The 57,671-nt window shown below is 70.8% G+C and carries 53 protein-coding genes and 2 tRNA genes (1 of these 55 running past the window's edge); 39 read left to right on the top strand and 16 right to left on the bottom strand.

Features of this window, described 5'->3' with window-relative positions; genetic code table 11:
- Positions 1-36: 36 nt before the first annotated feature.
- Genes pta through FHX68_RS07055 form a run of 4 tightly spaced genes read left to right on the top strand, consistent with a single transcriptional unit; the run spans position 37 to position 6,722 of the window.
- Positions 37-2,190: a phosphate acetyltransferase gene (gene pta, locus FHX68_RS07070; RefSeq protein WP_141380142.1), complete on the top strand. Its 2,154-nt coding sequence runs from the start codon at positions 37-39 to the stop codon at positions 2,188-2,190.
- Entirely contained in the window at positions 2,187-3,380 is a 1,194-nt protein-coding gene (locus FHX68_RS07065; RefSeq protein ID WP_141380141.1) for an acetate/propionate family kinase, read from the top strand. Before pta ends, FHX68_RS07065 begins: the two co-directional genes overlap by 4 nt.
- Before the next feature lie 31 nt (positions 3,381-3,411).
- Positions 3,412-4,140, top strand: coding sequence for an HAD family hydrolase (locus FHX68_RS07060; protein ID WP_141380140.1), 729 nt, complete (start codon positions 3,412-3,414; stop codon positions 4,138-4,140).
- Between the two features lie 29 nt (positions 4,141-4,169).
- Positions 4,170-6,722, top strand: a complete 2,553-nt coding sequence (locus FHX68_RS07055; protein ID WP_141380139.1) for a glycoside hydrolase family 65 protein — start codon at positions 4,170-4,172, stop codon at positions 6,720-6,722.
- A 52-nt stretch (positions 6,723-6,774) separates the two neighbouring features.
- On the opposite strand, the gene FHX68_RS07050 is transcribed toward FHX68_RS07055, so the two are convergent.
- Complete coding sequence (locus FHX68_RS07050) at positions 6,775-7,908, bottom strand: NAD(P)-binding domain-containing protein (RefSeq protein ID WP_141380138.1); 1,134 nt, start codon at positions 7,906-7,908, stop codon at positions 6,775-6,777.
- Positions 7,909-8,013: 105 nt separating this feature from the next.
- On the opposite strand from FHX68_RS07050, the gene FHX68_RS07045 reads away from it, so the two are divergent.
- The 4 genes from FHX68_RS07045 to FHX68_RS07035 are packed head-to-tail and all read left to right on the top strand — an operon-like array spanning position 8,014 to position 11,506.
- Positions 8,014-10,167, top strand: coding sequence for a DNA polymerase III subunit gamma and tau (locus tag FHX68_RS07045; RefSeq protein ID WP_141380137.1), 2,154 nt, complete (start codon positions 8,014-8,016; stop codon positions 10,165-10,167).
- A gap of 3 nt (positions 10,168-10,170) precedes the next feature.
- Positions 10,171-10,764 carry a recombination mediator RecR gene (gene recR / locus FHX68_RS07040; RefSeq protein ID WP_141380136.1) on the top strand — a complete coding sequence of 198 codons (594 nt, stop codon included), beginning with the start codon at positions 10,171-10,173 and terminating at the stop codon, positions 10,762-10,764.
- Positions 10,764-10,943: a hypothetical protein gene (locus FHX68_RS15830; protein ID WP_229661428.1), complete on the top strand. Its 180-nt coding sequence runs from the start codon at positions 10,764-10,766 to the stop codon at positions 10,941-10,943. Before recR ends, FHX68_RS15830 begins: the two co-directional genes overlap by 1 nt.
- On the top strand, positions 10,886-11,506 hold the full coding sequence (locus FHX68_RS07035; protein WP_229661429.1) for a DMT family transporter: 621 nt from the start codon (positions 10,886-10,888) through the stop codon (positions 11,504-11,506). The genes FHX68_RS15830 and FHX68_RS07035 overlap by 58 nt, the downstream gene beginning before the upstream one ends.
- Here the strand turns inward: FHX68_RS07035 and FHX68_RS07030 are convergent.
- Positions 11,426-12,853, bottom strand: a complete 1,428-nt coding sequence (locus tag FHX68_RS07030) for a threonine/serine exporter family protein (RefSeq protein WP_229661430.1) — start codon at positions 12,851-12,853, stop codon at positions 11,426-11,428. The genes FHX68_RS07035 and FHX68_RS07030 overlap by 81 nt on opposite strands.
- Positions 12,854-12,863: 10 nt before the next feature.
- On the bottom strand, positions 12,864-13,205 hold the full coding sequence (locus FHX68_RS07025) for a hypothetical protein (protein WP_141380135.1): 342 nt from the start codon (positions 13,203-13,205) through the stop codon (positions 12,864-12,866).
- Positions 13,206-13,307: 102 nt separating this feature from the next.
- On the opposite strand from FHX68_RS07025, the gene FHX68_RS07020 reads away from it, so the two are divergent.
- From FHX68_RS07020 to FHX68_RS07005, 4 genes are all read left to right on the top strand, one after another.
- On the top strand, positions 13,308-14,606 hold the full coding sequence (locus FHX68_RS07020) for an aspartate kinase (RefSeq protein ID WP_141380134.1): 1,299 nt from the start codon (positions 13,308-13,310) through the stop codon (positions 14,604-14,606).
- Between the two features lie 43 nt (positions 14,607-14,649).
- Positions 14,650-15,720: an aspartate-semialdehyde dehydrogenase gene (locus FHX68_RS07015; protein WP_141380133.1), complete on the top strand. Its 1,071-nt coding sequence runs from the start codon at positions 14,650-14,652 to the stop codon at positions 15,718-15,720.
- Between the two features lie 104 nt (positions 15,721-15,824).
- Positions 15,825-17,282, top strand: a complete 1,458-nt coding sequence (gene mqo / locus FHX68_RS07010; RefSeq protein WP_141380132.1) for a malate dehydrogenase (quinone) — start codon at positions 15,825-15,827, stop codon at positions 17,280-17,282.
- 7 nt (positions 17,283-17,289) lie between these two features.
- Positions 17,290-17,892, top strand: coding sequence for a thymidine kinase (locus tag FHX68_RS07005; protein WP_141380131.1), 603 nt, complete (start codon positions 17,290-17,292; stop codon positions 17,890-17,892).
- Here FHX68_RS07005 and FHX68_RS15825 read toward each other — a convergent pair.
- Complete coding sequence (locus tag FHX68_RS15825) at positions 17,885-18,277, bottom strand: DUF1295 domain-containing protein (RefSeq protein ID WP_244926838.1); 393 nt, start codon at positions 18,275-18,277, stop codon at positions 17,885-17,887. The two genes, FHX68_RS07005 and FHX68_RS15825, sit on opposite strands and share 8 nt — an antisense overlap.
- A 363-nt stretch (positions 18,278-18,640) precedes the next feature.
- Between FHX68_RS15825 and FHX68_RS06995 the strand changes: the two genes are divergently transcribed.
- Entirely contained in the window at positions 18,641-19,360 is a 720-nt protein-coding gene (locus FHX68_RS06995) for a FadR/GntR family transcriptional regulator (protein WP_141380130.1), read from the top strand.
- Between the two features lie 38 nt (positions 19,361-19,398).
- Positions 19,399-20,691, top strand: a complete 1,293-nt coding sequence (locus FHX68_RS06990) for an alpha-hydroxy acid oxidase (RefSeq protein WP_141380129.1) — start codon at positions 19,399-19,401, stop codon at positions 20,689-20,691.
- A gap of 58 nt (positions 20,692-20,749) precedes the next feature.
- On the opposite strand, the gene FHX68_RS06985 is transcribed toward FHX68_RS06990, so the two are convergent.
- The 4 genes from FHX68_RS06985 to FHX68_RS06970 all read right to left on the bottom strand — a co-directional run bounded on the left by FHX68_RS06985 (position 20,750) and on the right by FHX68_RS06970 (position 25,247).
- Positions 20,750-21,514 (bottom strand): HAD-IIB family hydrolase, encoded by a 765-nt coding sequence (locus FHX68_RS06985; protein ID WP_141380128.1) that lies wholly within the window; start codon positions 21,512-21,514, stop codon positions 20,750-20,752.
- 72 nt (positions 21,515-21,586) lie between these two features.
- Positions 21,587-21,660: transfer RNA gene (locus FHX68_RS06980), tRNA-Pro, on the bottom strand.
- A 48-nt stretch (positions 21,661-21,708) separates the two neighbouring features.
- Positions 21,709-22,665 carry a metallophosphoesterase gene (locus tag FHX68_RS06975; RefSeq protein ID WP_141380127.1) on the bottom strand — a complete coding sequence of 319 codons (957 nt, stop codon included), beginning with the start codon at positions 22,663-22,665 and terminating at the stop codon, positions 21,709-21,711.
- The gene (locus tag FHX68_RS06970; protein WP_141380126.1) at positions 22,662-25,247 is read right to left on the bottom strand and encodes a transglycosylase domain-containing protein; all 2,586 of its coding nucleotides are present in this window, start codon (positions 25,245-25,247) and stop codon (positions 22,662-22,664) included. Before FHX68_RS06970 ends, FHX68_RS06975 begins: the two co-directional genes overlap by 4 nt.
- 107 nt (positions 25,248-25,354) lie before the next feature.
- Here FHX68_RS06970 and sp36 point away from each other — a divergent pair, with 107 nt between their 5' ends.
- From sp36 to FHX68_RS06950, 4 genes are all read left to right on the top strand, one after another.
- Positions 25,355-25,591, top strand: a complete 237-nt coding sequence (gene sp36, locus FHX68_RS15540) for a Sp36 family protein (protein ID WP_176583098.1) — start codon at positions 25,355-25,357, stop codon at positions 25,589-25,591.
- Positions 25,588-26,049 (top strand): RidA family protein, encoded by a 462-nt coding sequence (locus tag FHX68_RS06960; protein WP_176583097.1) that lies wholly within the window; start codon positions 25,588-25,590, stop codon positions 26,047-26,049. The genes sp36 and FHX68_RS06960 overlap by 4 nt, the downstream gene beginning before the upstream one ends.
- A gap of 73 nt (positions 26,050-26,122) precedes the next feature.
- The gene (locus FHX68_RS06955) at positions 26,123-26,515 is read left to right on the top strand and encodes a VOC family protein (protein WP_307723052.1); all 393 of its coding nucleotides are present in this window, start codon (positions 26,123-26,125) and stop codon (positions 26,513-26,515) included.
- Positions 26,512-26,820 (top strand): winged helix-turn-helix transcriptional regulator, encoded by a 309-nt coding sequence (locus FHX68_RS06950; RefSeq protein WP_141380123.1) that lies wholly within the window; start codon positions 26,512-26,514, stop codon positions 26,818-26,820. The genes FHX68_RS06955 and FHX68_RS06950 overlap by 4 nt, the downstream gene beginning before the upstream one ends.
- Here the strand turns inward: FHX68_RS06950 and acs are convergent.
- Complete coding sequence (acs, locus tag FHX68_RS06945) at positions 26,813-28,777, bottom strand: acetate--CoA ligase (protein ID WP_141380122.1); 1,965 nt, start codon at positions 28,775-28,777, stop codon at positions 26,813-26,815. The two genes, FHX68_RS06950 and acs, sit on opposite strands and share 8 nt — an antisense overlap.
- 434 nt (positions 28,778-29,211) lie before the next feature.
- Between acs and FHX68_RS06940 the strand changes: the two genes are divergently transcribed.
- The 9 genes from FHX68_RS06940 (at position 29,212) to FHX68_RS06900 (ending at position 38,404) form a co-directional block, all read left to right on the top strand.
- On the top strand, positions 29,212-30,288 hold the full coding sequence (locus FHX68_RS06940) for a TadA family conjugal transfer-associated ATPase (protein WP_141380121.1): 1,077 nt from the start codon (positions 29,212-29,214) through the stop codon (positions 30,286-30,288).
- Entirely contained in the window at positions 30,285-31,157 is an 873-nt protein-coding gene (locus tag FHX68_RS06935; RefSeq protein ID WP_141380120.1) for a type II secretion system F family protein, read from the top strand. Before FHX68_RS06940 ends, FHX68_RS06935 begins: the two co-directional genes overlap by 4 nt.
- Before the next feature lie 112 nt (positions 31,158-31,269).
- Positions 31,270-31,485 (top strand): DUF4244 domain-containing protein, encoded by a 216-nt coding sequence (locus tag FHX68_RS06930; RefSeq protein ID WP_229661434.1) that lies wholly within the window; start codon positions 31,270-31,272, stop codon positions 31,483-31,485.
- Positions 31,486-31,487: 2 nt separating this feature from the next.
- On the top strand, positions 31,488-31,820 hold the full coding sequence (locus FHX68_RS06925) for a TadE family type IV pilus minor pilin (protein ID WP_141380118.1): 333 nt from the start codon (positions 31,488-31,490) through the stop codon (positions 31,818-31,820).
- On the top strand, positions 31,820-32,149 hold the full coding sequence (locus tag FHX68_RS06920; protein ID WP_141380117.1) for a helicase: 330 nt from the start codon (positions 31,820-31,822) through the stop codon (positions 32,147-32,149). The genes FHX68_RS06925 and FHX68_RS06920 overlap by 1 nt, the downstream gene beginning before the upstream one ends.
- 226 nt (positions 32,150-32,375) lie before the next feature.
- Positions 32,376-35,045 carry a type I DNA topoisomerase gene (topA, locus tag FHX68_RS06915; RefSeq protein WP_255314014.1) on the top strand — a complete coding sequence of 890 codons (2,670 nt, stop codon included), beginning with the start codon at positions 32,376-32,378 and terminating at the stop codon, positions 35,043-35,045.
- Entirely contained in the window at positions 35,045-35,686 is a 642-nt protein-coding gene (gene tmk / locus FHX68_RS06910) for a dTMP kinase (RefSeq protein WP_141380115.1), read from the top strand. Before topA ends, tmk begins: the two co-directional genes overlap by 1 nt.
- 10 nt (positions 35,687-35,696) lie before the next feature.
- On the top strand, positions 35,697-36,851 hold the full coding sequence (locus FHX68_RS06905; protein WP_141380114.1) for a DNA polymerase III subunit delta': 1,155 nt from the start codon (positions 35,697-35,699) through the stop codon (positions 36,849-36,851).
- Complete coding sequence (locus FHX68_RS06900) at positions 36,848-38,404, top strand: alpha/beta hydrolase (RefSeq protein WP_141380113.1); 1,557 nt, start codon at positions 36,848-36,850, stop codon at positions 38,402-38,404. The genes FHX68_RS06905 and FHX68_RS06900 overlap by 4 nt, the downstream gene beginning before the upstream one ends.
- Positions 38,405-38,446: 42 nt before the next feature.
- On the opposite strand, the gene FHX68_RS06895 is transcribed toward FHX68_RS06900, so the two are convergent.
- From FHX68_RS06895 to FHX68_RS06885, 3 genes are all read right to left on the bottom strand, one after another.
- The gene (locus FHX68_RS06895) at positions 38,447-39,106 is read right to left on the bottom strand and encodes an ABC transporter permease subunit (protein WP_141380112.1); all 660 of its coding nucleotides are present in this window, start codon (positions 39,104-39,106) and stop codon (positions 38,447-38,449) included.
- Positions 39,099-40,136 (bottom strand): methionine ABC transporter ATP-binding protein, encoded by a 1,038-nt coding sequence (locus FHX68_RS06890; protein ID WP_141380111.1) that lies wholly within the window; start codon positions 40,134-40,136, stop codon positions 39,099-39,101. The genes FHX68_RS06895 and FHX68_RS06890 overlap by 8 nt, the downstream gene beginning before the upstream one ends.
- An 86-nt stretch (positions 40,137-40,222) precedes the next feature.
- On the bottom strand, positions 40,223-41,128 hold the full coding sequence (locus FHX68_RS06885) for a MetQ/NlpA family ABC transporter substrate-binding protein (RefSeq protein WP_141380110.1): 906 nt from the start codon (positions 41,126-41,128) through the stop codon (positions 40,223-40,225).
- A gap of 263 nt (positions 41,129-41,391) precedes the next feature.
- Here FHX68_RS06885 and FHX68_RS06880 point away from each other — a divergent pair.
- From FHX68_RS06880 to FHX68_RS06845, 8 genes are all read left to right on the top strand, one after another.
- Positions 41,392-41,467, top strand: a tRNA-Thr gene (locus tag FHX68_RS06880).
- A 68-nt stretch (positions 41,468-41,535) separates the two neighbouring features.
- A complete protein-coding gene (locus FHX68_RS06875; protein WP_141380109.1) occupies positions 41,536-41,955 on the top strand; it encodes a hypothetical protein in 420 nt (139 codons plus the stop codon).
- A 32-nt stretch (positions 41,956-41,987) separates the two neighbouring features.
- On the top strand, positions 41,988-44,255 hold the full coding sequence (locus tag FHX68_RS06870; protein ID WP_141380108.1) for an MMPL family transporter: 2,268 nt from the start codon (positions 41,988-41,990) through the stop codon (positions 44,253-44,255).
- Complete coding sequence (locus FHX68_RS06865; RefSeq protein ID WP_141380107.1) at positions 44,252-47,677, top strand: GH92 family glycosyl hydrolase; 3,426 nt, start codon at positions 44,252-44,254, stop codon at positions 47,675-47,677. Before FHX68_RS06870 ends, FHX68_RS06865 begins: the two co-directional genes overlap by 4 nt.
- Positions 47,674-48,255, top strand: a complete 582-nt coding sequence (locus tag FHX68_RS06860) for an isochorismatase family protein (RefSeq protein ID WP_141380106.1) — start codon at positions 47,674-47,676, stop codon at positions 48,253-48,255. Before FHX68_RS06865 ends, FHX68_RS06860 begins: the two co-directional genes overlap by 4 nt.
- Positions 48,252-48,965, top strand: coding sequence for a DUF2510 domain-containing protein (locus FHX68_RS06855; protein ID WP_141380105.1), 714 nt, complete (start codon positions 48,252-48,254; stop codon positions 48,963-48,965). The genes FHX68_RS06860 and FHX68_RS06855 overlap by 4 nt, the downstream gene beginning before the upstream one ends.
- A 269-nt stretch (positions 48,966-49,234) precedes the next feature.
- Entirely contained in the window at positions 49,235-49,513 is a 279-nt protein-coding gene (locus FHX68_RS06850; protein WP_141380104.1) for a type II toxin-antitoxin system RelE/ParE family toxin, read from the top strand.
- Between the two features lie 17 nt (positions 49,514-49,530).
- Positions 49,531-49,809, top strand: coding sequence for a HigA family addiction module antitoxin (locus FHX68_RS06845; protein ID WP_244926837.1), 279 nt, complete (start codon positions 49,531-49,533; stop codon positions 49,807-49,809).
- Positions 49,810-49,950: 141 nt separating this feature from the next.
- Here the strand turns inward: FHX68_RS06845 and FHX68_RS06840 are convergent, their stop codons facing one another.
- The 3 genes from FHX68_RS06840 to FHX68_RS06830 form a co-directional block, all read right to left on the bottom strand.
- Positions 49,951-51,468: an IS1634 family transposase gene (locus tag FHX68_RS06840; protein WP_141920091.1), complete on the bottom strand. Its 1,518-nt coding sequence runs from the start codon at positions 51,466-51,468 to the stop codon at positions 49,951-49,953.
- A gap of 235 nt (positions 51,469-51,703) precedes the next feature.
- Positions 51,704-52,429: an SDR family oxidoreductase gene (locus FHX68_RS06835; RefSeq protein WP_141381508.1), complete on the bottom strand. Its 726-nt coding sequence runs from the start codon at positions 52,427-52,429 to the stop codon at positions 51,704-51,706.
- 22 nt (positions 52,430-52,451) lie between these two features.
- The gene (locus tag FHX68_RS06830) at positions 52,452-53,327 is read right to left on the bottom strand and encodes a helix-turn-helix transcriptional regulator (protein WP_141381507.1); all 876 of its coding nucleotides are present in this window, start codon (positions 53,325-53,327) and stop codon (positions 52,452-52,454) included.
- Positions 53,328-53,461: 134 nt separating this feature from the next.
- On the opposite strand from FHX68_RS06830, the gene FHX68_RS06825 reads away from it, so the two are divergent.
- From FHX68_RS06825 to FHX68_RS06810, 4 genes are all read left to right on the top strand, one after another.
- Positions 53,462-54,343, top strand: coding sequence for an aldo/keto reductase (locus FHX68_RS06825; RefSeq protein WP_141381506.1), 882 nt, complete (start codon positions 53,462-53,464; stop codon positions 54,341-54,343).
- A gap of 165 nt (positions 54,344-54,508) precedes the next feature.
- Positions 54,509-55,078: a flavodoxin gene (locus FHX68_RS06820; RefSeq protein ID WP_211345069.1), complete on the top strand. Its 570-nt coding sequence runs from the start codon at positions 54,509-54,511 to the stop codon at positions 55,076-55,078.
- 23 nt (positions 55,079-55,101) lie between these two features.
- A complete protein-coding gene (locus tag FHX68_RS06815; RefSeq protein ID WP_141381504.1) occupies positions 55,102-55,860 on the top strand; it encodes an SDR family oxidoreductase in 759 nt (252 codons plus the stop codon).
- A gap of 24 nt (positions 55,861-55,884) precedes the next feature.
- Positions 55,885-56,871: an aldo/keto reductase gene (locus FHX68_RS06810; RefSeq protein WP_141381503.1), complete on the top strand. Its 987-nt coding sequence runs from the start codon at positions 55,885-55,887 to the stop codon at positions 56,869-56,871.
- Between the two features lie 23 nt (positions 56,872-56,894).
- On the opposite strand, the gene FHX68_RS06805 is transcribed toward FHX68_RS06810, so the two are convergent.
- A protein-coding gene (locus FHX68_RS06805; RefSeq protein WP_141381502.1) for an alpha-amylase family glycosyl hydrolase crosses the window boundary here: on the bottom strand, positions 56,895-57,671 show its 3' portion. The gene runs 516 nt beyond the window's last position; the window shows 777 of its 1,293 coding nt (coding positions 517-1,293); the start codon falls outside the window, past its right edge; the stop codon is at positions 56,895-56,897.

Raw genomic sequence — 57,671 nt, 5'->3', positions numbered from 1 at the left:
TGTCCGCACCGAACGCCGCCGCCGTAGGCTGGCGACGTGGCGCAGAGCATCTACATCACCTCCACCGAGGGGCTGTCCGGCAAGTCCACCGTCGTCCTGGGCGTCATCGACGCCCTGACGCGCTCGATCCCGCGCGTCGGGGTCTTCCGCTCCATCGCGCGCTCCACCTCCGAACGCGACTACGTGCTCGAGATGCTGCTCGACCATGTGGGCGTCGACCTCGACTACGACGAGTGCGTGGGCGTCACCTACGACGAGGTGCGGCGCGATCCGGATGCCGCGCTGTCGAAGATCGTCGAACGGTTCAAAGCCGTCGAGGCCAAGTGCGACGCCGTCGTGATCGTCGGCAGCGACTTCACCGACGTCGGCTCGACGAGCGAGCTCGGCTACAACGCCCGCATCGCCGCGAACCTCGGCGCTCCCGTGCTCGTCGTGCTCAACGGGCGCGCCGACCAGGGCGACCGGCTCGGCATGAGCGTGGCGCGCACCCCCGAGCAGCTCGGGCAGCTGATGTCGCTCGCGCTCACCGACATCTCCTATCAGCGCGCCGAGCTGTTCGCCGTCATCACGAACCGCGCCGACCCGACCCGCCTCCGCGAGATCAACGCGGCCGTGCACGCCGTCGTCGCCGACGCGCCCGCCGCCGACGGCACGCGCGAGGCGCCGGTGGGGGTCTGGTCGATCCCCGAGGACGTGCTGCTGGTCGCCCCCGCCGTGCGCGACATCATGCTGCGCCTCGACGGGCGGCTCCTCCGCGGCGACGAGGAGCTGATGACCCGCGAGGTGCTCGACGTGGTCGTTGCGGGCATGTCGCTCAACAACATCCTGCCGCGCCTCACTGACGGGGCGATCGTCATCGTGCCGGCCGACCGCACCGAGGTGCTGCTCGGGCTGCTGCTGGCGAACTCCTCGGGCACCTTCCCGTCGATCTCGGGCATCATCCTCAACGGCCCCTTCCCGCTGCCGCCGGCGGTGCAGGAGCTCATGGCGGGTCTCGACTCCTCGCTGCCGATCGTGCAGACCGACCTCGACACGTACGACACGGCGGTGCGCGTCATGGGCACGCGAGGCCGCCTCGCGGCAGGCTCGCAGCGCCGCCTCGACACGGCCCTCGCCCTCTTCGAGCAGAACGTCGACACCGAGGAGTTCACCCGCGCGCTCGGGCTCGCCCACTCCGCCGTGGTGACCCCGCTCATGTTCGAGTACCAACTGCTCGAGAAGGCGCGCACCGCCCGCAAGCGCATCGTGCTGCCCGAGGGCACCGACGACCGCGTGCTGAAGGCGGCGGCGACCGTGCTCACCCGCGGCATCGCCGACCTCACCATCCTCGGCGAGGAGGCCGAGGTGCGCGGCCGCGCGCTCGAGCTCGGCATCGACCTGGGCGCGGCGCAGGTGCTGAGCCCCTTCGATCCCGTGATCGTCGACCGGTTCGCCCGCGAGTACGAGCAGCTCCGCCGCCACAAGGGCGTCACCTACGCGCAGGCGGCCGACACCGTGACGGATGTCTCGTACTTCGGCACCATGATGGTGCACCTGGGCCTCGCCGACGGCATGGTCTCGGGAGCCGCGCACACGACCGCGCACACGATCCGGCCGGCCTTCGAGATCATCAAGACCCGTCCGGGCGTCTCCGTGGTCTCGAGCGTCTTCCTCATGGCGCTCGCCGACCGCGTGCTGGTGTACGGCGACTGCGCCGTCATCCCCGACCCGACCGCGCCGCAGCTGGCCGACATCGCGATCTCGTCGGCGGCGACGGCGACGGAGTTCGGCATCGAGCCGCGCGTCGCGATGCTGTCCTACTCGACGGGGGAGTCCGGGTCGGGGGAGGACGTCGACAAGGTGCGCGAAGCGACCGCGCTCGTGCGCGAGCGCGCGCCGGAGCTCCTCGTCGAGGGCCCGATCCAGTACGACGCCGCCGCCGATGCGGCCGTCGCGAAGACGAAGATGCCGGGCTCCGCGGTCGCCGGCCGCGCGACGGTGTTCGTCTTCCCCGACCTCAACACCGGCAACAACACCTACAAGGCGGTGCAGCGCTCCGCGGGGGCCATCGCCATGGGGCCGGTGCTGCAGGGCCTCAACAAGCCGATCAACGACCTGTCGCGCGGCGCGCTCGTCGACGACATCGTCAACACCATCGCCATCACGGCCATCCAGGCCCAGTCCGCCCCGGCAGAGGGAGCATCCGCATGACCGTCGTGCTCGTGATCAACAGCGGTTCGTCGTCGTTCAAGTACCAGCTGATCGACGTCGAGACCGAGTCTGCCCTGGTATCCGGCCTCGTCGAGCGCATCGGCGAAGGTGTCGGCGTCATGACGCACAAGGTGGGGGATGCCTCGTACGAGCGCGAACTGCCGATCCCCGATCACGCCGTGGGATTCGAGGTGATGCTCCGCGCCTTCGACGAGTACGGCCCCTCGCTCGTCGAGCAGCCGCCCGCGGCCATCGGGCACCGGGTGGTGCAGGGCGGCGCGCGCTTCTTCCACCCGACGCTCATCGACGATCTCGTCGAGATCAACATCGACGAGCTGGCGGTGCTCGCGCCGCTGCACAACCCGGGAGCGGTGCAGGGCATCCGCGCCGCCCGCACGGCGTTCTCCGATCTGCCGCACGTCGCCGTGTTCGACACGGCCTTCCACCAGTCGCTGCCCCCCGCCGCCTACACCTACGCGATCGACCAGGACCTGGCGCGCAAGCACCGCATCCGCCGCTACGGCTTCCACGGCACGAGCCACAAGTTCGTCAGCGAGGCCGCCGCCGACTTCGTCGGGCGTCCCCTCCGCGAGCTGAAGCAGATCGTGCTGCACCTCGGCAACGGGGCGTCGATCACGGCGATCGACGGCGGGCTGTCGGTGGAGACCTCGATGGGCCTCACGCCGCTCGAGGGCCTCGTCATGGGCACGCGCTCGGGCGACATCGACCCGTCGGTGATGCTCGTGCTGGCGCGCCGCGAGGAGATGACCCCGAGCCAGCTCGACGACTTCCTGAACAAGCGCAGCGGCGTGCTCGGCATCGCCGGCGTCTCCGACATGCGCGACATCGAGGATCGCCGGGCCGCCGGCAACGGGGCCGCGATGCTCGCCTTCGACGTCTACGTGCACCGCCTGCGGGCGTACCTCGGCGCGTACATCGCCCAGCTCGGCGGCGTCGACGTCATCTCGTTCACGGCGGGCGTCGGCGAGAACTCGCCGCTCGTGCGTGCCGCCGCGCTGGCCACCCTCGGCTTCCTCGGCGTGCACGTCGACGAGGCGCGCAACGAGGAGCGTCGCCGAGGCATCCGCGTCATCTCGACCGACGACTCGCCGGTCACGGTGCTCGTCGTGCCGACGAACGAGGAGCTCGAGATCGCCCGGCAGACCCTCGCGGTGACGGGTCAGTTATGAGCCGTTCACACCTCCCGACTACGCTGTGAGAGTGACTGCGGACCTTCCCGACCTCTCGTCCTACGACGGTGTGCTCTTCGACCTCGACGGGGTGCTCACCCCGACCGCCGAGGTGCATAAGCACGCCTGGCGCAAGATATTCACCGACCTGTTCTCGGCCTGGGGCATCTCACCCGAATACACCGACGACGACTACTACCGGTACCTCGACGGAAAGCAGCGCTACGACGGCGTCGCGAGCCTGCTGCGCTCCCGCGACGTCGAGATCCCGTGGGGCGATCCGTCCGACCCGCCGAGCGCCGACACGGTGTACGGCGTCGGCAACCGCAAGAACGAGGTGTTCGCCGCGGTGCTCCGTGAGGACGGCATCGCGCCCTACCCCGGCTCGCTCGCGCTCCTCGAGCGCCTGCGCGCGGCCGGGACGCCCCTGGGAGTCGTCTCGAGCTCGAAGAACGCCGAGGAGGTGCTCGCCGCCGCAGGCATCCGGGACTTCTTCCGCATCGTGATGGACGGAGTCGTCGCGGCGCGCGAGGGGCTGCGCTCCAAGCCCGAGCCCGACATGTTCGCCGAGGGTGCGCGCATGCTCGGCGTCGATCCCGCCCGCAGCGCCGCCGTCGAGGACGCGCACTCGGGCGTGCAGTCGGCCTCCGCGGCCGGGTTCGGCCTCGTCGTCGGGGTCGACCGCGGTGCGGGTGCGCAGGCCCTGCTCGATCACGGCGCCGATCTCGTCGTCGACGACCTCGCGGCGTTCGTCTCGTGATGTTCGCCCGCATCGAAGCGATGGACCCGATGGATCGCGATCGCTTCCCGGTTGACCCCTGGCGCCTGGTCGAGACGGCCTTCTCGCTCGACGACATCGGCGTCACCGAGACGCTGTTCGCGCTCGGGAACGGCTACCTGGGGCTTCGCGGCAACCACCCCGAGGGGCGGCCGGCGCACGAGCACGGCACGTTCATCAACGGCTTCCACGAGACGTTCCCGATCCGTCACGCGGAGCAGGCCTACGGCTTCGCCGAGGTCGGCCAGACGATCGTGAACGCGCCGGATGCCAAGGTCATGCGGGTCTACGTCGACGACGAGCCGCTCGACTTCGACACCGCCGACATCCGCGAGTACGAGCGCGTCCTCGACATGCGCACGGGCGTGCTTACGCGGCACGTGCGCTGGATGACCCCGAGCGGCAAGGACGTCGTCGTCGACGTCGACCGCATGGTGTCCTTCGAGGAGAAGCACCTCGCGATCATGCGCCTGACGGTGACGGTGCTGAACTCGGATGCCCCGGTCACCGTCAGCTGCCAGCTGATCAACCGCCAGGACGGCGAGGACGTCTACGGCGGACGCGCCCCCGGGAGCGGCAAGGGCGGTTTCGACCCCCGCAAGGCCGAGCGCATCTCGGAGCGCGTGCTGCAGCCGCAGGAGTACTGGCAGGACGGACCGCGGGCGGCGCTGTCGTACCGCACGACCGAGTCGGGCATGACCGTGGCGGTCGTCGCCGACCACCTCATCGACACCGAGAACGAGTACTCGGAGGGCACCCTCACCGAGCCCGACATCGCCAAGCACGTCTTCCAGGTGCAGGCGCGGGCGGGCGTGCCCGTCACGGTCACCAAGCTCGTCAGCTATCACACGTCCCGCGGCGTGCCCGCGCGCGAGCTCGTCGACCGCGGCCGACGCACCCTCGACCGCGTCGAGGCCGTGGGCGTGCAGACCCAGTACGACCGCCAGGCGGCGTGGATGGCGGCCTTCTGGGAGCGCTCCGACGTCGTCATCGGCGGCCACGACGATCTGCAGCAGGCGACCCGCTGGTGCCTGTTCCAGGTGGCGCAGGCCGCCGCGCGTGCCGACGGACTGGGCATCCCGGCGAAGGGCGTGACCGGCTCGGGCTACAGCGGCCACTACTTCTGGGACACCGAGATCTACGTGCTCCCCTTCCTCGTCTACACGACGCCGCTCTGGGCGCGCAACGCCCTGCGCATGCGCTACCTGATGCTGCCCGCCGCCCGCAAGCGCGCCGTCCAGCTCAACGAGGCGGGAGCGCTGTTCCCCTGGCGCACGATCAACGGCGAAGAGGCATCCGCCTACTACGCCGCCGGCACGGCGCAGTACCACATCAACGCCGACGTGAGCTTCGCGCTCGGCAAGTACGTGCGCGCCACGGGCGACGACGAGTTCCTGTACCGCGAGGGCGTGGACATCGCCGTCGAGACGGCCAGGCTGTGGGCCACGCTCGGATTCTGGCGCTACAACGAGGACGGCGCCTCCGTGGTGTTCCACATCCACGGCGTCACCGGCCCCGACGAGTACACGACGGTCGTCAACGACAACCTGTTCACGAACGTCATGGCCCGCTACAACCTGCGCTTCGCCGCCCGGGTGGTCCGGGAGATGGCCGACACCGCGCCGCACGAGTACGCCGCGATGGTCCGCCGCCTGGGGCTCGACGAGGGTGAGCCGGATGCCTGGGACGCGGCGGCCGAGGCGATGCACATCCCGTACAGCGACGTCCTCGGCATCCATCCGCAGGACGAGGTCTTCCTCGAGCGCGAGGTGTGGGACCTGGAGAACACGCCGCCCGAGCAGCGACCGCTGTTTATGCATTTCCACCCGCTCGTGATCTACCGCTATCAGGTCCTGAAGCAGGCCGACGTGGTGCTCGCGCTGTACCTGCAGGGCAACCACTTCACCGACGAGGAGAAGCTCGCCGACTTCAAGTACTACGACCCGCTCACGACGGGCGACTCGACCCTGTCGGCGGTGGTGCAGGCGATCCTGGCGGCCGAGGTCGGCTACCAGAAGCTCGCGCTGGAGTACTTCGCGCAGTCGATCTTCGTCGACCTCGGCGACCTGCACCACAACGCCGCAGACGGGGTGCACGTGGCGTCGGCCGGCGGCGTGTGGACGGCGCTCGTCGCCGGGTTCGGCGGCATGCGCGACCACTGCGGCGAGCTCTCGTTCGACCCGCGCCTTCCCGCCGACTGGCCGTCGCTGTCGTTCCCGCTGCACTGGCGCGGCACGCCGCTACAGGTCACGATCACCCGTAGCGAGTTCACCGTCGTCGCCGGAGAGGGCGAGCCGGTGCTCTTCTCGGTGCGCGGCGGCGACTACGAGGTCGCCGGGGGCGAGACCGTCACCGTAGCGCTCGCCGGTCAGGGGCCCGTGATCGCCGGACGGCCGACGCTGGAGGACATCGTCGAGTTGCTGCGCGAGCACGGCATCCTGCTGTCGGCCTCGGTGCCGAGCGTGACGGTGACCACGACGATCCCGGTCATCACCGACTCGATCGCGGTCTCCGATCTCGCCGGGGGCCGGGAGGAGCTGGGCAACACCGGCGTCGACAGCTGATCGGCGGCGGCCCGGGACGACGTCACGCGCGTCTTTATCACGAGCGTTCGCGTCACGCCCGGGCCGCGACGATCGCCCGGACGGCGTCGCGTCCGGCGCGGTTGGCGCCGACGGTCGACTGCGACGGGCCGTAGCCGATGAGGAACAGGCGCGGCTCGTCGAGCGAGCGCCCGTTCGCGACGCGGATGCCGCCCGCCGTCGTGCGGAGCCCGAGCGGCGCCAGGTGGCCGATGTCGGCGCGGAACCCGGTCGCCCAGAGGATGGCGTCGGCGCGCTCGAACGAGCCGTCGGGCATGCGCACGCCGCCGGGTTCGATGGCGCTGAACATCGGATGCCGCACGAGCACGCCTCTCGCGCGGGCGGCCTCCGACCACGCGGTGCGATGCTGACCGGTCACCGAGATGACGCTGCCGGGCGGCTCGCCGCGCCGCACCCGTTCCCCGACCCCCGCGATGGCCGCGATGCGCGCGGCGGTGTCGAACCCCGTGGCATCCCACGTCACCTCACGTCGGGTCACCCAGAACGTGTCGGCGACCTGGGAGATCTCGTCGAGCAGCTGCACGGCCGAGATGCCGGCTCCCACGATCACGACGCGCTCGCCGGCGAACTCGTCGGCCGACACGTAGTCGTGCACGTGCAGCTGGCGGCCGCGGAAGGTCTCGGCGCCGGGAAGGCGCGGCCAGAAGGGGCGTCGCCAGGTGCCGGTGGCGTTGATGACGAAGCGTGCGGTCCACGCCCCGGCAGCCGTCTCCACTACGAGACGCCCCGCGGGGTCGGCGTCGGCGCGGCGCACGGCGCCGACGCGCACGGGCCGTCGGACGCGCAGGTCGAAGCGCTCCTCGTAGTCGGCGAAGTAGGCGGGCAGCACGTCGCGGGCGGCGGCGTTCGGATCGGCGGGCGGTACGGGCGCGCCGGGCAGCTCGTGGATGCCGTTGACGGTCGCCATCCTGAGCGACGCCCACCGGTGCTGCCAGGCGCCCCCGGGGGCGTCGTCGGCGTCGAGCACCACGAAGGTCGGGGCGCCGCTCGTGGTGTCGTCCGGGGCGCCGTCTCGTGCCCCCGTGTGGGCGCCCTCGTGCGGACCCGCGGCCGCGGGCACGAAGCCGCGCCGGCGCAGGTGATAGGCGGCGGAGAGACCCGCCTGCCCTGCGCCGATCACGACGACGTCGACGGGCTGCGCTTCCACACCGCGTGCAACCACCCACGGCGTGGGTCTGTTCCCTGCGCGGTTCCGGGCGGTGTTCCCGGCCGCGCCCGGCCCGATGTCGGACGCACGCCGTAGTCTGTTCTGGTGACCACCGCCCTGTACCGCCGCTACCGGCCCGAGTCGTTCGGCGAGATGATCGGGCAGGCCCAGGTCACCGATCCGCTCATGACCGCTCTGCGCGGCGACCGCGTGGGCCACGCCTACCTGTTCAGCGGTCCGCGCGGCTGTGGCAAGACGACGTCGGCGCGCATCCTGGCGCGGTGTCTCAACTGCGCCGAGGGCCCGACCGACACGCCCTGCGGCGTGTGCGACAGCTGCGTCGAGCTCGGGCGCGGCGGGGGCGGGTCGCTCGACGTGGTCGAGATCGACGCCGCATCCCACAACGGCGTCGACGACGCCCGCGACCTGCGCGAGCGCGCGATCTTCGCCCCCGCCCGCGACCGGTTCAAGATCTTCATCCTCGACGAGGCGCACATGGTGACGCCGCAGGGGTTCAACGCCCTGCTCAAGCTCGTCGAGGAGCCGCCCGACCACGTCAAGTTCATCTTCGCGACGACCGAGCCCGAGAAGGTCATCGGCACGATCCGCTCGCGCACGCACCACTACCCGTTCCGGCTCGTCGCCCCGGCGGCGATGCTCGAGTACGTCGAGCAGCTATGCGCGCAGGAGGGGGTGCAGGTCGAGGCGGGTGTGCTGCCGCTCGTCGTCCGCGCCGGCGGCGGCTCGCCGCGCGACACGCTGTCGCTGCTCGACCAGCTCATCGCCGGGTCCGAAGACGGGCAGGTCGCCTACGCCCGCGCCGTCGCCCTGCTCGGCTACACGCACGCCGAGCTCCTCGACGAGGTCGTGTCGGCGTTCGCCGCGAACGACGCCGGCGCCGCCTTCGCCGCGATCGACCGCGTCGTGCAGACGGGTCAGGATCCGCGCCGGTTCGTCGACGACCTGCTCGAGCGGCTCCGCGATCTCATCGTCGTCGCCGCGACCGGCGAGGGCGCCGGGGCGGTGCTCCGCGGCATCCCCGCCGACGAACTCGAGCGCATGTCGGTGCAGGCCGGCGCGTTCGGCGCCGACCGCCTCTCGCGCATCGCCGACCTCGTCGTCGGCACCCTCGACGACATGAGCGGCGCCACGTCGCCGCGCCTGCAGCTCGAGCTCCTCGTCGCCCGCGTGCTCGCGTCCGCGGCGGGGGTCGCGGCTGCGCCGGCTGCCGCGGCCGTCGCGACGCCCGCGGCACCTGCGGCCACGCCGCCCAGCTCTGCTCCGGCGGCTTCCGCTCCGGCCGCCTCTGCTCCGGCCGCCTCCGCCCCGGTCGCGCCCGCGCCCACCCCGCCGGCGGGGCCGATCTCGATCGGGCAGGTGCGCGATGCCTGGCCCGAGGTGCTGCAGCAGCTCGAGCCCGTCAGCCGGTCATCGTGGATGCTCGCCACCGCGGCGACGCCGGTCGCCTTCCAGGACGACGTGCTCACGCTCGTCTTCCAGAGCCAGGCCGACGTCGCGGCGTTCAAGAAGCTCGCCGGCGGCAAGGGGCCGAGCGAAGACCTCCGCGGCGCGATCCTCGCGGTGCTCGGCGTGCGCGTGAAGTACGTCGCCCGGCACGAGCCGACGCCCGGCGCGGGTGACGGGGGAGCGTCGGCCGGTCCCGCGGCCCCCGGCCCGGGGGGAGAACCCGCGACGGCGCCGAGCACATCCGACGGCCACCCCGCGGCGCCCGCGCCCGCACCGCAGGCCTCCGCGCCCGCCACCCCGCGCGGCGGCGACGGCCCGGCACCCGGCGTCCCGGCATCCACCCGCCCCGCACCCGCCCGGTCGGCGTCGGCGCCGTCCGGGGCGGCGCCCGTCACCGAGTGGGCCGTCGCCACGATCCCGTCCGGCGATGCGGACGGAGCGCCCGCGCCGCAGTTCGCGGTCGACGACGAGCCCGAAGACGCGGCCGCCGTGCCGGCGCGCACCCTGACCCTGCAGCGCGACGGTGACGTCATGCCCTACGCCGACGTGCCCCCCGACGACGAAGACGACGTGCCCCCGCCGCCCGATGACGACGCGCCCGTGCCGCCGCGGCTCCCCGTCGCCGCGCAGCAGGCGCCGCGCGCCGCGGCGGCCGAATCCGCCGTGGCCACCCGCACCCCGAGCGCGCGCGGCAACCGCATCGAGCGGGTCGGCGAAGCGGTCGTGCGCCAGGTGCTCGGTGCGACGTTCATCAGAGAAGAGCCGCATACTCCCGCCACGAGGTTCAACTAACGCATGTACGACGGCATCGTCCAAGATCTCATCGATGAGTTCGGGCGGCTCCCGGGCATCGGCCCGAAGTCGGCCCAGCGCATCGCGTTCCACATCCTGCAGACGCCCACGTTCGACGTCGCCCGGCTCTCGCAGCTGCTCGGCGAGCTCCGCGAACGCGTGCGGTTCTGCGAGATCTGCGGCAACGTCAGCGAGCAGGAGCGCTGCGCGATCTGCCGCGACCCGCGCCGCGACGGTACCCTCATCTGCGTCGTCGAAGACGCGAAGGATGTCTCCGCCATCGAACGCACCCGCGAGTTCCGCGGCCTCTACCACGTGCTCGGCGGCGCGATCAGCCCCATCGCGGGCATCGGTCCCGACGATCTGCGCGTCACGCAGCTCATGCAGCGGCTCGCCGACGGCACCGTGCAGGAGGTGATCCTCGCGACCAACCCGAACCTCGAGGGCGAGGCGACGGCCACCTACCTCAGCCGCCTGCTGCACACGCTCGAGATCCGGGTCACCCGCCTCGCCTCCGGCCTCCCCGTCGGCGGCGACCTCGAGTACGCCGACGAGGTCACGCTCGGCCGCGCCTTCGAAGGCCGGCGGAACATCTGATGGTCGGCGCCGTCTCGGGGCGCGCCTGGGCCCTGTACGCGCTGATGGCGGTGCTGTGGGGCATCCCGTACCTCTTCATCAAAGAGGCCGTCGACTCGTTCTCGCCCGCGGCGACCGCACGATGCTCTCGCCGGCACGCGCGATCGGTCTCGCGGTCGGCTTCGCGGGCGTCGTCGTGATCGTCGCCGGGCCCGGCCTCGCGGTCGCCGACCCGGCCGCCGCGCTCACGGCGATCGGCGAGGTGCTGCTCGTCGCGCTCCTCTACGCGACCGCGCCGTTCATCATCGCGACCAAGCTCGCCCACGTGCCCTCGCTCGGCACGATCACCCTCTCGCTCCTGGCGGTCGGCGTCGCCTACCTGCCGATCGCGCTGCTGACGCAGCACGAGCTGCCGACCGTGCGCAGCTCGCTCTCGCTCGCCGCGCTCGGCATCTTCTGCACGGCGCTGGCGTTCCTGGCGTTCTTCGCCCTCATCGGCGAGGTCGGCCCCGTGCGGACGCCGCTGTTCACCTACGTGAACCCGATCGTCGCGATCCTGCTCGGCGTGATCGTACTCGGCGAGTCGCTGTCGGTGGGCCTCCTCGTGGGCTTCCCGCTCGTGCTCGTCGGGTGCTGGCTCGCCGCCACGGGCGGCCGGCTGCGCCGGCGGGTCAGCGTCAGGTCAGCGTCGGAGACGGGCTCGCGAGCGGGTGACGCCGTGCAGCGTCGCCGTGAGCGGCTGGCCGAGGTAGAGCCCGAGTGACGCGCCGACGGCGAGGGCGACCCCGACCGTCGCCGCGCCCGCAAGGGTGACCGCGCCGCCGAGGAGGAGCGCCGGATCGTCGCCCGACTCCACGATCGTCAGCAGCCCCCGGAAGACGGCGGCGCCGGGCACCATCGGCAGGATCGCCGCGATCGTCACGGCGACCGACGGCACGTGCAGGCGGAAGGCGATCAGGATGCCGAGCAGGCTGCCGAGGAACGCGCCGGCGCCGCTCGCGGCGGCCGTGTCGAAGCCGAGAGTGCTCGCCGCGACGAACCCCGCCCAGGCGACGAAGCTCAGCGCGGCGCTGATCACCACGATCCGCAGGCCCGCGCCGTTGAAGACGGCCACCGCGACGGCGATGATCGCCGCCCCGAGGAACTGCAGGGCGAGCGGGCCGAGGGGGAGCGCCTGGCTCGGCGGCGCCATCGCGAAGCCGAGCACGCGGGCGAGCTCGAGGCCGAGCAGGATGCCGAGGACGACGCCCACCGTCTGCGTGACGAGCTCGAGCAGGCGGCCGAGGGCGGTCAGCGCGAAACCGTCGATCGCGTCCTGCGCGGCGCCGACGACCGTGAGGCCGGCGAGCATCAGCACGATGCCCGACGCCACGATCACCGACGGCCGGATGGATGCCGCCTGATCCCAGCCGGTGCCCGCCAGCAGCGGCGTCAGCGCCGCGACGATCGTCAGCACGAAGCCCCCGGCGATCTGGCTGAAGAAGAACGGCACCCGCGCCCGCGCCAGCAGGTACTGGGTGAACGCGGCCAGGGCGGCGGCGACGAACGCGAGCGCCATGTTGAGCGGGTTGACGCCGAACATCACCGCCACCCCGACGGCGAGGAGCGCCTGCGCGGCGATCACGACCACGGGGCGATAGCGGAAGGGCGTGCGGCGGATCTCGCGGCAGCGATCCTCGGCATCCTCGAGCGCAAGCCCCGCGGAGATCTCGGTCAGGAGGGCCTGCAGCCGCTGCAGCTTCGCGTGGTCGGGCGCCGCCCCGTGCACGACCCGCAGCGTCGTCACGGGAGCCCCGTCGGCGGCGCGGCCGGCGGCGGTGATCGAGTTGTACGTCACGTCGACGTGGAGGGGGTGGAGACCGTAGGCGGCGGCGATCCGCACGATCGCGCGGGTCACCTCGCTCGCGGGGGCGCCGACGACGAGCATCGTCTCGCCGGTGCGCACCGCGAGCTCGATGATGCGCGTCGCGAGCTGCTGATCGAGCACCGGGAGCGCGGTCGTGTGCGCCGCACCGTCGCCGCCTTGCAGCAGCAGCGACTTCAGCGATGACGACAGCCGGCGACGCGGGGCGGTGGGGGCATCCGTCGCCGTCACCTCGTCTGCTCGCACGCTGACGATGCTAGGCGACGCCGCTGAACGCGCCTCTCAGCGTGGATGAGCGCAGCACTTCGACGAGCACGACCCACGAGACGAACAGCGCCGCGACGATCGCGGCGATCGCGCCGGCGGCGAGCCAGACGAGCCCGCTCGGGTCGGCGAAAAGCAGCAGGACGCCGCCGACCGCATAGAGCGCCGGCGCGAGGAAGGTCACGACCGACATGCCCGCCCGCAAGCGGTTCTCCGGGTGACGGTTCTGGTAGATCCGCACGGTGGCGTCGACGGAGAACCCGGCCGTGACGAGGCTCCCGACCACCACGACGACGCCGTACGCGAGCGCGGACAGGCCGGGGATGAGGCCCACGGCGGGGGTGCGCGCTGTCGTCTGTCGTATGGCAGGGCGGGCATCGGCCGATCTCTACAATGGGGGCATCCATCCCCTCGAGTGACGCCGGGAGTTCCACACGTGGCGCTGATCGTCCAGAAGTACGGCGGTTCGTCCGTCGCCGACGCCGAGAGCATCAAACGCGTCGCCAAGCGCATCGTCGACACCCGCCGTGCGGGCCATGACGTCGTCGTCGCGGTGAGCGCGATGGGAGACACGACCGACGAGCTGCTCGACCTCGCCCACCAGGTCGCGCCCATCTCGGCGCCGCGCGAGCTCGACATGCTGCTGAGCTCGGGGGAGCGCATCTCGATGGCGCTGCTGGCGATGGCCATCCATTCGATGGGCTTCGAGGCGCGCTCGTTCACCGGCAGCCAGGCGGGCATGATCACGGATGCCACGCACGGCGCGGCGCGCATCGTCGACGTCACCCCGGTGCGGCTGCGCGAAGCCCTCGACGAGGGCGCGATCGTGATCGTCGCCGGCTTCCAGGGCTTCAACCGCGACACGCGCGACGTCACGACCCTCGGTCGCGGCGGCTCCGACACGACCGCGGTGGCCCTCGCCGCCGCGCTCGACGCCGACGTCTGCGAAATCTACAGCGACGTCGACGGCATCTACACCGCCGACCCGCGGGTCGTGCCCAAGGCGCGCAAGCTCGACGTCGTCACCTCCGAGGAGATGCTCGAGCTCGCCGCCAATGGGGCGAAGGTGCTCTACATCCGCGCCGTCGAGTACGCGCGCCGGCACGGCGTGATGATCAACGCCCGCTCCACCTTCAGCTCCAGCCAGGGCACGTTCGTGCTCGGCGCCGGAATGTCCATCCCCGCCGCCGTGGCGGCCACGCTAGAGGAGTCCGCCATGGAAGAGCCCATCGTCGCCGGTGTCGCCACCGACCTCGGCCAGGCCAAGGTCACCGTCGTCGGCGTGCCCGACGTGCCCGGCAAGGCCGCCGAGATCTTCACCGTCGTCGCCAAGAGCGGCGCCAACGTCGACATGATCGTGCAGAACGTGTCGGCGGCGGCGACCGGACGCACCGACATCTCCTTCACCGTGCCGAAGGCGGATGCCGCGCTGGCGCTGCGCGCGCTCGCCGCCGAGCAGGCCGGCATCGGGTTCGAGAGCCTCGTGCACGACGACCAGATCGGCAAGCTCTCCGTCGTCGGCGCCGGCATGCGCACCCACTCGGGCGTCTCGGCGACCCTCTTCGAGGCGTTGTCGACGACGGGCGTGAACATCGAGATGATCTCGACCTCCGAGATCCGCATCTCGGTGGTCGTGCGCGGCGACGAGCTGGCCGAGGCGGCCCGCGTAGTGCACACCGCGTTCGGTCTCGACGGCGACATCGACGCCGTCGTCCACGCCGGCACCGGCCGCTGACGAGGCTAGAATCGCCGAAACCCTTCTCACGCTAGGACCCGCCATGACCCGCATCTCCGATTCAGGACTCTCCGTCGCCGTCGTCGGCGCCACCGGCCAGGTCGGCACGGTCATGCGTGAGATCCTCGCGGAGCGCGCGTTCCCGATCCGCGAGCTGCGCCTGTTCGCCACGGCCCGCTCGGCCGGCACGGCGGTCGAGTACGGCGGCCAGACGGTCATCATCGAGGACGTCGCGACCGCCGACCCGGCCGGCATCGACATCGCCCTGTTCTCGGCCGGTGCGACCGGATCGCGCGCTCACGCCCCGCGCTTCGCCGAGGCCGGCGCCGTCGTCATCGACAACTCGAGCGCCTGGCGGATGGACCCCGAGGTGCCCCTCGTCGTCAGCGAGGTCAACCCGCACGCGGCGCTCAACCCGCCCAAGGGCATCATCGCGAACCCCAACTGCACCACGATGGCCGCGATGCCCGTGCTGAAGCCCCTGCACGAGGCCGCGGGCCTCGAGCGCCTCATCGTCAGCACCTACCAGGCCGTGTCGGGCTCCGGCCTCGCGGGAGCCGAGGAGCTCCTCGGCCAGGTCGAGGGCGTGCTCGCGCAGGGCCACACGCTCGACCTCGTCCACGACGGGTCGTCGGTCGACTTCCCCCAGCCGGAGAAGTACATCGCCCCGATCGCCTTCGACGTGATCCCGTTCGCCGGCAACCTCGTCGACGACGGCGACAACGAGACCGACGAGGAGAAGAAGCTCCGGGGCGAGAGCCGCAAGATCCTCGAACTGCCGGGCCTGCGCGTCGCGGGCACGTGCGTGCGGGTTCCGGTGTTCACCGGGCACTCGCTGTCGATCCACGCCGAGTTCGCCGAGGACATCACGCCCGACCGTGCGCGCGAGATCCTGGCATCCGCCCCCGGCGTCGTCCTCGAAGAGGTACCCACGCCGCTCCAGGCCGCCGGCGCCGACCCGAGCTTCGTGGGGCGCATCCGCGCCGACCAGTCGGCTCCCGAGGGCAAGGGCCTCGTGCTCTTCATCAGCAACGACAACCTCCGCAAGGGGGCGGCGCTGAACGCCGTGCAGATCGCCGAGCTCGTCGCCGCGCGCCTGGGCGCCATCGCCTGATCGCACGCCCGCAGTTCACGCGCGGGTAAGAACCGGCATCCTTGACTGCCGGGGATGCCGCGACCGGACGGCGCGTCCGAGAACGCGGCCTAGACTGGGACATCGTGAGTGAACCCGTCGACGTCGTCCTGATCGGCGGTGGCATCATGAGTGCCACCCTCGGAACCCTGCTCCACCGGCTGCAGCCGGAGTGGAAGATCGTCGTGCTCGAGCGACTGAGCGAGGTGGCCGAGGAGTCGTCCAACGCGTGGAACAACGCCGGCACCGGTCACGCGGCGCTGTGCGAGCTCAACTACATGCCCCCGGCCGCCGACGGCTCGGTCGACCCCGCCAAGGCGATCTCGATCAACGAGCAGTTCCAGCAGAGCCGCGAGCTGTGGTCGACGCTCATCGGCGAGGGCGTGCTCGACGAGCCCTCGACCTTCATCAACGCGACGCCGCACATGACGTTCGTGACGGGCGAGAAGGACGTCGCGTACCTCAAGCGCCGCTACGAGGCGCTGAAGGGACAGCCGCTGTTCGCCGGCATCGAGTACTCCGAGGACTCGCGCGTCATCAACCAGTGGGCGCCCCTCCTCATGCAGCGCCGTCGCAAGGGCGAGCCGTTCGCGGCGACCCGCGTGCCGGCCGGCACCGACGTCGACTTCGGCGCGCTCACCCGCCAGCTCCTCGGCAGCCTCGAGAGCGACGGCGTCGAGGTGCGCACGAACATCGAGGCGCGAAAGCTGCGGAAGCAGAAGGACGGCACCTGGCGGGTGTCGTATCGGCACGCGCTCGGCCGCACGCCCGGCACCCTCGACGCGCGGTTCGTCTTCGTCGGCGCCGGCGGCTGGGCGATCAAGCTGCTGCAGTCCTCCGGCATCGACGAGATCAAGGGCTACGGCGTCTTCCCGATCGGCGGGCAGTGGCTGATGACCTCGAACCCCGTCCTCGTCTCGCAGCACAAGGCCAAGGTGTACTCGCAGGCGGCCGTCGGCGCGCCGCCGATGTCGGTGCCGCACCTCGACACGCGCGTCGTCGACGGCGAGACGTCGCTGCTGTTCGGCCCGTTCGCGACGTTCACCCCCAAGTTCCTCAAGCGCGGCCACTGGTGGGACCTCATCACCCAGGTGCGCTTCTCGAACCTCTTCAGCATGCTGAAGGTCGCCGTCACGAACCTCGACCTCGTGAAGTACCTCGTCACCGAGCTCGCCAAGACCCACAAGGGCAAGGTCGAGAGCCTCCGCGCCTTCATGCCGACGGCGAAGGACGAGGACTGGACGCTCCTGAACGCCGGTCAGCGCGCCCAGGTGATGGTCGGTGGCGAGCTGAAGTTCGGCACCGAGGTGATCAGCGCGGCCGACGGGTCGATCGCGGGTCTGCTGGGCGCGTCGCCCGGCGCCTCGACGGCGCCCTCGATCATGCTGGGGCTGCTGAAGCGATGCTTCCCCGATCGCATCGCCGAGTGGGAGCCGCAGCTGCGCGCCCTCATCCCGAGCTACGGCGAGCAGCTGAACCCGCAGCCGGCGCTCGCCGACGAGGTGCTGACGGCCACGGCATCCGCTCTGCAGATCAACCGCTGAGACCCGCATGGCGAAGCTCTACTTCCGCTACGGGGCGATGAACTCGGGCAAGTCGACGGCGCTCCTGCAGGCGGCGTTCAACTACGAGGAGCGCGGCCAGCACGTGCTGCTTGCCAAACCCGAGATCGATACGAAGGGCGCGGGGCACATCTCCAGCCGCCTCGGCGTCGAGCGTCCCGTCGACTTCCTCATCGGCCGGGGCGACGACGTGCGCGCCCTCGTCGCGGCGCATGGCGCGCGCTACATCGGTGCGGTGGCGTGTCTGCTGATCGACGAGGCGCAGTTCCTCTCGCCTGAGCAGGTCGACGACCTGCTGCGGCTCGTCGTCGAAGACGGCATCCCGGTGCTCGCCTACGGCATCCGCACCGACTTCCGCACGCGCGCCTTCCCGGGGTCGGCGCGCCTCATGGAGGTCTCGCACAGCCTCGAAGAGCTGAAGACGATCTGCCGCTGCGGCCGCAAGGCGCTCTTCAACGCGCGCCTCGTGGGCGGGCGGTTCGTCTTCGACGGCGATCAGGTCGCGATCGACGACCTCGACCACGACCAGGTCACGTACGAGTCGCTGTGCGCGCAGGACTACCTGCTCGCCTCCGGCGGCCGGCTCAGCTGACGCGCCGGCGGGGGAGCGGGACGAGCATCGACGTCGTGCGCCGGTACTCGGCGTAGGCGGGGTGCTTCGCCGCCGAGATCGACTCGGTGAACACCGTCGAGCCGAGGAAGAGCAGGGTGAGCAGCACGGCGCCGATGATGCCGGGGTTGATCACGCCGCCCCAGAAGCCGAGTCCGTCGCCGACCGCGGCGCTCGCGCCGAGCGCGTAGAACGCCCACCACTGCCCCTGCTCGAAGAAGAAGTTCGGATGCCTGCTGGTCGCGAACAGGCCCGTCGTGAGGAAACCCTCCGCCTCGCCGCGGGCCTTGCGCTGGTGGAAATCCCACTGCTGCTGGTCGGCGACGGTCTCGCCCACGAGGAACGCGACGAAAAGCACCGCGAACACCGCGTCCCACACGCCGAACGGCGACAGGCGGTCACGAGGAGGGCCATCACGACCAGCCGCGTGGCATCCGCTCCGTCGGTGAGCCCGGCGATCGCGAAGATCCAGACGTAGATCACCGGCACGATCGACCAGAGCCGGTCGACCCAGGACGTGTCCTCGGTGACCAGTGAGGCGATCCAGCAGAAGACGGCCGCGACAGCGGCGACGATGATCACGACGAGGAGGGGGTGCATGAGCACAGCGTAGAATGACGTATCGTTTCAACCGACGCTTGGCGGCCTGACCACAGTGCGCTAACGTGGTCAGGCCGACTCTCCGGCCCGTTCCGCGACACATCCGGGCCCCTCCGCTCGAAAGGCGACGATGACCGATTCCCCTCCCGCCCGCGCGTGGCGTGTCGTGCTCGACCGGATCGAAGGCGATCTGCTCGAGGGCACGCTCGGCCCCGGCGACCGGCTGCCGCCCGAGCGAGAGCTCGCGACGACCCTCGGCGTCGGCCGATCGAGCGTGCGCGAGGCGCTCCGCGTGCTCGAGGTGATGGGGCTCATCCGCACCGCCACGGGCTCGGGCCCCACGGCGGGCGCCGCCGTCGCCGCGACCCCCCAAGGCGGTCTCGCGCAGCTGCTGCGGCTGCAGGTCGCCGCGCAGGGCTTCCCGATCCCCGACGTCTACGAGACGCGGCTGCTGCTCGAGGAGTGGGCCGTCGCCCACCTCGCCGGGGTCGACAGCCCCGACCTCGCCGATGCGCACACGGCGCTCGAGGCGATGGATGCCGACGGACTCTCCGTCGACGACTTCCTCGCGCTCGACGCGCAGTTCCACGTGCGGTTGACCGAGGCATCCGGCAATCTCGTCGTCTCGGCCACCATGGCGGGCCTGCGCGACACGATCGAGAGCTACATCCGCGAGGGAGCGGCGCGCATCCCCGACTGGGCGGCCACCGGCGAGCGACTGCGCCACGAGCACGCCGAGATCCTGCGCGCGATCGACGCGGGCGACGCCGAGACCGCACAGCGCGTCGTCCGCGCGCACATCACCGGCTACTACGCCGACGCGGGCCTGCCCGACCCCTCCGACGCCTGACCGCCCCGCCCGACACGACACCGAGAGAAGACGCCACGATGGTTCAGCGCCAATTGCCGAAGATCCCCGAGCTGCTCGAGCTCATGCAGTTCAAGAAGCCCGAGTGGGATGCCACGAAGCGGCGCCTCGATTCCGCGCTGACGATCTCCGACCTGCGCACCATCGCGAAGCGGCGGACACCCAAGGCCGCCTTCGACTACACCGACGGCGCGGCGGAGGGCGAGATTTCGCTCCGTCGTGCCCGTCAGGCGTTCAAAGACATCGAGTTCCACCCCGACATCCTGCGCCCCGCCGCGTCGGTGGACACCTCGGTCGAGATCCTCGGCGGCCCGTCGGCGCTGCCCTTCGGGATCGCGCCCACCGGGTTCACCCGGCTGATGCAGACCGAGGGCGAGATCGCCGGTGCGGGCGCCGCAGGTGCCGCAGGCATCCCGTTCACCCTGTCGACCCTCGGCACGACGTCGATCGAGAACGTGCGGGCCGCGAACCCGCACGGGCGCAACTGGTTCCAGCTCTACGTGATGCGCGACCGCGAGATCTCCTACGGACTCGTGAAGCGCGCGGCGGCCGCCGGGTTCGACACGCTCATGTTCACGGTCGACACGCCCGTCGCCGGCGCCCGGCTGCGCGACAAGCGCAACGGCTTCTCGATCCCGCCGCAGCTGACGCTCGGCACGATCGTCAACGCCATCCCGCGACCGTGGTGGTGGGTCGACTTCCTCACGACCCCCAAGCTCGAGTTCGCCTCGCTGACGACGACCGGCGGCACGGTGGGCGAGCTGCTCGACGCCGCGATGGACCCGACGATCAGTTACGAGGACCTCGAGGTGATCCGCGGGATGTGGCCCGGCAAGCTCGTCGTCAAGGGCGTGCAGAACGTCGAGGACTCCAAGCGCCTCATCGACCGCGGCGTCGACGGCATCATCCTCTCCAACCACGGCGGGCGTCAGCTCGACCGCGCCCCGATCCCGTTCCGGCTGCTGCCCGAGGTGGTGCGCGAGGTCGGCAAGGATGCCACGGTGATGGTCGACACCGGCATCATGCACGGCGCCGACATCGTCGCCTCGATGGCTCTCGGCGCGAAGTTCACGCTGATCGGTCGCGCCTACCTCTACGGCCTGATGGCCGGTGGTCGCCGCGGCGTCGATCGGACGATCGAGATCCTGCGCAGCGAGATCGAGCGCACCATGAAGCTCCTCGGCGTCTCGACGATCGCCGAGCTCGAGCCGCGCCACGTCACCCAGCTGCAGCGGCTGACGCCGGTGCCCGGTGTCGGCGCCGCGGCATCCTCCCGCGCGGGGCGCTCTGCGCCGGAGCGCGTCAAGGCCTGACGCGCGGGGGCGCCGGGCCGGCGGTCTGCGCCGGTCCCGGTGGGCGCGGGCGCGCCGGTCAGCGCGGGGGGAGCGTCGGAAGGAGCTTCTCAAGGAACTCGGCGGTGTCGGGCCATCCCTCGACGGCCTGGCATTCGACGCCCATCGCGAGCACGGGGTAGTCGTTGCCCGCCTCGTCGAGACGGTCGCCGACGAACAGCATGTCGTCGAGGGCGATGCCGGTCTGGTCGGAGAGCTGCCGCATGCCGTACGCCTTGTCGATGCCGCGCTCGGTGATGTCGACCGAGGTCGACCCGCCCGAACGCACCTCGAGGTCGGGCACGCGTGCGGCGACCGCGTCGCGCAGGGCGCTCTTCTTCTCGCCGGTCGGGTCCCACGCCATCTTCGCGTCGACGGGCGCGGTCTGACCGAGCGCCGAGAACGTGATCTGCGAGCCGCGGTCCTCGAGGATCGCCCCCCACGTCTGCGCCTCCCAGAGGCCGAGGCGCCGCGCCTCCTCCTCGACGGCGGCGAGCGCACGGGCCTTCTGGTCGTCGCTGAGCGTCCGCGCGTAGACCGTCTCGATCCCTGCGGGCGTCAGCCGGTAGTACTGGGTGCCGCACGTGGGCATGAGGTGGAGGCGCGACAGGACGTCGTCGGATGCCTCGGGCAGCCGGTCGACGACCTGCGCGGTGAACTGGCCGAGCTGCCCGCCGGAGATGATCGCCACCTCGACCCGCTCGGCCAGCGCGATCAGCAGCTCGCCGATGCGCGGGTCGATTGCGCTCTTGGACGGCGCGAGGGTGTCGTCGAGGTCGAAGGCGACCAGGCGGGGGGCGGTCATCGGTGCTCCGTTTCGAGGGGCTCGTGCGACGAAGGGCTCCGCCGGTGAATCTCCGGTGGAGCCCTTCTGCTGTCGGGGTGACAGGATTTGAACCTGCGGCCTCTTCGTCCCGAACGAAGCGCGCTACCAAGCTGCGCCACACCCCGTGGCAACCCTCCGAGTCTACAGGGTTCCGGGCCTCTCGCCGAATCGGCTCACGAGATCGCCCGGATCGTGAGCACGGTCGCCTCGGGGCGGCACGCGAACCGCACCGGCGCGTAGATCGAATGCCCGAGCCCGGCCGACACGTTCAGCGGCACGGTGCGTCCGTCGTGCGTCCAGGTGCTGAGTCCGCGCGCCTGATCGCGGGGGATGTCGCAGTTGGCGACGAGCGCCGAGCGGGAGAACGGGATGCGCACCTGGCCGCCGTGCGTGTGACCGCCGAAGATCACGTCGGCACCGAGGTCGGTGAACGCGTCGAGCACCCGCCGATACGGCGCGTGCGTCACGCCGATGGTGAGCGCGGCCGGTTCGAGCCGGCGCCGCCACCACGGACCCCGCCGGATCGCGGCGAGGGCGCCGGGCAGCACACCGAGCTCGTCCCAGTCGCGGTGCGCGTCGCTCACGCCGAACGCGTCCAGTCGCAGTCCGCGGGTCTCGATCACCGCCGCCGCGTTGTCCAGGTCGGTCCAGCCGAGGTCGCTCTGGAAATAGGCATCCATCGCCGCGGTGTCGAGTAAGGCGCCCCGGTGGGGCCGACGGGACGGCCCCTGGAAGTAGCGCAGCGGATTGCGCGGCGACGGGCCGGTGACGTCGTTCGAGCCGTGCACGTACGCGCCGGGCACACCCCGCAGCGGCGCGAATGCGGTGCGGATGCCACGGAGCCCGTCTTCGTGCCCGAGGTTGTCGCCGGTGTTGATGACGAGGTCGGGCTGCACCTGCTCGGCGAGATCGGCGATCCACGCCTGCTTGCGGTGCTGCCAGGGGGCCATGTGCGCATCGGAGAGGTGCAGCACGGTCAGCGAGGGGGAGCCCGGCGGCAGGAGGGCGAGGTCGTGCCGGCGCACGGTGAACAGGTACCGCTCGATGCACGTGCCCCAGACGGCGGCCGAGAGGCCCACCGCCCCCGCGGCCGAGACGGCGGCGAGGGCGGTGCGAGAGCCTGGGGTCACGGGCGTCCGCCGCAGTTCTTCGCCTTGAACTCGACGGTGATCTGCGTGTTGCGGTTGACGACGGTGCCGGCGGCCGGGTTCGTCCCCGTGACGATGCGATCGTTGTCCCCGGAGACGGTGCTGTCGGCGGTGCACTGGGTGCTCGTGCTGCCGAAGCCGGCGCCGCGCAGCGCCGCGACCGCCTGGTCGGGGGTGCCGCTGACGGCGGGCACGGTGACGCCCTCGCCGTTGCTCGGCCGGATCGTGATCGTCGTACCCGACGCGACCCTGCCGGCACCCGGGCCCTGCTGCACGATCGTGCCGGCCGATTCGACACCGTCGACCGCATCGCCGACGGTCACCGAGAATCCGGCGGCTTGCAGCGCCTGGGTGGCCTGGTCGACGGTCATGCCGAGGACCGACGGCAGGTCGGCGAGCTGACGCTTCGTGAGCGCCGAGTCGGGGCCGGGGAAGGCGTCGCCGCCGTACTTCGCGTTCGCCGCGCCCTGCATCTCCGGCCAGATCGAGTTGCGGATGCGGGAGAGGACGTAGCCGTTCTCGTAGTAGTCGCTGAGAAGCGCGTCGCCCTGGACGTTGCCGACCCAGACGACGGTCGCGACCTTGGTCGACGAGCCGTCCATCCAGGTGTGCAGGTATTCGTGGATACCCGTCTTGCCGAACACCGGCACGCCGTCGCCGATCCGGGCGCCCGAGCCGGTGCCCCTCATCACGCCCTCGAGCGTGTAGGCGGCGGTCGAGGCGACGGCCTCCGTCATGACACGGTTGCAGGCGGTCTGCGGCGTGATGTCCACGCCCTCGGCGTTGATCGCCTTGTCGATCGCCTTCGCCGGGCACAGCATGCCGTTCGCGGCGATGGAGGCGTAAGCGCCCGCCATGTCGATCGGGGCGACCGGCTGGTCGCCGAGCACGTTGTAGCCGAAGTTCGTCGTGTCGAGCGGAGTGCCGTCGCCGGTCATGACGCCGAGCTTCATCGCGACCTGGTTGGTCGAGCACACGGAGATCTTCTCGGCCATCGCGAGGAACCCGGAGTTGAGCGAGTCGCGCGTGAAGTTGTAGACGGTGCCGACGTAGCCCGGGTTGGCCTCGAAGTTGCCGATGCCGTTGCCGCTGTTGCTGGAGACGACGTTCTGCGTCTGCCCGTCGCAGTTGATGACCTTCTTCGTGCCGACGCGGCCGTTGAGGGTCTCGTTGACGGAGTGCCCCTGTTCGAGCCAGTTGACCAGGCTGAACACCTTGTACGTCGATCCGGCGGAGTGGCCACCGCCGCCGCCGTTGATCGACCGCACGTTGTAGTTTACCTGCGTCGTCGGCGAGTTCGGGTCCTCGGAGTTCTCGATCGAGTACGGACGGTTCTGCACCATCGAGAGGATGCGGCCGGTGCCGACCTCGACCTGCACGCCGGAGGCACCGAGGTTCATGTAGTCGACGTGAGCCGGCACGATCGAGATCGCGTTGAGACCCGACTGCTGGAGGTCGGGGTCGAGCGTCGTGTAGATCTTCATCCCGCCGCGGCGGAGATTCGCGGCGCGCGCGTCGTCGTCCTCGCCGAAGGCGGGGTCGGTGAGCAGCACCGATCGCACGTACTCGCAGAAGAACTCCGCGCCCGCGGCCGTCTGGCAGCCCTGCGTGCGCTCGGTGACCTGCGGGGTGATGGGAGACGCGTAGGCCTCGTCGTACTCGGCCTGCGAGATCTTGCCGAGATCGAGCATGCGGTCGAGCACGTAGTTGCGTCGATCGAGAGTCAGCTTGTAGCCGTCGGCGGCACTGTTGACCGGGTTGCCGGCGCTGTCCTGCGTCGACCCGTCGGGCTCGTCGATGCGATACGTGTTCGGGGCCTGCACCATGCCCGCGATCGTCGCGGCCTGGGCGATGGTCAGGTTCGCCGCATCGGTGGAGAAGTAGTGCTGCGCGGCGGCGCCGATGCCGTAGACCGTGCCGCCGAAGTTCGTGATGTTGAGGTAGCCGAGAAGGATCTCATCCTTGGAATAGCGCTTCTCGAGCTGGATCGCGTAGCGCATCTCCTGCAGCTTGCGCTGGTACCCCTCGGAGCCGCTGTTGACGGTCGTCGCCGTGAAGCACGCCTCGACCTCGTCGCTGCTCTTCGCCTTCGACTCGCAGTTCTGCTGCAGCACGTTCTTCACGTACTGCTGGGTGATCGACGAGCCACCGCGGTTCGAGCCGCTCGAGGCGTTGCCGAGGAGGGCGCTGATCGTGCCGCCGAGGTCGACGCCGCCGTGCGTGTAGAAGTTCTTGTCCTCACTGGAGGTGATCGCATCGAACATGACCGGGTTCACCTGATCGAAGGTCACCGGGATGCGGTTCTGGTCGTAGAACTGCGCCATCAGCATGTCGTTGCCGGCGCTGTCCTTGCGGTAGAACTCGGTCGGGAGCATCAGCGGGTCGATCTCGAGGAAGCTCGGCATGTTCTCGAAGGTGTCGAGCGCGCTCGAGGCCGCGTAACCCGAGACGGCGATCGCCGGGGTCACCGTCGCGGTCACCAGAACGCCGGCGACGGCGCTCAGACCGACGAGGCCGGCGAGGCCACCGAGCATACCGCTGGCCGTCCGATTGAGATGAGGCATAGGCTTGATCGTAGGGGACAACCCTGGGCGAACCCTCGAAGGGCGCGGGTTCGCGGGGCCTCAGCGCCCGACTCTTCCGGTCCGCGATCTCGCCACAGGAGCCTTCTATGACCACGTGGGAATACCTCACCACGCCCCTGCTCATCCACAACACCGCCGCCATCCTCAACAACTGGGGCAAGCAGGGATGGGAGCTGGTGCAGGTCGTCACCGGACCCGAGGGGGGCCTCGTGGCCTACTTCAAGCGCCCCGTCGGCGGCGCGGGCGCGGCCGGCGCCGCGAACGCGGGCCTCGGCGCAGCGGCGGTCGCCGCCCAGCAGTTCGAGGGCGAGGGGCACGCGTGAGCGCCGTCGCCGCGCGGCTCGCCGAACTCGGCATCGAGCTGCCGTCGGTCGTCCCGCCCGTCGCCGCGTATATCCCCGCCACGGTGCACGGCGACCTCGTCTACACGTCCGGACAGCTGCCGATGGTGGCGGGCGCGCTGCCGGCCACCGGCAAGGTCGGGGGCGGCGTCGAGGCATCCGCGGCCTACGGCTACGCGCGTCAGTGCGCGCTCAACGCGATCGCCGCCGCGGCCGCCGCGGTCGGGGGAGTCGACCGGCTCACCCGCGTCGTGAAGGTCACCGGCTTCGTGGCATCCACTCCCGACTTCACGGGCCAGCCCGGGGTGATCAACGGCGCGAGCGAGCTGCTCGGCGATGTCTTCGGCGATGCCGGGCGGCACGCGCGCTCCGCGGTCGGGGTGCCCGTGCTGCCGCTCGACTCGCCCGTCGAGGTCGAGGTCGTCTTCGCCTGGGAGTGAATCCGCAGCCGTCATCGCTCGGGGTCTTGACGTGTTACTTGCATTTTGCAAGTACCGCGTCATGAATATCTTCGTGAGTTTCCCGGTCGACGACGTCGTGCGCGCCAAGGCCTTCTATTCCGCCCTCGGTCTGACCATGAACGAGGCCATATCCGACGACAACACGGCGTGCTTCGTCCTCGACGACGACAAGCTCCTCATGGCGGGCACACGTGCCGCCTATGCGGCCGTCGGCGGCACGGAAGACCTCGTCGGGGGGTCCGGCACACCGTCCCCCGTCACCCTCTCGTGGGCGCTGGACAGTCGTGAAGAGGTGGATGCCCTGCTGGACCGCGCCGAGAAGGCGGGCGCCCGCATCGGCGACACCGACGACTACGGGTTCATGTACCAGGGACAGTTCGACGATCCGGAGGGCTATCACTACTCGCCGTTCTGGGCGGAGCCGGAGCACCCTGCGTCGGCGTGAGCGACGGCGACCTCCCCGACCGGCCGGGCGGGCTCGACGCGGCCCTCGGCGTCGTCGGGCAGCGGTGGGCGCTGCTCATCGTCGACCGCCTGCGCGAGGGTGCGCTGCGCTATGGGGATCTGCAGCGAGAGCTCGGCATCCCGACCAACATCCTCGCGACGCGCCTGCGCGAACTCGAGCAGGCCGAGGTGCTGCGCCGGATCCCGCTCAAGCACAACACCCGCGCATACGAGCTCACCCCACGGGGCCTCGCGCTCGGCGAGGCCCTCGATGCGCCGCGTCAGTGGGGCGAGGGCATCACTTGACCTGTGCGGAGATGACGCTCATCACGGCGGTGTCGGCGAGGGTCGTCGTGTCGCCGACCTCGCGGCCTTCGGCGACATCACGGAGCAGGCGCCGCATGATCTTGCCCGAGCGGGTCTTCGGCAGCTCGCCCACGATGTAGACGTCGCGGGGTCGGGCGATCGGGCCGATCTGCTCGCCCACCCATTTGCGCAGCCCGTCGGCGAGACCCTCGGGGGAGTGCTCGTTGAGGTAGCTCTGCTTCACGATGACGAAGGCGACGACGGCCTGGCCGGTGGTCTCGTCGGATGCCCCGACGACCGCCGCCTCGGCGACCGCCTCGTTACCCACGAGCGCCGACTCGATCTCGGTCGTCGACAGCCGGTGCCCCGACACGTTCATCACGTCGTCGACGCGGCCGAGGAACCAGATGTCGCCGTCGTCGTCGAGGCGTGCGCCGTCGCCGGCGAAGTAGTAGCCCTTGTCCTGGAACTTCTCCCAGTAGGTCTCGACGAAGCGGTCGGGGTCACCCCAGATGCCGCGCAACATCGACGGCCACGGCTTCGTGATCACGAGGAGCCCGCCGTTGCCGTTGCCGACATGCTCGCCGGCGTCTTCGACGACGTCGATCGAGATGCCCGGGATCGGCACCTGCGCGCTGCCGGGCTTCGTCTCGGTGACGCCGGGCAGGGCCGACACCATGATCGAGCCGGTCTCGGTCTGCCACCAGGTGTCGACGATCGGCGTCGCGTCGGCGCCGATGACGTGGCGATACCACATCCACGCCTCCGGGTTGATGGGCTCGCCGACCGAGCCGAGCAGACGCAGCGACGACAGGTCGAACCGGTTCGGGATCTCGCGGCCGAGCTTCATGAACGAGCGGATCGCGGTCGGCGCGGTGTAGAGGATCGTGACGCCGTACTTCTCCACGAGCTCCCACCAGCGGCCCGGGTGCGGGGCATCCGGGGTGCCTTCGTAGAGCACCTGAGTGGCGCCGTTGGCGAGCGGGCCGTACGTCACGTACGAGTGGCCGGTGATCCAGCCGATGTCGGCGGTGCACCAGAACACGTCGGTCTCGGAGTGGATGTCGTGGACCACGCGGTTCGTGAACGCCGCCTGGGTGAGGTAGCCGCCGGAGGTGTGCAGGATGCCCTTGGGCTTTCCGGTCGTGCCCGAGGTGTACAGGATGAACAGCGGGTTCTCGGCGGGGAAGGGCTGGGCCGTGTGATCGGCGGATGCCTCGGCGACCGCGTCGTGCCACCAGAGGTCGCGCCCCTCGGTCCAGCCGACCTCGTTCTCGGTCCGACGCACGACGAGCACGTGCTCGACCGTCGCCTGCGGCCCGTTGCCGCGGTCGGCGAGCGCCTGGTCGACGGCGGGCTTGAGCGGCGACACGCGACCCTTGCGATAGCCGCCGTCGGAGGTGATGACGACCTTCGCGCCGGCATCGTCGATGCGCGTCCGCAGGCTGTCGGCCGAGAAGCCGCCGAAGATGACGGAGTGAATGGCGCCAAGGCGCGCGACGGCGAGCATCGCGGCGATCGCCTCGGGGATCATCGGCAGGTAGATCGCGACCCGGTCACCCGCCTCGACGCCGAGCCCGGTGAGCACGTTCGCGACGCGCTTGACCTCGTCGGTGAGCTCGGCGTAGGTGACGCGCCGAGAATCGCCCGGCTCACCCTCCCAGAGCAGCGCGACGCGGTCGCCGTTGCCCGCCTCGACGTGGCGGTCGAGGCAGTTGTACGCGACGTTGAGCTCGCCGTCGGCGAACCACTGCGCGAACGGCGGGTTCGACCAGTCGAGCACCTGCGTGAACGGCGTGTGCCAGTGCAGCGCACGCGCCTGCTCGGCCCAGAAGGCCTCGCGGTCGGCGTCGGCCTGCGCGTACAGCTCGGCGGTCGCGACCGCGTCGGCGGCGAATTCGGGCGACGGCGCGAACCGGCGGTTCTCGGTCAGCAGGTGGTCGATCTGGTTGCTCATCTGGCGCGCTCCTTTGCGGCAAGGCTCCCGAATGAGGACGGTCTTCGGGACGATTCAGCTATCTAGTCACAGCGCTCCGGCGGTCACTACCGCCGATAGTAGGGAGCGCGCGACGACGCGCCGGACCGATATATCTCCGCGTGGCGCGCCTCTTACGTACGGACGGCGGACGATTCGTGCGTATGCTCTTGAGCGGCCGAACTTCTGATTCTGGCGTCGCAGTGCCCACCCCCCAATGGGGCACTGCGTGAGGCGGCATCCCATTCCCCCCAATGGGATGCCGCCCTTCTCTTTCTGCGCGGTGCTGACGGCTCTTCTGCCGTGTGCGGTCCGCGGTCCTCATCGCCTCCTCCCCAACGGGCCCGATCGGCGAACTGTCCACCGATGCGGCCCGCGGGCGGTTCGGGCGCGGCCCCGACGCCTACCGTCGGGGCATGTCCGAAGCGTTCGTCGTCAGCCCCCGCGTCCCCGAAGCCGTGCGTCGCGCCGGCCCGGCCCCGGTGCCGCGGCGCGACGCGGTGGCCGAGGCCGGGGCTCGCGCGTCGACGGAGTCGCCTCGCCGTGAGCTGCGCCGGCGCGAGCTGCCCGACCATCCCGCGCTCGAGCCGCTGCGCGACGTGCTCTCCGATCCCGCGGTGACCGACGTCTTCGTCAACGGCACGGACGGGCTGTTCGTCGACCGTGGACGCGGCGTCGAGCAGGTCGCGGGGTGGCGGGCCGGCGCCGACGAGCTGCGGACGCTCGCCGTCGCGCTCATCGGGGTGGGCGGTCGGCACCTCGACGACGGCACGCCGCTCGTCGACGTGCGCTGGGAGCACGGCGCGCGGGTGCATGCCGTGCTGCCGCCGGTCGCGTGCTCGGGGGCGGCGATCTCGATCCGCCTGCCCGACGTCGACGTTCCCGATCTCGATGAGCTCGGCCGCCGCGGCATGTTCGACGCGGTCACCGGCGCACGGCTGGAATCGCTCGTCACGAAGCGCGCGAACGTGCTCGTCACCGGGGCCACCGGCGCGGGCAAGACGACCCTCCTCGCGGCGCTGCTCGGACGGGTGCCCGCCTCGGAGCGGATCGTCACGATCGAGGATGTCGCCGAGCTGCGCATCTCGCACCCGCACCACGTGCGGCTCGAGGCGCGGCAGCCGAACCTCGAAGGCGCCGGCGCAGTGCCGCTCGCGCGCCTCGTGCGCGAGGCGCTGCGGATGCGCCCCGACCGCCTGGTGGTCGGCGAGTGCCGCGGCGAGGAGGTGCGCGAGCTGCTCATGGCGCTCAACACCGGCCACGACGGCGGGGCGGGCACAGTGCACGCCGGCAGCATCCGCGACCTGCCCGCCCGCCTCGATGCGCTCGGCGCCCTCGCCGGGCTCGACGACCACGCGACCGCGCGGCAGGTGGTGAGCGCGATCGGCGTCGTGGTGCACGTCGAGCGCGGCACCGACGGTGTGCGCCGCATCGCGGGCTTCGCGCGCCCCGTGCTCGAGGACGGGCGGCTCGGCGTCGAGGTGCTCACATGAGTGCGAAGCGGGTGATGGATGCCGCCGATGCGGCGGCCTCGGTGCAGCGCCTGGCGGTCCTCCTCGAAGCGGGCGTCACGCCCCCGCGCGCGTGGCAGCTGCTCGCCGACTCGGGTGATGATGCCGCGACGGCGGTGTCGATCGCCGCGGCCGGGCGCGAGACGGGGGAGGTGCTGGCCGAGCGCGGCGGCGCGTGGGGCGAGGTCGCCGTCGCCTGGCGGGTCGCGGAGACCGTCGGCGCGCCGCTCGCGCCGAGCCTGCGCCGCTTCGCCGACGCCTTGCGCGACGCGCAGGAGACCCGCGACGACGTGGCCGTCGCCCTCGCCGATCCCGCGGCGACCGCGCGGCTCGTCGCGTGGCTGCCGCTCGTCGCGATCGGACTCGGCGTCGCGCTCGGATTCGACGTGCTGTCGACCTTCACGCAGCCCGCCGGGATCGCATGCCTGGTCGCGGGCGTCGTGCTGATGCTCCTCGCGCGACGGTGGAGCGGCCGGCTCGTCGCCCGGGCGCAGCCCGCCGGCCCGCCGCCGGGGCTCCAGGCCGACACGGTCGCCATCGCCCTGTCGAGCGGCGCCTCGATCGAGCGCGCGCTCGCGGTCGTCGCTGGGGCCGGCGGCGGAGAGGCCGATGCCGAGACGGCGGAGATCCTCGCCCTGTCGCAGCGCGCCGGCGCGCCCGCGGTGGATCTCCTCCGCTCCTCGGCGACCGACGCGCGACGCCGGGCGCGCACCGACGGACGGCTGCGCGCGGCGAGGCTCGGGGCGCGACTGCTCCTGCCGATGGGGCTGTGCACACTTCCCGCCTTCCTGCTTCTGGGCGTCGGACCGATGTTGCTGTCGGTCATGGCCGGTGCGGCGCCGCCGCTCTGATCCGCCCTCCACACGTGCCCACACATCCCTATAGAGAAGGAGTCACCTTATGTCCCTCACCCTCATCCCCACCCTGCCGCGCGGGGCGTTCGGCACGCGTGCGTCCGGTGCGCTGCCGCCGCTCCCGCCCCTCCGGCCGCTCCCGGTGCTGACATCGCGCCGCGCGGCGACCCTGTTCGCCGACGACGCGGGCGCCGCGACCGCCGAGTACGCGGTCGCGACCATGGCCGCGGTGGCCTTCGCCGGGCTGCTGGTTCTGATCATGCGCTCCGACGAGGTGCGAGGCATCCTCACCGACCTCGTCCGCCGCGCGCTCACGGTGGCCTGACGATGCGCGCCGGCGATCGCGGATCGGCCACGGCCGAGTTCGCCGTCGTCGTGCCCGCCGTCGTGCTCGTCATCGCCCTGACGGCCGGCAGCCTCGCCGCGGCCGGCCGTCAGGTGCGGCTCGAACAGGGGGTCGCGCAGGCGGCGCGGCTCGCGGCGCGCGGCGAGCCCGCCGGGCGCGTGGCCGAGATCGTCGCGGCCGTCGCCGGGGGAGCGGTCGAGGCCGTCACCGACGACGGCGACCTCGTGTGCGTCTCGGCGACTGCGCCGACCCGCATCCCGCTGCCGTTGCCGCCCCTCAGGGCCCGCTCCTGCGCGCTGTCGGGAGGACGGTGATGGCGGGGTCGACCGTGGCGCTCGGCGCGCTCGCCGTCGCCGCGACGCTCGCGTTCTCGGGCGGGGTCGCAGGCGCAGCGTCGATCCGCGCGGCGCGGGCGTCGGGGGCGGCGGACGCCGCGGCCCTCGCCGCCGCCGACGCCGCCTCCGGTGCGGTCACCGGTTCACCGTGCGAGCGGGCCGAACAGGTCGCGGCGGCGGCCGGCGCAGCCCTCCTGGTGTGCGACCTCGACGCCCTCGCTGCGACGGTGCGGGTGCGCGTCGGGGCGGGCGCCTTCGCCGCCGAGGCGCGTGCCCGGGCGGGCCCCGCACCCGGCGCCGAGCCGTGACGCGCGCAGCAGCACCCCCGTGCGCGGCGCTTCGCCTGCGGAGAAAGCTCCGGCCGCTCACAGCCACTTCATGTGCGGCACGTGTGTATGGTGTGCATCGGAGAAAGGACGCCACGTGGCTCAGAGCACAGGAGCATCGACGAAGGCATCGGCATCGGCGACGACGAAGGCCGCGGCGAAGCCGTCGACCAAGGCATCCACCGCGGGGTCGGGGAAGACGCTCGTCATCGTCGAGTCGCCGACCAAGATGCGGTCGATCCAGGGATACCTGGGCGACGGATACGAGGTGCTCAGCTCGGTGGGTCACATCCGCGACCTCGCCGACAAGAAGGACATCCCGGCCGAGCTGAAGAAGACCTCGGTCGGCAAGTACTCCATCGACATCGAGAACGGGTTCACCCCTCTTTATGTGGAGAGCGAGCGTGGCAAGAAGACCGTCGCCGAACTCAAGCGCGCGCTGAAGTCCGCCGACCAGCTCCTGCTCGCCACCGATGAGGACCGCGAGGGAGAGGCCATCGCGTGGCATCTGCTGCAGGCGCTGCAGCCGAAGGTGCCCGTCAAGCGCATGGTGTTCCACGAGATCACGAAGGATGCCATCCGCGCGGCCGTCGGCAACACGCGCGAGCTCGACCTCGCGCTGGTCGACGCGCAGGAGACCCGCCGCATCCTCGACCGCCTCTACGGGTGGGACGTCTCCGACGTCACCCGTCGCAAGGTCGGGCAGGGCACGTCGGCCGGCCGCGTGCAGTCGGCCGCGACGCGTCTCGTCGTCGATCGGGAGCGCGAGCGCATCGCCTTCGTCTCCGCCGACTACTGGGACGTCGAGGCCGTCGCCGCTCCCGCCGAGCGCGTCGCCGACGGGTTCGCCACGCGCCTCGCACGCCTGGACGGTGCCCCCCTCGCCCGCGGCACCGACTTCGACGACGCCGGCCAGCTGAAGAAGGCCGTCGTCGTCCTCACCGAGCCGCAGGCTCGCGCGCTCGCCGCCGCGCTCGAGGCATCCGGCGACGTCGTCGTCGTCTCGGTCGAAGCCAAGCCCGGCACCCGCAGCCCCAAGCCCCCGTTCACGACCTCGACGATGCAGCAGGAGGCCGGGCGCAAGCTCTCGATGAGCGCGAAGCACGCCATGGGCGTCGCGCAGCGGCTCTACGAAAAGGGCTACATCACCTATATGCGCACCGACTCGACCGCGCTGTCGACGCAGGCGATCGCCGCGGCGCGTGCGCAGGCCGTCGCGCTGTACGGCGACCGGGCGGTGCCGCCGAACCCGCGCAGCTACGCGAACAAGAGCAAGAACGCGCAGGAGGCGCACGAGGCGATCCGGCCCTCCGGCGAGACCTTCCGCACCCCCGCCGAGGTCGGCTCGGCGCTCGACCGCGACGAGCGCCGCCTGTACGACCTCATCTGGAAGCGCACGGTCGCCTCGCAGATGTCGGATGCCAAGTACGAGACCACCACGGTGACCCTCGAAGCCGACACGTCGGGCGCGGGCGACCTCGCCTGGAAGACGGCGTCGTTCACCGCCTCGGGCACGGTCTACACGTTCAAGGGCTTCCTCGAGGCGTACGAAGAGGGCCGGGACGAGAAGCGCGGCGACGCCGACAAGGCCGACGACCAGTCGCTGCCGCAGCTCGCCGTCGGCGACGTGCTGACCCTGCACGAGGTCGAGCCGAAGGGGCACGCCACGAGCCCGAAGCCGCGCTACACCGAGGCATCCCTCGTCAAGGCGCTCGAGGAGAAGGGCATCGGCCGCCCGTCGACGTTCGCCTCGATCATCGATGTCATCCTGGGGCGCGAGTACGTCACCAAGCGCGGGCAGGCCCTCGTGCCGTCGTGGCTCGCCTTCAGCATCGTGCGTCTGCTCGAGCAGTACTTCACCGAGCTCGTCGACTACGACTTCACCGCCGCGCTCGAAGACGACCTCGACGCGATCGCGCGGGGCGAGCAGCAGCGCGTCGAGTGGCTGAAGGAGTTCTACTTCGGCTCCGACCAGCACGTGGGGCTGCGGAACATCCTCGACAACCTCGGCGAGATCGACGCGCGCGAGATCAACGCGACCCGCATCGGCGACGTCGCGACGCTGCGCTTCGGCCGCTACGGCCCGTACCTCGACGTGCCGAACGAAGACGGCACCTCGCGCATCGTCAACATCCCGGGCGACCTCGCTCCCGACGAACTCACGCCCGCCAAGGCCCGCGAGCTCATCGACGCCCCGGTCGCCGGCGACCGGGTGCTCGGCCAGAACCCCGAGACCGGGCGCGACATCATCGTCAAGGACGGCCGTTTCGGACCGTACCTCGAAGAGGTGCTGCCGCCCGTGCCCGAGCCGGTCGTCGACCCGGACGCGCCCAAGAAGCGGACGAAGAAGGTCGAGGCGCCCAAGCCCCGCCGTGCGTCGATCTTCAAGAGCATGTCGCCCGACACGATCGACCTCGAGACGGCGCTCAAGCTCTTCGCGCTGCCGCGCACCGTCGGCCTCGACCCCGAGACCGAGACGCCCATCACCGCGCAGAACGGCCCCTACGGCCCGTATCTGAAGAAGGGCACCGACTCGCGCTCGCTGCAGAGCGAGGACCAGATCTTCGACATCACCCTCGAGCAGGCTCTCGAGATCTACGCGCAGCCGAAGTACGCCAACCGCGCCGCGACCTCGCTCAAGGAATTCGAGGCCGACCCGGTGAGCGAGAAGCCGATCCGCATCAAGGACGGCCGCTTCGGCGCCTACGTCACCGACGGCACCACCAACGTCACGATCCCGAAGGGCCAGACGCCCGACGACATCACGTACGAGATCGCGGTGCAGATGCTCGCCGACAAGCGCGCGAAGGGTCCCGCGCCCAAGCGGACGACCCGGCGCGCCGCGACGACGCGCAAGCCCGCCGCCAAGAAGAAGTGATGACGACTCCGGATCCGGAGCCCGGTCGCGGGCTCTGGGTCACCTTCGAGGGCGGTGACGGCGTCGGCAAGACGACGCAGGCGGCGCTCCTCGAGGAGTGGCTGCGCGGGCAGGGGCGCACCGTCGTGCGCACGCGCGAGCCCGGCGGCACCGAGGTGGGGGTGCTCGTCCGCGACATCGTGCTGCACCACCGCGGCGACATCGCCCCGCGCGCCGAGGCGCTGCTCTACGCCGCCGATCGGGCCCACCACGTCGCCACCGTCGTCCGCCCCGCGCTCGCCCGCGGCGACGTCGTCATCCAGGACCGCTACCTCGACTCGTCGGTCGCTTACCAGGGGGCGGGTCGAGTACTGGATGCCACGGAGATCCGCGACCTCTCGCTGTGGGCGACGGAGGGGGCGCTGCCCGACCTCACCGTGCTGCTCGACCTCGACCCGTCGTCCGCACGGGCGCGCCTCGACGCCGACGAGAAGCCGTTCGACCGGCTCGAGGCGGAGAAGAGCGAGTTCCACGCGCGCGTGCGCGCCGCCTTTCTCGCCCTCGCCGCGGCCGAGCCCGCGCGCTTCGTGGTGCTCGACGCGAGTCGCCCCCCAGGCGAGCTGGCCGCCGACATCCGCTCGCGCGTCGCACCCACCCCGTAGGCTGGGGCGCATGATCGCCGCCACCCCCGCCGCCCTCCCGTGGGGAGAGGTCTGGGGGCAGGACGACGCGCTCGGGCAGCTGCAGGCGGCGGCATCCGATCCCGCCCAGCTCGCCCACGCCTGGCTGATCACGGGGCCCGCCGGGTCGGGGCGTTCGACCCTCGCCGCCGCCTTCGCCGCCGCGCTGATCGCCGAACCGGGTGACGAGGCGGCGATGCGCCAGGTGCTCGCGGGCACCCACCCCGATCTCACGACGCTCCGCACCGAGGGCGTCATCATCTCGATCAAAGACGCGCGTGCCCTCGTCGAGCGCTCGTACTTCTCACCGTCGCTCGGACGCTACCGGGTGATGGTCGTGGAAGACGCCGACCGGATGGTGGAGCGCACCTCGAACGTGCTGCTGAAAGCCCTCGAAGAGCCGCCGGAGCGCACCGTCTGGGTGCTGTGCGCGCCGAGCGAGGCCGACCTGCTGCCCACCATCCGCTCTCGCGTGCGCACGCTGCGCCTGCACGAGCCCGACGTCGCCGACGTCGCACGACTGATCGTGGCGCGCACCGGAGTGGATGCCGCGCTCGCCGAGCAGTCGGCACGGCTCGCCCAGCGCCACATCGGCATGGCGGTGCGGCTCGCGACCGACGAAGGAGCCCGCGCGCGACGCGACGAGACGCTGCGCGCGGTGCTCGCCGTGCGCGGTGTCGGCACCGCCGTCGAGACCGCCGCGCGCATCGTGCAGCTCGCGACCGAGGATGCCAAGGCACTCACGGCCGAGCGCGACGAGGCCGAGCGGGCCTCGCTTCTGCGCACCCTCGGCGTCGCCCCGGGCGCTGCGGTGCCTCCGGCGGTGCGCGGGCAGCTCAGCGCGCTCGAGGACGAGCAGAAGCGCCGCGCCACCCGCAGCCTGCGCGACGGCATCGACCGCGTGCTCACCGACCTCGAATCGATGTTCCGCGACGTGCTCATGGTGCAGTTCGGGCGCGGCGACGACCTCATCAACCGTGAGCTGGGCGATCAGATCGGGGCACTCGCCGCGGTCTGGACGCCGCAGCGCACCCTGACCGTGCTCGATCAGATCTCGGCGACCCGCACGAACCTCCAGGGCAACGCCGCACCGGCGCTGGCTCTGGAGAGCATGCTCGTGACGGTCGCGAGCGGAAGGACTCCGTGAACACCCTTCGACGCGCCCTCACCGTCGTCGCCGCCCTCGCCGTCGCCTCGCTGACGCTGTCGGGCTGCCTGTACGCGGCCATCCCGCCCGAGACGTCGGCGACGCCGGCACCCAGTCGCGAGCCGGACCTCGACGGCGCACCCGCCGGCTTCGAGGAGTTCTACGGTCAGACGCTTTCGTGGACCCCCTGCTCCGGCTCGGACGCGGGCTCGTACGACTGCACCGACGTCGCGGCGCCGCTCGACTGGTCCGACCCGGCATCCGGCACGATCGAGCTCGCCGTGATCCGACGCGCCGCGACGAGCGGCGACGCGCTCGGATCGCTGCTGACCAACCCCGGCGGCCCCGGCGCGAGCGGCTACGACCTCGTCGCCGACTCGGCGAGCTTCGCCGTCAGCGAGCCCGTCCTCGACGCGTACGACGTGATCGGGTTCGACCCGCGCGGAGTGGGCCGCTCGACGGCGGTGGCCTGCCTCGACGCGGCGGGCATGGACCACATGCTCTACGACATCCCCGCCGATCCGCGGGGCAGCCAGGGCTGGACCGACGAGCTGACGCAGCGCAACACCGAGTTCGTCGAGGCCTGCGAGGCGAACTCCGCGGGCATCCTGCCGTTCGTCACGACTGACAACGCCGCTCGCGACATGGATCTGCTTCGCGCCGTGCTCGGCGACAAGACCTTGAACTACCTCGGCTATTCCTACGGCACGTTTCTCGGCGCGACGTACGCGAAGCTCTTCCCCGAGCGCGTGGGCCGCCTGGTGCTCGACGGGGCGATCGACCCCTCGGCGTCGGGCCTCGACGTCGGCACCACGCAGGCGATCGGCTTCGAGTCGGCGCTGCGCGCGTACATGGCCGACTGCCTCGACGGGCGCGGCTGCCCGTTCACCGGCACCGTCGATCAGGCGATGGCCGACCTCGGCACCCTCCTCGCGAGCGTCGACGCGCAGCCGTTGCCCGCCGACGACGGCCGGATGCTCGGCGCCGACACCCTCATGACCGGGATCATCGCCGCGCTCTACGCGGAGGACTCGTGGCCGTACCTGACCCAGGCGCTCAGCCAGGCGCTGCAGGGCGACCCGACGACGGCGCTGCTGCTCGCCGACTTCTACAACGGACGCAACTCCGACGGCACCTACCAGGACAACTCGACCGAGGCGTTCCGCGCGTATAACTGCATGGACTACCCGCTCGACACCTCGCAGGCCGATCAGGACGCCGCCAATGCGCTGATCGCTCAGAAGGCGCCGACCATCGCGCCGTACTGGCAGGGCGTCGACGTGTGCGAGGTGTGGCCGTACCCGCCGACCGGGGTGCGCGAGCGCATCGCCGCCGACGGCGCCGCGCCCATCGTCGTGGTCGGCACCACGAACGACCCGGCGACGCCGTACGCGTGGTCGGTCTCGCTCGCCGAGCAGCTGAGCTCGGGCGTGCTCGTCACCCGCGAGGGCGAGGGCCACACCGGCTACAACAAGGGCAACACGTGCGTCGACCGCGCCGTCGAGGACTACCTCGTCGACGGCACGGTGCCGCAGGACGGCCTCAGCTGCTGAGGCCCGTCCGAGGCGTCCACGGCGTCCGAGGCGTCCTCGCCGTCAGCGGCGCAGCACGCGCCGCGCGAGGGCGTTGCCGATGAACTGCACGGTCTGCACGATCGCGACGATGACGAGCACCGCCGTCCACGTCACCCACGGGTTGAACTGCTTCGAGCCGTAGTTGATCGCGAACTCGCCGAGGCCGCCGGCGGCGACGGCCCCGGCGATGGCGGTCATGTCGACGAGCGCGACGACGACGAAGGTGTAGCCGAGTACGAGCGGACCGAGAGATTCGCGCGGGACGAGCAGGAAGAGGATGCGCGACCGGCTCGCACCCGCTGCCCGGGCCGCCTCGATGACGCCCGGACGCACGGTCAGCAGGTTCTGCTCCACGATGCGGCTGATCGCGAACAGCGACGCGATCGTGATCGCGAAGATCGCGAACGGCACGCCGATCCCGGGGAGTCCGATGCCGCGGGCGATGGGCTGCAGTGCGAGCAGGAGGATGATGAACGGGATCGGGCGGAACGTGTTCACGATGACGTTCAGAGTGCCGAACACGACCCGGTTCGGGAAGATGCTGCCGGCGCGCGTCGCGTAGAGCGCCAGGCCCAGCACGAGGCCCGCGAGGCCGCCGAAGATGAGCGCGGCGGTGGCCACGAACAGGGTCTCCAGCGTGGCATCCCACAGCTGCGGCAGCAGTTCGATGAGCCTATCCACGGGCATCCTCCTCGATGAGGGTCGCGAACGCCGATGCGGCGGCGATCGCCCGGTCGACGGCGGCCGGCTCGCCGTCGACGGCGAGGGTGAGGTGGCCGAACACGCGGCCGCCGATGTCGTTGATGCCGCCGTGGACCACCTCGAACCGCACACCGTGCGCGCCGAGCGCGGCGAACACGTCGCTCTGCGCCGCCGCGCCCTCGCGGACGTCGAGGGTGAGGATGCGACCGGGGTGCCGGGCGCGGAGCGCGGCGAGGTCGTCGCCGGAGGGCACGTCCTCGATGATGCTCGCCACGAACCGCGCGGTGGCGGGGTGGCGCGGCGCGGAGAGGATGTCGAAGACGGGTCCCTCCTCGATGATGCGGCCGTGCTCCATGACGACGACGCGGTCGGCGAGGGTGCGGATGACGTCCATCTCGTGAGTGATGACGACGATCGTGACGCCGAGCTCGGCGTTCACGCGGCGGAGGAGCGCGAGCACCTCCTGCGTCGTGTCGGGGTCGAGGGCGCTCGTCGCCTCGTCGGCGAGGAGGATGCGCGGGTTCGTGGCGAGGGCGCGGGCGATGCCGACGCGCTGCTTCTGCCCGCCGGAGAGCTGCTCGGGGTAGTTGCGCGCCTTGGCGGCGAGGCCGACGAACTCGAGCAGCTCGTCGACGCGGGCGCGGATCTCGGCGCGCGGGCGCCCGGCGACCTCGAGGGGGTAGGCGATGTTCCCGGCGACCGTGCGCGAGTCGAAGAGGTTGAACTGCTGGAAGATCATGCCGATGTCGCCGCGCAGGCGGCGGAGCTCCCGCTCGCCGAGGCCGGTGATGTCGACGCCGTCGATCTCGACGGTGCCGCTCGAGGGGGTCTCGAGCGCGTTGACGAGGCGCAGCACGGTCGACTTTCCGGCGCCCGAGTAGCCGATGATGCCGCAGATCTCGCCGGCGGCGACGGCGAGGCTGACGTCGTCGACCGCGACGACGGGCTCGGCGCCGCGCGTCTGCGGGGGGAAGGTCTTCGTCACGCCGGAGAGGCGGATGAGGGTCATGGGGTCATTCCGGGTCGAAGGGTGAGGCGGGGCGGTGATGCGCGTGTGCGGCCCGCCCCCGAGGGAGCCGGCCGCACACGTTCAGGTCACTGCTGGGCGCGGATCTCGTCCTCGGTCTTCTTGAGCGAGGCGACGAGGTCGGAGACCGGGGTCTTCACGAGCACACCGGTGCCGCCGGATGCCTCGAGCACGCCGTCCTGCACCGACGGGGTGTCCTGGTAGATCTTCACGAGCTTGAGGTACGTCGGGTTCTCGGCGTCGGCGGCCTTCGCGGCGAAGATGTTGATGTAGGGGAACGCCGACTCGTCGGACGGGTCGTCCTGCGCGAGCAGCTGGTCCTTGGTGAGACCCGCCTTCGAGACGAAGTCGTTGTTGACGACGGCTCCGGCGAAGTCGGGCAGCGACGAGGCGGTGAAGTCGGCGGCGACCGCTTCGACCTTGACCTTCGAGCCCGACTCGATGTCGGCGACGGTGGAGAACACCGACCCGCCGTCCTTCAGCTCGATGAGGCCGGCGGACTGCAGCACGAGCAACGCGCGTGCCTGGTTCGACTCGTCGTTGGGCACCGCGATGGTCTCGCCGGCGGGGATGTCGCCGACCTTTCCGTACTTGGTCGAGTACAGACCCAGCGGGTAGATCGCCGTCGCGCCGATCGGCACGAGGTCGTCGGACGCGGCGACGTTGTAGGTGGCGAGGTAGATGATGTGCTGGAACTGGTTGAGGTCGAGCTCGCCCGCCGACAGGGCCGGGTTCGGCTGGTCGTACGAGTCGAAGTTCACGATCTCGACGTCGATGCCCTCGGCGGCCGCGGCCTCCTTGTAGGTCTCCCAGTACGGTTCGCCGGCGCCGACGACGCCGATCTTCACGGTCTCGGACGATCCCGAGGCGTCGCCCGAAGCAGCGGTGTCGGACGATCCGCCGGCGCAGGCGCCGAGGAGGAGTGCGAGGGGGAGGGCCAGCGCGATCGCGGCCAGGGACTTCTTCGTGCTCATGGTGGTGCTCCTTGTGGGTCGGGGCACCGCGCAGCGCGGATCGGTCGTCCGGGTGCCGCGCCAGCCTCATCGCGGTGCCTCTTCGACGCTACGGACGTGCCCGGGCGCGGGCCAATCGCCCGTAACACGGGGTCACCGAGCGGCCCGGGGGGAGCTCCGTCGCGGAGGTGCGGGGCGTGGTTCGCGAGTGGCCCGCGGAGCCTGTAAGATCGTTCTTCGTGTACGGCGCCCACGCCGGCACACGTCGGACGCCCGTCGTCCGCGCCGCCCTAGCTCAGTCGGCAGAGCATTTCACTCGTAATGAAAAGGTCAAGGGTTCGATTCCCTTGGGCGGCTCCACACCTCCGCGTCCCCCCGCGTGCTCCACGATCGGCAGACCTGCCGCGCGTCGATAGACTGACGCCGCCATGTCCGCCATTTCGTCCGACGTCACCGACGTGCTCCTCGAGGTGTTCACGTGGGTCGGCTTCGGCGGCTCGGCGGTGCTCGCCGTCGTCATGGCGATCCTCTGGGCGGCTGACGGCACATGGCTGCCCGCCGAGGCGATCGTCGACACCGAACGGGGCCCCACGGGCGAGGTGACGGTCGTCCGGTGGTTCGACGCCGACGGCGACGCGAACAGCGCGGTCGCCGGGCCGGCCGAGGCATCCGCGCTCGCCGGGCGTGAGCAGGCCGACATCTGGTACCGGCACGGGTGGACCGGCCGCATGCGGCTGCAGCGCCGTCCGCCGGGGCTGCGCGCGGTCACCCTCGCCGCGGCGGGACTGTTCGCACTCGGGGTGCTGTGTCTGGTCTCCGGCTGGGTGGTCTTCTTCCTCCGCGGGTGACAGCGGACGATATTGCTAGATAAGCTAGCGATATGACTCTCCTATCCGACTCGCGCCGTACCGCCTTGAGCGACCGTTCGGCGCCCCCGACCCGGTCGCTGCGAATCGGCATCCCGGTGCTCCTCGTGCTGATCTGGCTCGTCGGCGGGTCGATCGGCGGACCCTACTTCGGCAAGATCGACGAGGTCTCCACCAACGACCAGTCGAGCTTCCTGCCCTCCTCGGCCGAGGCCACCCAGGTGCAGGAGCGGCTCGCCGACTTCACCGGCGGCGACACGATCCCCGCCGTGGTCGTCGTCACCGGCGACGGGGCGCTGTCCCCGGAGCAGCTCGCGAGCATCGGCGACCTCGCCGCCGCGATCGGCGAGGTCGACGGCGTGGGCGACGTGTCGCCCGGCATCCCGTCCGACGACGGCGAGGCGGTGCAGCTGTTCGTGCCGATCGACACCTCGGGCGACGTCGGCGAGACGGTCGAGGCGGTGCGCGCGGCGATCGCAGACGACCTGCCGAGCGGGTTGGATGCCTGGGTCACCGGCCCCGCCGGCTTCACCGCCGACCTCGTGCAGGGCTTCCTCGGCATCGACGGACTGCTCCTCGGCGTCGCGCTCGGCGCCGTCTTCATCATCCTCGTGATCGTCTACCGATCGCCGCTCCTCCCGATCCTCGTGCTGCTCACTTCGACGTTCGCGCTGTGCGTCGCGCTCCTGACGGTGTGGTGGCTGGCGAAGGCGGGCGTATTCGTCCTGAACGGCCAGGTGCAGGGCATCCTCTTCATCCTCGTGATCGGCGCCGCGACCGACTACGCGCTGCTGTACGTCGCCCGCTTCCGCGAGGCGATCGCGCAGGGCAGGCGGCGATGGGATGCCACGACGGCCGCCTGGCGCGGCGCGTTCGAGCCCATCCTCGCCTCGGGCGGCACCGTGATCGCGGGCCTCCTGTGCCTGCTGCTGAGCGACCTCGCGACCAACCGCGCGCTCGGACTGATCGCCTCGATCGGCATCGTCTTCGCGGTGCTCTCGGCGCTGACCTTCCTCCCCGCCCTGCTCGCGCTCGTCGGCCGGGCGGCGTTCTGGCCGTTCCTGCCCAAGACCGGCACCGCGCCCGATGCGGGCGCCGACGTCGAAGCGCTCGTCACGAACCCGGATGCCCCGGTGCACGGCTTCTGGGAGCGCCTCGCGCGCCTCATCGCCCGGCACGCGCGTCTCGTCTGGATCGTGACGACGGTGGTCCTGCTCGCAGCGTCGGCGGGTGTGCTGCAGCTGAAGGCCGACGGCGTGCCGCAGAGCGACCTCGTGCTCGGGGCTTCGGAGGCGCGCGACGGACAGGACGTGCTCGCCGCGCACTTCGCCGCCGGGTCGGGGAGCCCCGCCTACGTCATCGTGCCGGAGGGCGACGTGGCGACCGCGCTCGAGGTGCTCGGCGACAGCGACGGCGTCGACTCGGTTGCCGCGGCGTCGCAGGACTCCCCGTCGGGACAGGTGCAGGTGGAGCTCTCCGGCGGCGACGTCGTCTACACGACCGCGGGCCCGCCGGCCGCGGCCGGGGCGCCGGCGGCCGCCCAGCCCGCGCCGACGGTCGCCGACGGCGACGTGCTGCTCATCGCGACGCTCGGCGACGAGGCCGACTCGCTCGCCGCGGAGGACACGGTGCGAGAGCTCCGCGGGGCGTTCGCCGACCGGCTCGGCGAGGGCACCGTGCTCGTCGGGGGACCGACGGCGATCGACCTCGACACGAACGACACCTCGATCCGCGACCGCACCGTCATCATCCCGGTGATCCTCCTCGTGATCCTCGTGATCCTGATGCTGCTGCTGCGAGCCGTGGTGGCGCCGATCCTCCTCATCCTGAGTGTCATCGTCTCGTTCGGGGGGGTGCTCGGGGTGAGCGCGCTCGTGTTCAACCACGTGTTCCACTTCCCGGGGGCCGACCCCGCGGTGCCGCTGTACGGCTTCGTGTTCCTCGTGGCGCTCGGCGTCGACTACAACATCTTCCTGATGTCGAGGGTGCGCGAGGAGTCGCTGCGCCACGGCACGCGCCCCGGCATCCTGCGGGGGCTCGTCGCGACGGGCGGGGTGATCACCTCGGCGGGGCTCGTGCTGGCGGCGACGTTCGCGGCGCTCGGCGTCATCCCGATCCTCTTCCTCGCGCAGCTCGCGTTCATCGTCGCGTTCGGCGTGCTGCTCGACACGTTCGTCGTGCGCTCGCTGCTCGTGCCCGCGGCGGCGTACGATCTGGGACGCGTCATCTGGTGGCCCTCGAAGCTGTGGCGGCGAGACGGCGGTGACAGCGGAGGGCGATGATCCGAGCGGCGGAGCGCGTGGGCGGGTGGGTCTGGCGGCTCGCCCGGCGGATCGCCGAGTGGTTCGGCGGCCGCCGGTACGACACCGGTCCGTCCGCGGCGCACGCCGTGACCTCGCGGCCCGGCGCCGGGTTCACCTCGAGGGCGGCGATCCGCTACACGTTCACCGGTGGCCGTGTGGCGGTCACGCCCGATCTCGGCGCCGAGCTGCGGGAGCGGCGCATCGTGCCGGGTGACGAGCTGCGCTACGCCGTGCTGCCGGAGTGGAGTGCGACCGGTGACGTGCGCGACGGGTTCGCCGCCGACGCCGTGGCGCTCGACCTCGTCCTCGACGACGGCTCGCTCCTCAGCGCGTACGGGGTGCGCGACCAGTACGGGGTCGCGCTCGATCCGCGCGCCCAGCACGAGGGCGCCGCGCTCCACCCCGACCAGTGGAATCTCGTTCGCGTCGCCCTCGACGCGGTCGCCGGCCGCGTCGTGGCGGGCGTGCGGCTGCGCGTCGTGGAGACGCGCGCGCCTGGCGCCGGGCGGCGGACGCTCGTCGGCTGGCTCGACACGATCTCGATCGGGCCGGTCGCACCCGAGCCGGAGCGCCCCGCCGACCGGGCGCGCACCCGGCAGGGCACGATGTCGACACCCGCCCTCTCGCGCGGCAACACCGCGCCGACCGTGGCGGTGCCGGGCGGCTTCGTCGGAGGCATCCCGGTCACCCGCGCCGACTCCGCCCGCTGGCCGTACACGTGGCACGCCGACAACACCTCCGACAACAGGTCGGTGCTGCAGGCGTTCGCGACGTCGCACCTGCCGAGCCCGTGGATGGGGGAGCGCGGCGCGTTCCAGGTCATGCCGGTGCTGCCGCCTCCGCCGGGAGAACCGGTACCCACCTCGCCCGGGGCGCGGGCGCTCGGCTTCTCGCACGACGACGAGATCGCCCGTCCGCACGACTACCGGGTGACGCTCGACGGCGGCATCCACGTCGAGATGACGGCCACCGACCACACCGTGCTCGTGCGCGTCGGCTTCCCGCCGGGCACGGCCGAGGGCGTGCTCGTGTTCGACCAGATCGACGGGCACGGCGCGGTGAGTCTGCCCGGCGAGACGGGTGTGCCGGGCGACGCCTTGCGCGCGTACACCGACGACGGCACGGAGGCCCAGCGCGACCGCGCCGCCTCCCCGCGCGCGTACCTGCACGCGCAGCTCGACCGGCCGATCGTCGCGGCCGACCGCGTGCGCACGGGCCTGCGGACGCCCGGGGAGTCGCCGCGCGCGTGGGTGCGGGTGGCGCTGGATGCCTCGGCCACGGTCACCGTGCGCCTCGCGACGAGCTTCATCGGCACCGCGCAGGCCGAGCGGAACCTCGCGCTGGACGGGGCGGATGCGCCGTTCGACGAGGTGCGCGAACGCGCCGGGCATGCGTGGGATGCCTGGATCGGCCGCATCGGGCTGCCGAGCGGCGACGGGGAGACGGCCGGTGACGGGACATCCGCTGCCGCGGTCGAGCAGCGCGCCATGATGGCGACGGCGCTCTACCGGGTGGGGCTCTTCCCCGCCCGCGCGCACGAGAACCTCGGCACGGCCGAGGACCCCGATCCGCGCTATGCGAGCCCGTTCCATCCCGTCGACGGGTCGAGTGCCGACCGCACCGGCGCCCGCGTGCTGCCGGGCGAGCTGAGCGTCAATCACGGGTTCTGGGACACCTACCGCACCGCGTGGCCGCTCTACGCGCTGCTCGACCCGGAACGCGCGGGGCGGCTGCTCGACGGGTTCATCGAGCACTATCGCGCGTCCGGATGGACGAGCCGGTGGTCCTCGCCCGGCCCGGTCGATTCGATGACGGGCACCTCGCTCGACACCGTCACCGCGCAGGCGGTCGACGCGGGGGTGCCGGTCGACCTCTGGAACGCGTTCGACGCGGCGCTGCGCAACGCGAGCGTGCCCTCCACCGACCCGCGCCTGGGCCGCAAGGGGCTCGCGACCTCCGCCTACCGCGGATGGGTCGACAACGACACCCACGAGGGACTCACCTGGACCCTCGACGGGTCGATCAACGACCTCGCCGTGGCGCGTCTGGCGCGCGCCCTCCTCGACCGCGTTCCCGCCGCGCACGAGCGGCGGGGCGAGCTCGTGGCGGCGGCCGCGTACTTCACGGCGCGCGCGGGCTCCTACGCGCACGTGTTCGACCCGCGCACGGGGTTCTTCCTCGGCCGCGACGTGCGCGGGCGGTTCCGGATGGATGCCGAGGCGTACGACCCCACCGTCTGGGGGTTCGACTACACCGAGACGAACGGCTGGGGCACGGCCTTCTCGGTGCCGCACGACGGGGCCGGGCTCGCCGCGCTGCACGGCGGACGCGAGGCCCTCGCCCGGCGGCTCGAGCAGTTCTTCGCGGTGCCCGAGCGGGGCGACGACCGCATCCGCGGATCGTACCCGATCGTCATCCACGAGATGGTCGAGGCCCGCAATCTGCGCGCCGGGCAGTGGGCGCCCTCGAACCAGCCGGCCCACCACATCCCGTTCATGGCGCTGTTCGCCGGCCGCCCCGACCTCGCGCAGCACGCCGTGCGCACCGCCGTGGAGCGCATGTTCACCGGCGGTGAGATCGGCCAGGGCTGGCCCGGCGACGAGGACAACGGCGAGATGGCGGCGTGGTGGGTGTTCGCCGCGCTCGGCCTCTACCCGCTCGTGCCCGCGACCGCGGGCTACGTCATCGTCGCGCCCGCGGTGCCCGAGGCCCGCGTCCGTCTCGGCGACGATGCGTGGCTCGTCATCCGCGCGCCCGGAGCGAGCCGGAGCCGGCGCTTCGTGCGGTCGGTGCTCCTCGATGGACAGCCCTGGGCGAGCGCGTTCCTGCCGCACGAGCGCATCGCGCGCGGCGCGACCCTCGACATCGAGCTGTCCGACGAGCCCGAGCCGTGGGGGAGTGCGCCCGCCGACGAGCCGCCGTCGCTGACCCCGCACGGACGGCTGCCGACGGTGCTGCGCGACCTGACGACGGATGCCGAGGTGCAGGCATCCACCGGCGCCACAGGATCACCCGCCGACGCCGTCGACGACGACGCGGCGTCGCCCGGCGTGGCCCTGAAACCGGGGGAGTGGGTGGCGGTCACCGGTGTCGACGGCTCGCCGGAGATCCTCACGGTGACGGTCGACGCGGCGGGTCGCCACCGCTTCCGCCTGGAAGCGGGGACGGACGACGGATGGCGGACGGTGTTGCGCGTCGACACCGCGTTCACCTGGGACCGGCAGCTGCGGCCGTTCGTGCTGCCGCCGTACGGTCCGGCGCGGGGTGCTGCACCGGTGAGCCGGTGGCGCCTCGTGGCCGAGTCGGCGTTCACGGTGCGTCAGCTCGAACTGCTCGTCCGTGAGGAGTACCGCCTCCCGGTGGTCCGGGCGGAGCGCGACGCCGATACCCTCGGATCATGACCAGAGCACTGCTCATCGTCGACGTCCAGAACGATTTCACCGAGGGCGGCGCGCTCGCCGTCGCCGGCGGCGATGCGGTCGCGGCGGGCGTCTCCGCCTACCTCGCCGCGCACGCGGGCGACTACGACGTGATCGTCGCGTCGCGCGACTGGCACGACCCCGACTCCGACAACGGCGGGCACATCGCCCTCGGCGGCGAGCCCGACTTCGTCGACACGTGGCCGGTGCACTGCGTCGCAGGCACCCCGGGCGCCGCGTACGACCCGCTGCTGCAGGCCGGCGCCGTCACCCACCACGTGCGCAAGGGGCAGGGCGCGCCCGCCTACTCGCTGTTCGAGGGCACGGCAGACGACGGCCGGACCGCCGCCGAGATCCTGGCGGAGCACGGCGTCACCGAGGCCGATGTGACCGGCATCGCGACCGATCACTGCGTGCGGGCGTCGGCGCTCGACGCCATCGCCCACGGCATCCATGTGCGGGTGCTCACCGACCTCGTCGCCGGCGTCGCGCCCGAGCCGTCCGAGGCGGCGCTCGCCGAGCTCGCCCACGCGGGCGCCGAGCTGGCGGTCTCCGCGTGAGCGTGGTGGCGGGCTGGTATCCCGACCCGAGCGGCGCGTCGCGCGAGCGCTGGTGGGACGGGGCGCAGTGGACGGCGTATGAGCGGGATGCCCCCGTGGCGCTCGCCCCGGCGGCGCCGTCCGCGCCGTCTTACGCTGCTCCCGCCTACGCTGCTCCCGCCTACGCTGCGCAGCCGTACGCCGCCGCGCCGTCCGCGGCGTATGCCGCGACGGGCATGCCCTCGAAGGTGCAGGTCGACACGAACACGGTCTGGATCTGGCTCACGATCGTCGCCACCGTGCTGCCGTTCGCGACGCTCTTCCTGATCGATTGGAACGGATACCTGGATGCCATGCTGCGCATCGAGTCACGTGGCGCGGTCGCCGACATGGAGCAGTGGCAGCTGCGGACCCTCGGCGTCTCGCTGCTCAGCTGGGCGGCGATGGGCGCGGGGATCGTGTTCAGCTGGCTCGACTGGCGGGAGCTTCGCCGCCGGGGCGTGCCGGCGCCGTTCCACTGGGCATGGTCGTTCTTCTCGCTGCTGGGCGGGGGAGCGGCGGTCTACATGATCGGCCGCGCCGTCGTGCTGCGCCGTCGCACGGTGTCGGGCGGCTGGCCGCCCCTCTGGGTGTGGATCGCCGTCACCGTCGTCGGCTACGGGGTCGCCATCGCGTGGTCCGTCGCGCTCGTCGGGCAGGTGTTCAGCCGCCTCGCCGGGGCGTACGCCTGACCTTGGAATCGCGCCACCGGATGAGTCGTCGCAGGGTGGGCCCCGTGGGGCTCGAACCCACGCAGACGGTTTTCGACCTGTTGGCGATTGCCGCAAATCGTTGATTTTCCGCGGTTTTCTGGCATGCCCAGCAACAGATGAAAACATCGAAATGCGTACAGATGTTGTCAAAATGTTGTCACGGAACGTGAGGTCTTGGGCCCGTTGCGGACGGGTGGGTCAATCCTGGACCGTTTGTATCGCGATGCGATACGCGATACACTCGCCGGGTGATCGTCAGCTTCCGACACAAGGGACTGCGAGCTCTCTACGAGTCGGGGTCGAAGAAGGGTGTGCAGCCTGCGCATGCTCCAAAGCTCACCCGCATCCTGGGTGTGCTCGATGTCGCTCAGGCGCCGGCCGATCTTTCGATCCCCGGATTCCGCACCCACGAGCTGAGGGGCGACTTGTCCGGCCACTGGTCGGTCTGGGTTAACGGCAACTGGCGAGTGATTTTTCGGTTCGTCGGCCAGGATGTCGAACTCGTGGACTACCAGGACTACCACTGAAGGGGGAGAAGACCATGATGAAGAACCCGCCCCACCCCGGCGAAATCATTGGGGAAGACGTGATCGGCGAACTTGGCCTGAGCGTCGCTGAGGCTGCCGCGCGCCTCGGCGTATCCCGAGTCACGCTGAGCCGCGTTATCCACGGCCATTCAGGGGTGAGCCCCAATCTCGCCATTCGTCTGGAGCGGTCAGGTGTCGGTACGGCGCGGGCCTGGATGGCCATGCAGACCGCCTATGACCTCGCGCGCGAGCTTGAGGACAAGTCGCACGACGTGCAGCCTCTGGTCGTCGCCTGACAGGACGAGGGAGGGGCGCGGCCCCGGCCCGAAAAGGATCGTCCTACGGGACACTCCTGATTCGCAGCATGAGTCGTGCTGCGGATTCCTGCGCGGTATGACCGCTCTGGCAACGCGGAATGGCACCTGGATCGTGTCAGATTAGTGCCCCACGCCCGGCCGGAGTGCGGCGATGATGTCGGCGGCTTCCCCCGTTGGCGGGGTGGTCGCGGTGAGTTCGTGTCCGTCGATGGTGATCGTGACGTCACGCAGCGGGCGCAGCGCGCGGACGATACGGCGGACCGTCACGCCGGTGGTCTTGTAGAGGTGCCGGCTGATCGCGAGAGCGCAGAACACGACGGTGAGGTGCGCGTGGATCGAGTCCGCGGTCGACGCGAACATCGGCCTCGCCCGCAGGTCGGTCTTTGCCATCCGGAACGTCGCCTCGACCTGGAACAGGTCATGGTAGGCCGCCACGATCTCTGCAGCGGAAGCCGTCGCGGTGCTGAGGTTGGTGACGTACCCCTTGAGGCCGATGTATTCGCGGGCCTTCTCGACTCTTGCCCAGTTCACGCCGGGCCCCGTGCCGAGGGTGACGAACCGGTCCTTCTTCGCCGGGCGGGTGCCGGCAGCGATCTGCTCGGCGCGTTCGATCTGCTTGTTCAACGTGATGTTGTCGCGGATCTTCCGCTTGTGGGAGTACTGCCACACCACTCGCCGCTCCCGCGCGTTCACACCCGCACCCATGGTTCGGGTGGTCTCGACCGTCTCCCCATCGGTGACGATGTTCCCGACGGTCGCGTAGTGCTCGGCGAGATCGTATGGCGCGGAGGAGGTGCGGGAGCCGACGATGAAACCGAACCCGGCGTCCTCCAGCCGGTTCAGGTTCGCTGCGGACAGCATGCCGGCGTCCGCGACGACCACGACCTCGGTCGCGGAGTGACGTTCGCGGAACTGGTCGAGGACGGGCAGCAGGGTGAGGGTCTCGCCCCTGTTGCCCGCGAACTCGTGGACTTCGAGGGGGAACCCGCCCTGGTCCACGAGGAGGCCGACGAGGATCTGCGGGTCGACGCGGCGCTCTTTGCTCATCCCGACCTTGCGGAGCTTGTCTTCACGCTCCGCCTCGAAGTAGAGGGTGGTGACGTCGTAGAGCACGACGGTGAGCGGGCCAGATCGGGTCGCATGCGCGTAGGCTGCGGCGGCGATCTTCGACCGCCAGTCCTGCTCAACGCTGCGGGCGAGGGTCCGCCACACGGTCGACAGCGACGGCGCACCCGGGACACCGAGCTCGTCCCACACCCGCAGCGTGTCCGCCTTGCTGGTCGGCTCGACGACGCGGGCCAGGACCAGCTTCTTGAATGTGTCGTTGCCGACCGCGTCGAACCCGAGACGGGCGTAGGCGTCCTCGAGGACATCCCACAACAACCTGGACCTCGACCCGGTCACCGTCGGCGCGGTCGTGGCCGGCGGCGTCGCGCCCAGCCCGTCCAGATCGAACGGGACATGCCCGGCCAGCTCCGCGATCCGCTCCCGCGCGATCGCGACCAGCACCGCGAGCTGCTCATCGTCGTGCGCGGAGCCGAGGTGCTCCACGATCGTCCGCACACCACGGGTCTTCGACGCGATCTGCACCGCCGTCGCACCCGACGCGGTGCGCACCTTCCGCACGAACCACCCCACCGAGCGAGTCTAGATCGACGCCATTAGTGCCCCGCACGAGGCACCAGCACCCCCGGAAAATCAAGCCTCAACGATCCTCAACCCGCGAAATCACCCGACGGTGACACGATCCAGGTCCTACGGGACACTCCTGATTCGCAGCATGAGTCGTGCTGCGGATTCCTGCGCGGTATGACCGCTCTGGCAACGCGGAATGGCACGCCCCTGTACGTGAGTAGCTCCTCACGCGGTCGGATTAGAGCTGATCGGCTGGGCGGAGCAGGATCTCGTTGATGGCTAGGTATCGGGGGCGGGAGAGGGTGAAGGTGATGACTTCGGCGATATCTTCTGCGGTGACGGTGGCTTTGTCGTACAGGTCGGCGACGGCTGTCTTGGTTTGCCCGTGGGTGATGTGGGTGGGCAGTTCGGTGGCGACGACCCCGGGTTCGATCAGGGTGACGCGAACGGCGGGCAGCAGCTCTTGGCGTAGCGCTTCGGACCAGCCGTTGATGCCCCATTTGGTGGCGGCGTAGACACCGTTCCCGGCTCTTGCGGTTCGGCCGGCGACGGAGGAGATGTTGACGATGTCGCCGCCTTTTGAGGCCGTGAGCTGGTCCAGGAACACTTCAGTGGTGGTGATCGCGCCGAGCAGGTTGACCTCGATCATCTGCCGGTAATCGTCGCGCTGGTCGGCAGAGAACGGGCCGAGGAGCATGATTCCGGCGTTGTTGATGAGGACGTCGGCGCGGCCTAGTTCGGTTTTGACCTGTGCGGCGGCGGTGGTGAGGGAGTCTCGGTCGGTGACGTCGGCGGCGATTGCCAGCGCTCCGTCGCCCAGCTCGGCGGCGGTCGCGGTGATGCGGTCGGTGCGGCGGGCGAGGAGGGCGACGCGGTAGCCGGCGGCGTGCAGGGCGCGGGCGGTGGCCTCGCCGATACCGGAGGAGGCGCCGGTGACGACGGCGACGCGGGGGGTGGTGGTCATGGGAGGTTCTTTTCGTCGGTGGTCACGCGGTCTGCTGATGCGGATCTGCGGGGAGGGGTGTGGCTGCCCAGCTGCGCAGCAGGTCGAGGGCGTCGGCGGAGGGGGTTCCTGCCTCGGCGAGGTATGTCGCGAGGCGGACGTTGGCCACGTTCTGCAGGGTCAAGGTCTGGTAGCTGAGCGTCATCTCGCCGACCACGGGGTGGTTGATGCGTTTGGTGCCGGTGCTGTGGGTGCGGACGGTGTGGCTGCCCCACCAGGTGCGGAACTCGGTGCTGCGGGTGGCGAGCTCACCAACCAGCGCGGCCAGTTGACGGTCGCTGGGGTCGTGGCCGGCGAGGAGCCGCATGGCCGACACGGATTCGCGGGCCACGGCGTCCCAGTCCGGGTAGAAATCTCGCGACCGCGGGTCGAGGAACAGATAGCGGGCGGTGTTGACCGGTGCCGCATCGGTGGGGAAGAGGTGAGGGAACAGCGCGCGGCCAAGGGGGTTGGAGCCGAGCGGATCCCCGAGCTTGGACAGGGCCACGGCGGGAACGTCGCGCATGGTGTCCATCAGTTGCGTGATCTGGGGCGATAGTCGGGTGTCTGGCTTGGGGCGGGCGGGTCGGCGTGTCCCGGTCGCCACTCTGGCGAGGTCGAACAGGTGCTGCGACTCCGCGTCGGTCAGCTGCAGCGCGTTCACCAGCGCGTACAGGACGCTCTCGGAGACCCCGCCGAGATCCCCGCGTTCCATGCGGGTGTAGTACGCGGTGCTGACCCCGGCGAGCTGGGCGACTTCTTCGCGCCGAAGCCCGGGAACACGCCGTTCTCCACCGAAAACGGTCAGGCCGGCCTTCTCGGGGGTAATGCGGCCGCGGAGAGCGGTGAGGAACTCCTGTACCTCGTGCCTGGTATCCATGCGTTCGACGTTAGACCCGCCCACTGTCAGGGTGAGAGTCCCTGCTGTTCACCCCCAACGGGAAGTGTCATTCGGCCCTGGGGGTGAATACTGGGGACTCTCACCCCTCGAGGGGCCGTGCGTACCGTTGCAGTATGACTACTCCGAACCTCACCCTGAACAACGGCGTCGAGATCCCCGCGATCGGCCTCGGCGTCTTCCAGACCCCGCCCGACGAGACCGTGGCTGCGGTGACCGCGGCGCTGCAGACGGGATACCGACACATCGACACCGCCGCTGCGTACGGCAACGAGCGCGAGGTCGGGCAGGGCATCCGCGACTCCGGCGTGGACCGGTCCGAAATCTTCATCGAGACGAAGGTCTGGATCAGCGACTACGGCTACGAGGAGACCCTGCACGCGTTCGACAAGAGCGCCGGCAAGCTCGGCGTCGACCAGATCGACCTGCTCATCCTCCACCAGGCGCTGCCGTCCGCGTTCGAGAAGACCATCGGCGCGTACAAGGCGCTGGAGAAGCTTCTCGCCGATGGAAAGGTCCGTGCGATCGGTGTCAGCAACTTCATGCCCGAGCACCTCACGCAGCTGCTCGAGCAGACCGAGACCGTGCCGGCGGTGAACCAGATCGAGCTGCACCCGTACTTCCAGCAGAAGGAGCTCGTCGCGCTGCACAAGGAGCACGGCATCACCACGCAGGCGTGGTCACCGATCGGAGGAATCACGTCCTACCGCGACTCCGCAAAGCGCAGCTTCGATGAGCCCGTCATCCTCGCCATCGGTGAGAAGTACGGCAAGTCCGCCGCCCAGGTCATGCTGCGCTGGCACATCCAGAACAGCGTCCAGGTGATCCCCAAGTCCACCAAGGCCGAGCGGATCGCGGAGAACTTCGACGTCTTCGACTTCCACCTCACTTCGGAGGAGATCGCACAGATCGACGCCCTCGACACCGGCGTCCGCGGCGGACCCGAGCCCGAGGTCATCACCCTCGAAGCGTTCGGCCGCGACATCCCCGAAGCGTGACCGCACGGGTGCGGGCATCACGCCCGCACCCGCCCCTCCGCAACACACAGCCCGCACCGAGGAGGCTTCGTGGACCGCCGCCAGTTCCTCATCCGCTCACTGTCCGCGCTCAGCGTCGCAGCGGTCGGCGTTCTCGCCGCCTGCAGTCCCACCCGAGAGAGCCCTGTGCCTTCTGCAACTGATGACCCGGCGGCAGCACCCACCACCCCGGCGCAAACCCGTCGGGTGCTGGTGGCGTACTTCTCCCGGCCTGGGGAGAACTACTACTACGGCGACCGCGTCACCCTGGAGACGGGTAACACCCACGTTGTGGCCGACATGATCGCCGCCGCGGCATCCGTCGACGTCTACCGGATCGAGGCGGCGGACCCTTACCCGGAGGACTATGAAGAAACTGTCGCCCGCAACGTGCGCGAAGAGGACTCCGACGCGCGCCCCGCGATCGCGGGCACCCTTCCCGACGTCGCCCAGTACGACACGATCCTCCTCGGCAGCCCAGTGTGGAATGTGCAGACCCCGATGATCATGCGCACCTTCGTCGAAGGCGTTGACCTCGCCGGGAAAACCGTCCACCCGTTCGTCACGTACGCCGTCAGCGGCATGGGACGCGTCGACAGTGACTACGCAGATCTCTGCCCCGATTCCACGATTGCCGAAGTCCTCGCCGTGCAGGGCGAGACGGCCGCACAAGCCCAACCCGACGTCGAAGCCTGGCTTCGACGCATCGGACTCTGATCAACCCACGGGAGAGAACCACCATGACCGATCACGCCGTCACCGTCCTCATCGTCGGAGCAACAGGAAGCATCGGGCAGCACGTCGTCGAACAAGCCGTCCAGGCCGGACATGACACCCGAGCGCTCGTCCGCAACAGCAACAAGGCCCGCGGCCTCGCTTCCGGAGCCGAGGCAGTCATCGGTGACCTCACGGACGCCAGCACGCTCGCTGAGGCCGTCGACGGTATCGACGCCGTCGTCTTCACCCACGGCAGCAGCAACGAGGCGGAGGCCGTCAACTACGGGGCCGTCCGCAACGTGCTCCGCGCCCTGAATGGCCGACCGGTCCGGATCGCACTGATGACGACCATCGGAGTCACCACTCGCCGCGAGACATCCGAATGGAAGCGACGCGGCGAACGCCTCGTCCGCGCCAGCGGCAACACGTACACGATCGTTCGCCCCGGCTGGTTCGACTACAACGCACCCGACGAGCTGAAAATCACCATGCGCCAAGGGGACACCCACCTCACCGGCACCCCCGCAGACGGCGCGATCGCCCGCAGGCAGATCGCCCGCGTACTGCTCGACAGCCTCACCAACCCCCAGGCCGCCCGCCGAACCCTGGAACTCGTCGCCGAACAAGGCCCCGAACAGGCCGACCTCGGACCGGTATTCGGCACCCTGGAACCCGACCCCACCGGGTCCCTCGACGGCGCCAAAGACACCGACAACCTGCCGGCATCCGAAGAACCCCAGCGCGTCGTCGACGACCTCAACACCCTCCGCGGCAACGACTGATCACCGATCGACGAGGAGACGCACATGAACACCCGCACTCTCGGCCGCGCCGGCCTGGAAGTATCGTCCATCGGCTTCGGATGCATGGGCCTCAGCCACGGCTACGGCCACAACCTCGACGACGCACACGGCATCGACGTGATCCGCCGCGCTGTCGACCTCGGAGTGACCTTCTTCGACACCGCCCAGGTCTACGGCCCCTTCACCAACGAAGAACTCGTCGGCAAAGCACTCGCCCCCGTCCGCCACGATCTCGTTATCGCCACCAAGTTCGGCTTCGACTTCGACGGCACCAGCGAAACCGGACTGAACAGCACCCCCGACTACATTCGACAGACCGTGGACGCATCGCTCCAGCGCCTCGGCGTCGACAAAATCGACCTGCTCTACCAGCACCGTGTCGATCCCACCGTCCCGATCGAAGACGTCGCCGGGACGGTCAAAGAGCTGATCGACGCAGGCAAAGTCACCCACTTCGGCCTATCCGAAGCCGGCGCCGACACCATCCGCCGCGCGCACGCCGTCCAGCCCGTGACTGCCCTGCAAAGCGAATACTCACTGTGGTGGCGGGAACCCGAAGAAGTGATTCTCCCCACCCTCCTCGAACTCGGCATCGGACTCGTCCCGTTCAGCCCTCTGGGCAAAGGACTCCTCACGGGCACCCTCGACACCTCGACATCGTTCGGTGAGGGTGACGTCCGCGCGACCCTGCCGCGCTACAGCGCCGAAGGCCGCGACGCGGGACAGCAGCTCGTCGACCTACTCGCCCGGATCGCCGCGCGAAAGAACGCGACGTCCGCCCAGATCGCCCTCGCGTGGCTCCTCGCGCAGAGCACCTCGATCGTGCCCATCCCCGGCACGACGAAGGTTCACCGCCTGGAAGAGAACGTCGGCGCATCCGACGTCGTCCTCGACCAAAACGAACTCGCGGAGCTGGCCACCGCATCAAGCCTCGTCGACACCTCGATCGCGAGGTACCCCGAGAGCATGCAGAAGTGGATCGATCGCTGATCGATTGACAGGAGACTGTGAGGTCAGCGCACGATCGCCCAGCCGTGCGCTGCGAGTGCACCGGGGAAAGATCTCGTGACCGGGTCTGCCGCCAGCAGCGCACCGTCCCGGAGAGTTGTCGCCTCATCGCCAAGGTTCAGCGCGATTGTGAGCCGTTGGTCATCGAAGACGACATCGAACTCCAGGTGTTCGTTGGTCAGGTATCGCGGTTCTGATGTCGTCGCACGGTGCAGCCACGGGTGACGGCGCCGCAGACCGAGCAGCTCCACGTAGAGAGCGGTGACGTAAAGGTCTCGTCCCGGCAGGGCCTCGGGTCCCTCGACGGGGAACACAGGTCGGATCGCATCGTCACCCCCTTCACGCTCCTCCTTCACGCCACGGAACCCCCACTCGTCACCGGCGTACACGGTCGGGGTGCCGCCGAGTACGCCGAGCAGCACCACTGCATGGGGGTGATGACGGGAGTCAGCGATCACCGAAGCGATGCGAGTGACATCGTGGTTTCCGATGAAAGTGGTAGGCGCGAACTCGCGCAGCATCTCGCTGTGCCCCTTCAAAGCCCACGCCAACTCCCAGAGGTTGCGGTCTTCGATACTTGACCAGATCGCCTTCCACAACTGGTACTGGGTGACGCTGTCCACCGTGCTTTCGCGGACGAACGCGTTGTATTCCCCGTGGATCACCTCGGCCTCGAACCAGGCTTCGGGGTGCGAGCGGCGCACCTCGGGGAGTACCGCTACCCAGAACTGCGGGGGAACCCGATACGCGGCATCCAACCGCCAGGCGTCAGCGCCCCGATC

It is taken from the genome of Microbacterium lacticum, from assembly GCF_006716815.1.
Lineage (GTDB): Bacteria > Actinomycetota > Actinomycetes > Actinomycetales > Microbacteriaceae > Microbacterium > Microbacterium lacticum.
Note: the sequence above shows the minus strand (reverse complement) of the source record. Positions and strands in the feature narration are given on the sequence as shown.

Coding starts and splice junctions, on each gene's coding strand:
- FHX68_RS07065 (WP_141380141.1), top strand. CDS start 2,187: ATGACCGTCGTGCTCGTGATCAACAGCGGTTCGTCGTCGTTCAAGTAC.
- FHX68_RS07055 (WP_141380139.1), top strand. CDS start 4,170: ATGGATCGCGATCGCTTCCCGGTTGACCCCTGGCGCCTGGTCGAGACG.
- recR (WP_141380136.1), top strand. CDS start 10,171: ATGTACGACGGCATCGTCCAAGATCTCATCGATGAGTTCGGGCGGCTC.
- FHX68_RS15830 (WP_229661428.1), top strand. CDS start 10,764: ATGGTCGGCGCCGTCTCGGGGCGCGCCTGGGCCCTGTACGCGCTGATG.
- FHX68_RS07035 (WP_229661429.1), top strand. CDS start 10,886: ATGCTCTCGCCGGCACGCGCGATCGGTCTCGCGGTCGGCTTCGCGGGC.
- FHX68_RS07015 (WP_141380133.1), top strand. CDS start 14,650: ATGACCCGCATCTCCGATTCAGGACTCTCCGTCGCCGTCGTCGGCGCC.
- FHX68_RS07005 (WP_141380131.1), top strand. CDS start 17,290: ATGGCGAAGCTCTACTTCCGCTACGGGGCGATGAACTCGGGCAAGTCG.
- FHX68_RS06995 (WP_141380130.1), top strand. CDS start 18,641: ATGACCGATTCCCCTCCCGCCCGCGCGTGGCGTGTCGTGCTCGACCGG.
- FHX68_RS06990 (WP_141380129.1), top strand. CDS start 19,399: ATGGTTCAGCGCCAATTGCCGAAGATCCCCGAGCTGCTCGAGCTCATG.
- FHX68_RS06985 (WP_141380128.1), bottom strand. CDS start 21,514: ATGACCGCCCCCCGCCTGGTCGCCTTCGACCTCGACGACACCCTCGCG.
- FHX68_RS06970 (WP_141380126.1), bottom strand. CDS start 25,247: ATGCCTCATCTCAATCGGACGGCCAGCGGTATGCTCGGTGGCCTCGCC.
- sp36 (WP_176583098.1), top strand. CDS start 25,355: ATGACCACGTGGGAATACCTCACCACGCCCCTGCTCATCCACAACACC.
- acs (WP_141380122.1), bottom strand. CDS start 28,777: ATGAGCAACCAGATCGACCACCTGCTGACCGAGAACCGCCGGTTCGCG.
- FHX68_RS06940 (WP_141380121.1), top strand. CDS start 29,212: ATGTCCGAAGCGTTCGTCGTCAGCCCCCGCGTCCCCGAAGCCGTGCGT.
- FHX68_RS06935 (WP_141380120.1), top strand. CDS start 30,285: ATGAGTGCGAAGCGGGTGATGGATGCCGCCGATGCGGCGGCCTCGGTG.
- FHX68_RS06925 (WP_141380118.1), top strand. CDS start 31,488: ATGCGCGCCGGCGATCGCGGATCGGCCACGGCCGAGTTCGCCGTCGTC.
- FHX68_RS06920 (WP_141380117.1), top strand. CDS start 31,820: ATGGCGGGGTCGACCGTGGCGCTCGGCGCGCTCGCCGTCGCCGCGACG.
- tmk (WP_141380115.1), top strand. CDS start 35,045: ATGACGACTCCGGATCCGGAGCCCGGTCGCGGGCTCTGGGTCACCTTC.
- FHX68_RS06905 (WP_141380114.1), top strand. CDS start 35,697: ATGATCGCCGCCACCCCCGCCGCCCTCCCGTGGGGAGAGGTCTGGGGG.
- FHX68_RS06890 (WP_141380111.1), bottom strand. CDS start 40,136: ATGACCCTCATCCGCCTCTCCGGCGTGACGAAGACCTTCCCCCCGCAG.
- FHX68_RS06885 (WP_141380110.1), bottom strand. CDS start 41,128: ATGAGCACGAAGAAGTCCCTGGCCGCGATCGCGCTGGCCCTCCCCCTC.
- FHX68_RS06875 (WP_141380109.1), top strand. CDS start 41,536: ATGTCCGCCATTTCGTCCGACGTCACCGACGTGCTCCTCGAGGTGTTC.
- FHX68_RS06870 (WP_141380108.1), top strand. CDS start 41,988: ATGACTCTCCTATCCGACTCGCGCCGTACCGCCTTGAGCGACCGTTCG.
- FHX68_RS06865 (WP_141380107.1), top strand. CDS start 44,252: ATGATCCGAGCGGCGGAGCGCGTGGGCGGGTGGGTCTGGCGGCTCGCC.
- FHX68_RS06860 (WP_141380106.1), top strand. CDS start 47,674: ATGACCAGAGCACTGCTCATCGTCGACGTCCAGAACGATTTCACCGAG.
- FHX68_RS06845 (WP_244926837.1), top strand. CDS start 49,531: ATGAAGAACCCGCCCCACCCCGGCGAAATCATTGGGGAAGACGTGATC.
- FHX68_RS06835 (WP_141381508.1), bottom strand. CDS start 52,429: ATGACCACCACCCCCCGCGTCGCCGTCGTCACCGGCGCCTCCTCCGGT.
- FHX68_RS06830 (WP_141381507.1), bottom strand. CDS start 53,327: ATGGATACCAGGCACGAGGTACAGGAGTTCCTCACCGCTCTCCGCGGC.
- FHX68_RS06825 (WP_141381506.1), top strand. CDS start 53,462: ATGACTACTCCGAACCTCACCCTGAACAACGGCGTCGAGATCCCCGCG.
- FHX68_RS06815 (WP_141381504.1), top strand. CDS start 55,102: ATGACCGATCACGCCGTCACCGTCCTCATCGTCGGAGCAACAGGAAGC.
- FHX68_RS06810 (WP_141381503.1), top strand. CDS start 55,885: ATGAACACCCGCACTCTCGGCCGCGCCGGCCTGGAAGTATCGTCCATC.